The sequence below is a fragment of the Streptomyces sp. NPDC054813 genome (assembly GCF_053611365.1).
In genome coordinates, this window is sequence record NZ_JBSHAF010000028.1 from 7,363 (window position 1) to 64,226 (window position 56,864).

50 protein-coding genes, 1 tRNA gene and 8 pseudogenes (1 of these 59 running past the window's edge) are annotated in these 56,864 nt (G+C 69.0%); 26 read left to right on the plus strand and 33 right to left on the minus strand.

Annotated elements, in window-relative coordinates; all coding sequences use genetic code 11:
* From ACWGJB_RS40380 to ACWGJB_RS40390, 3 genes and pseudogenes are all read right to left on the minus strand, one after another.
* Positions 1-231: pseudogene (locus ACWGJB_RS40380) on the minus strand (hypothetical protein); the annotation flags it as partial.
* Between the two features lie 282 nt (positions 232-513).
* Positions 514-1,446 (minus strand): aldo/keto reductase, encoded by a 933-nt coding sequence (locus ACWGJB_RS40385; RefSeq protein WP_453385006.1) that lies wholly within the window; start codon positions 1,444-1,446, stop codon positions 514-516.
* 49 nt (positions 1,447-1,495) lie between these two features.
* Positions 1,496-2,356 carry an aldo/keto reductase gene (locus ACWGJB_RS40390; RefSeq protein ID WP_453385007.1) on the minus strand — a complete coding sequence of 287 codons (861 nt, stop codon included), beginning with the start codon at positions 2,354-2,356 and terminating at the stop codon, positions 1,496-1,498.
* Positions 2,357-3,237: 881 nt separating this feature from the next.
* Here ACWGJB_RS40390 and ACWGJB_RS40395 point away from each other — a divergent pair.
* Positions 3,238-4,245 carry a hypothetical protein gene (locus ACWGJB_RS40395; protein ID WP_453385008.1) on the plus strand — a complete coding sequence of 336 codons (1,008 nt, stop codon included), beginning with the start codon at positions 3,238-3,240 and terminating at the stop codon, positions 4,243-4,245.
* 126 nt (positions 4,246-4,371) lie between these two features.
* Here ACWGJB_RS40395 and ACWGJB_RS40400 read toward each other — a convergent pair whose 3' ends face one another.
* The 4 genes from ACWGJB_RS40400 to ACWGJB_RS40415 form a co-directional block, all read right to left on the minus strand.
* A complete protein-coding gene (locus ACWGJB_RS40400; protein WP_453385009.1) occupies positions 4,372-5,088 on the minus strand; it encodes a hypothetical protein in 717 nt (238 codons plus the stop codon).
* 244 nt (positions 5,089-5,332) lie between these two features.
* Complete coding sequence (locus tag ACWGJB_RS40405; RefSeq protein ID WP_453385010.1) at positions 5,333-6,127, minus strand: SGNH/GDSL hydrolase family protein; 795 nt, start codon at positions 6,125-6,127, stop codon at positions 5,333-5,335.
* A gap of 235 nt (positions 6,128-6,362) precedes the next feature.
* A complete protein-coding gene (locus ACWGJB_RS40410) occupies positions 6,363-6,674 on the minus strand; it encodes a hypothetical protein (protein WP_453385011.1) in 312 nt (103 codons plus the stop codon).
* Between the two features lie 827 nt (positions 6,675-7,501).
* A complete protein-coding gene (locus ACWGJB_RS40415; protein WP_453385012.1) occupies positions 7,502-8,929 on the minus strand; it encodes an RICIN domain-containing protein in 1,428 nt (475 codons plus the stop codon).
* A 555-nt stretch (positions 8,930-9,484) separates the two neighbouring features.
* Here ACWGJB_RS40415 and ACWGJB_RS40420 point away from each other — a divergent pair.
* Together ACWGJB_RS40420 and ACWGJB_RS40425 are read left to right on the plus strand one after the other, a co-directional pair.
* Positions 9,485-9,898: a hypothetical protein gene (locus ACWGJB_RS40420; RefSeq protein WP_453385013.1), complete on the plus strand. Its 414-nt coding sequence runs from the start codon at positions 9,485-9,487 to the stop codon at positions 9,896-9,898.
* 283 nt (positions 9,899-10,181) lie between these two features.
* Positions 10,182-11,039 carry a hypothetical protein gene (locus ACWGJB_RS40425; RefSeq protein WP_453385014.1) on the plus strand — a complete coding sequence of 286 codons (858 nt, stop codon included), beginning with the start codon at positions 10,182-10,184 and terminating at the stop codon, positions 11,037-11,039.
* Between the two features lie 196 nt (positions 11,040-11,235).
* Here the strand turns inward: ACWGJB_RS40425 and ACWGJB_RS40430 are convergent.
* Positions 11,236-11,472: pseudogene (locus ACWGJB_RS40430) on the minus strand (IS5 family transposase); the annotation flags it as partial.
* A gap of 93 nt (positions 11,473-11,565) precedes the next feature.
* Here ACWGJB_RS40430 and ACWGJB_RS40435 point away from each other — a divergent pair.
* On the plus strand, positions 11,566-11,820 hold the full coding sequence (locus tag ACWGJB_RS40435; protein ID WP_453385015.1) for a Smr/MutS family protein: 255 nt from the start codon (positions 11,566-11,568) through the stop codon (positions 11,818-11,820).
* A 643-nt stretch (positions 11,821-12,463) separates the two neighbouring features.
* Here ACWGJB_RS40435 and ACWGJB_RS40440 read toward each other — a convergent pair.
* Entirely contained in the window at positions 12,464-13,540 is a 1,077-nt protein-coding gene (locus tag ACWGJB_RS40440; RefSeq protein WP_453385016.1) for a fatty acid desaturase family protein, read from the minus strand.
* A gap of 344 nt (positions 13,541-13,884) precedes the next feature.
* On the opposite strand from ACWGJB_RS40440, the gene ACWGJB_RS40445 reads away from it, so the two are divergent.
* Entirely contained in the window at positions 13,885-14,976 is a 1,092-nt protein-coding gene (locus ACWGJB_RS40445) for an acyltransferase family protein (protein WP_453385017.1), read from the plus strand.
* 66 nt (positions 14,977-15,042) lie between these two features.
* Here the strand turns inward: ACWGJB_RS40445 and ACWGJB_RS40450 are convergent, their stop codons facing one another.
* Positions 15,043-15,708 carry a hypothetical protein gene (locus ACWGJB_RS40450; RefSeq protein ID WP_453385018.1) on the minus strand — a complete coding sequence of 222 codons (666 nt, stop codon included), beginning with the start codon at positions 15,706-15,708 and terminating at the stop codon, positions 15,043-15,045.
* A gap of 794 nt (positions 15,709-16,502) precedes the next feature.
* On the minus strand, positions 16,503-16,910 hold the full coding sequence (locus ACWGJB_RS40455) for an HIT family protein (protein WP_453385019.1): 408 nt from the start codon (positions 16,908-16,910) through the stop codon (positions 16,503-16,505).
* A gap of 243 nt (positions 16,911-17,153) precedes the next feature.
* On the opposite strand from ACWGJB_RS40455, the gene galE reads away from it, so the two are divergent.
* The gene (gene galE / locus ACWGJB_RS40460) at positions 17,154-18,146 is read left to right on the plus strand and encodes a UDP-glucose 4-epimerase GalE (RefSeq protein WP_453385020.1); all 993 of its coding nucleotides are present in this window, start codon (positions 17,154-17,156) and stop codon (positions 18,144-18,146) included.
* Between the two features lie 216 nt (positions 18,147-18,362).
* Positions 18,363-18,905: pseudogene (locus ACWGJB_RS40465) on the plus strand (IS5 family transposase); the annotation flags it as partial.
* A 5-nt stretch (positions 18,906-18,910) separates the two neighbouring features.
* On the opposite strand, the gene ACWGJB_RS40470 reads toward ACWGJB_RS40465, so the two are convergent.
* The 3 genes and pseudogenes from ACWGJB_RS40470 to ACWGJB_RS40480 all read right to left on the minus strand — a co-directional run.
* On the minus strand, positions 18,911-19,600 hold the full coding sequence (locus tag ACWGJB_RS40470; RefSeq protein WP_453385021.1) for a hypothetical protein: 690 nt from the start codon (positions 19,598-19,600) through the stop codon (positions 18,911-18,913).
* 120 nt (positions 19,601-19,720) lie between these two features.
* A pseudogene (locus tag ACWGJB_RS40475) lies at positions 19,721-20,976 on the minus strand (IS110 family transposase).
* 352 nt (positions 20,977-21,328) lie between these two features.
* Positions 21,329-21,481 (minus strand): annotated as a pseudogene (locus tag ACWGJB_RS40480) (IS110 family transposase); the annotation flags it as partial.
* A gap of 66 nt (positions 21,482-21,547) precedes the next feature.
* Here ACWGJB_RS40480 and ACWGJB_RS40485 point away from each other — a divergent pair.
* A tRNA-Met gene (locus ACWGJB_RS40485) sits at positions 21,548-21,625 on the plus strand.
* Between the two features lie 213 nt (positions 21,626-21,838).
* Here ACWGJB_RS40485 and ACWGJB_RS40490 read toward each other — a convergent pair.
* The 5 genes from ACWGJB_RS40490 to ACWGJB_RS40510 all read right to left on the minus strand — a co-directional run bounded on the left by ACWGJB_RS40490 (position 21,839) and on the right by ACWGJB_RS40510 (position 27,328).
* Positions 21,839-22,729, minus strand: coding sequence for a Gfo/Idh/MocA family protein (locus ACWGJB_RS40490; RefSeq protein ID WP_453385022.1), 891 nt, complete (start codon positions 22,727-22,729; stop codon positions 21,839-21,841).
* A 61-nt stretch (positions 22,730-22,790) separates the two neighbouring features.
* Complete coding sequence (locus ACWGJB_RS40495; protein WP_453385023.1) at positions 22,791-24,005, minus strand: ROK family protein; 1,215 nt, start codon at positions 24,003-24,005, stop codon at positions 22,791-22,793.
* 4 nt (positions 24,006-24,009) lie between these two features.
* The gene (locus ACWGJB_RS40500; RefSeq protein ID WP_453385024.1) at positions 24,010-24,876 is read right to left on the minus strand and encodes a carbohydrate ABC transporter permease; all 867 of its coding nucleotides are present in this window, start codon (positions 24,874-24,876) and stop codon (positions 24,010-24,012) included.
* Complete coding sequence (locus ACWGJB_RS40505) at positions 24,873-25,895, minus strand: carbohydrate ABC transporter permease (protein ID WP_453385025.1); 1,023 nt, start codon at positions 25,893-25,895, stop codon at positions 24,873-24,875. Before ACWGJB_RS40505 ends, ACWGJB_RS40500 begins: the two co-directional genes overlap by 4 nt.
* 29 nt (positions 25,896-25,924) lie before the next feature.
* Positions 25,925-27,328: an ABC transporter substrate-binding protein gene (locus tag ACWGJB_RS40510; RefSeq protein WP_453385026.1), complete on the minus strand. Its 1,404-nt coding sequence runs from the start codon at positions 27,326-27,328 to the stop codon at positions 25,925-25,927.
* Positions 27,329-27,457: 129 nt separating this feature from the next.
* Between ACWGJB_RS40510 and ACWGJB_RS40515 the strand changes: the two genes are divergently transcribed.
* From ACWGJB_RS40515 to ACWGJB_RS40530, 4 genes are read left to right on the plus strand one after another with little or no spacing between them, the layout of a single operon-like run.
* Positions 27,458-28,504, plus strand: a complete 1,047-nt coding sequence (locus ACWGJB_RS40515) for a zinc-dependent alcohol dehydrogenase (protein ID WP_453385027.1) — start codon at positions 27,458-27,460, stop codon at positions 28,502-28,504.
* Positions 28,505-28,523: 19 nt separating this feature from the next.
* Entirely contained in the window at positions 28,524-29,324 is an 801-nt protein-coding gene (locus tag ACWGJB_RS40520; protein WP_453385028.1) for a sugar phosphate isomerase/epimerase family protein, read from the plus strand.
* On the plus strand, positions 29,321-30,676 hold the full coding sequence (locus ACWGJB_RS40525; RefSeq protein ID WP_453385029.1) for an MGH1-like glycoside hydrolase domain-containing protein: 1,356 nt from the start codon (positions 29,321-29,323) through the stop codon (positions 30,674-30,676). Before ACWGJB_RS40520 ends, ACWGJB_RS40525 begins: the two co-directional genes overlap by 4 nt.
* Positions 30,673-32,589 (plus strand): amylo-alpha-1,6-glucosidase, encoded by a 1,917-nt coding sequence (locus ACWGJB_RS40530; RefSeq protein ID WP_453385030.1) that lies wholly within the window; start codon positions 30,673-30,675, stop codon positions 32,587-32,589. The genes ACWGJB_RS40525 and ACWGJB_RS40530 overlap by 4 nt, the downstream gene beginning before the upstream one ends.
* Before the next feature lie 123 nt (positions 32,590-32,712).
* On the opposite strand, the gene ACWGJB_RS40535 is transcribed toward ACWGJB_RS40530, so the two are convergent.
* Together ACWGJB_RS40535 and ACWGJB_RS40540 are read right to left on the minus strand one after the other, a co-directional pair.
* Positions 32,713-33,201 carry a flavin reductase family protein gene (locus tag ACWGJB_RS40535; RefSeq protein ID WP_453385121.1) on the minus strand — a complete coding sequence of 163 codons (489 nt, stop codon included), beginning with the start codon at positions 33,199-33,201 and terminating at the stop codon, positions 32,713-32,715.
* A gap of 125 nt (positions 33,202-33,326) precedes the next feature.
* Positions 33,327-33,597: pseudogene (locus ACWGJB_RS40540) on the minus strand (transcriptional regulator); the annotation flags it as partial.
* Between ACWGJB_RS40540 and ACWGJB_RS40545 the strand changes: the two are divergent.
* Positions 33,595-33,902, plus strand: a pseudogene (locus tag ACWGJB_RS40545) (ATP/GTP-binding protein); the annotation flags it as partial. The pseudogenes ACWGJB_RS40540 and ACWGJB_RS40545 overlap by 3 nt on opposite strands.
* 17 nt (positions 33,903-33,919) lie before the next feature.
* Here the strand turns inward: ACWGJB_RS40545 and ACWGJB_RS40550 are convergent.
* Positions 33,920-35,527 carry an ISAzo13 family transposase gene (locus ACWGJB_RS40550; protein ID WP_453385031.1) on the minus strand — a complete coding sequence of 536 codons (1,608 nt, stop codon included), beginning with the start codon at positions 35,525-35,527 and terminating at the stop codon, positions 33,920-33,922.
* A 419-nt stretch (positions 35,528-35,946) separates the two neighbouring features.
* Here ACWGJB_RS40550 and ACWGJB_RS40555 point away from each other — a divergent pair, with 419 nt between their 5' ends.
* Positions 35,947-37,422 carry a hypothetical protein gene (locus ACWGJB_RS40555; protein WP_453385032.1) on the plus strand — a complete coding sequence of 492 codons (1,476 nt, stop codon included), beginning with the start codon at positions 35,947-35,949 and terminating at the stop codon, positions 37,420-37,422.
* A gap of 205 nt (positions 37,423-37,627) precedes the next feature.
* Positions 37,628-39,610, plus strand: a complete 1,983-nt coding sequence (locus tag ACWGJB_RS40560; protein ID WP_453385033.1) for a WD40 repeat domain-containing protein — start codon at positions 37,628-37,630, stop codon at positions 39,608-39,610.
* Between the two features lie 592 nt (positions 39,611-40,202).
* Here the strand turns inward: ACWGJB_RS40560 and ACWGJB_RS40565 are convergent.
* Together ACWGJB_RS40565 and ACWGJB_RS40570 are read right to left on the minus strand one after the other, a co-directional pair.
* Positions 40,203-41,225, minus strand: coding sequence for a DNA-directed RNA polymerase subunit alpha (locus ACWGJB_RS40565; RefSeq protein ID WP_453385034.1), 1,023 nt, complete (start codon positions 41,223-41,225; stop codon positions 40,203-40,205).
* 777 nt (positions 41,226-42,002) lie between these two features.
* On the minus strand, positions 42,003-42,773 hold the full coding sequence (locus ACWGJB_RS40570; protein WP_453385035.1) for an IclR family transcriptional regulator: 771 nt from the start codon (positions 42,771-42,773) through the stop codon (positions 42,003-42,005).
* A gap of 121 nt (positions 42,774-42,894) precedes the next feature.
* Between ACWGJB_RS40570 and ACWGJB_RS40575 the strand changes: the two genes are divergently transcribed.
* On the plus strand, positions 42,895-43,164 hold the full coding sequence (locus tag ACWGJB_RS40575; RefSeq protein ID WP_453385036.1) for a hypothetical protein: 270 nt from the start codon (positions 42,895-42,897) through the stop codon (positions 43,162-43,164).
* Between the two features lie 7 nt (positions 43,165-43,171).
* Complete coding sequence (locus ACWGJB_RS40580) at positions 43,172-43,549, plus strand: hypothetical protein (RefSeq protein WP_453385037.1); 378 nt, start codon at positions 43,172-43,174, stop codon at positions 43,547-43,549.
* 25 nt (positions 43,550-43,574) lie between these two features.
* Here ACWGJB_RS40580 and ACWGJB_RS40585 read toward each other — a convergent pair whose 3' ends face one another.
* The 5 genes from ACWGJB_RS40585 to ACWGJB_RS40605 form a co-directional block, all read right to left on the minus strand.
* A complete protein-coding gene (locus ACWGJB_RS40585; protein WP_453385038.1) occupies positions 43,575-44,060 on the minus strand; it encodes a MarR family winged helix-turn-helix transcriptional regulator in 486 nt (161 codons plus the stop codon).
* 400 nt (positions 44,061-44,460) lie between these two features.
* Positions 44,461-45,033, minus strand: coding sequence for a DoxX family protein (locus tag ACWGJB_RS40590; RefSeq protein WP_453385039.1), 573 nt, complete (start codon positions 45,031-45,033; stop codon positions 44,461-44,463).
* 53 nt (positions 45,034-45,086) lie between these two features.
* Positions 45,087-45,365 carry a hypothetical protein gene (locus tag ACWGJB_RS40595; RefSeq protein WP_453385040.1) on the minus strand — a complete coding sequence of 93 codons (279 nt, stop codon included), beginning with the start codon at positions 45,363-45,365 and terminating at the stop codon, positions 45,087-45,089.
* Between the two features lie 108 nt (positions 45,366-45,473).
* Entirely contained in the window at positions 45,474-46,160 is a 687-nt protein-coding gene (locus tag ACWGJB_RS40600) for a YoaK family protein (RefSeq protein ID WP_453385041.1), read from the minus strand.
* Between the two features lie 445 nt (positions 46,161-46,605).
* Positions 46,606-47,268 carry a hydrolase gene (locus tag ACWGJB_RS40605; protein WP_453385042.1) on the minus strand — a complete coding sequence of 221 codons (663 nt, stop codon included), beginning with the start codon at positions 47,266-47,268 and terminating at the stop codon, positions 46,606-46,608.
* 307 nt (positions 47,269-47,575) lie between these two features.
* On the opposite strand from ACWGJB_RS40605, the gene ACWGJB_RS40610 reads away from it, so the two are divergent.
* On the plus strand, positions 47,576-47,803 hold the full coding sequence (locus tag ACWGJB_RS40610; protein ID WP_453385043.1) for a hypothetical protein: 228 nt from the start codon (positions 47,576-47,578) through the stop codon (positions 47,801-47,803).
* A 245-nt stretch (positions 47,804-48,048) separates the two neighbouring features.
* Here the strand turns inward: ACWGJB_RS40610 and ACWGJB_RS40615 are convergent, their stop codons facing one another.
* Positions 48,049-48,189 (minus strand): hypothetical protein, encoded by a 141-nt coding sequence (locus ACWGJB_RS40615; RefSeq protein ID WP_453385044.1) that lies wholly within the window; start codon positions 48,187-48,189, stop codon positions 48,049-48,051.
* Between the two features lie 216 nt (positions 48,190-48,405).
* On the opposite strand from ACWGJB_RS40615, the gene ACWGJB_RS40620 reads away from it, so the two are divergent.
* The 6 genes and pseudogenes from ACWGJB_RS40620 (at position 48,406) to ACWGJB_RS40645 (ending at position 53,040) form a co-directional block, all read left to right on the plus strand.
* Positions 48,406-48,942 (plus strand): DinB family protein, encoded by a 537-nt coding sequence (locus tag ACWGJB_RS40620; protein ID WP_453385045.1) that lies wholly within the window; start codon positions 48,406-48,408, stop codon positions 48,940-48,942.
* A 1,002-nt stretch (positions 48,943-49,944) separates the two neighbouring features.
* Complete coding sequence (locus ACWGJB_RS40625) at positions 49,945-50,880, plus strand: MerR family transcriptional regulator (protein WP_453385046.1); 936 nt, start codon at positions 49,945-49,947, stop codon at positions 50,878-50,880.
* 111 nt (positions 50,881-50,991) lie between these two features.
* Positions 50,992-51,561 carry a GNAT family N-acetyltransferase gene (locus ACWGJB_RS40630; RefSeq protein ID WP_453385047.1) on the plus strand — a complete coding sequence of 190 codons (570 nt, stop codon included), beginning with the start codon at positions 50,992-50,994 and terminating at the stop codon, positions 51,559-51,561.
* A gap of 284 nt (positions 51,562-51,845) precedes the next feature.
* A pseudogene (locus ACWGJB_RS40635) lies at positions 51,846-52,004 on the plus strand (alpha/beta hydrolase); the annotation flags it as partial.
* 72 nt (positions 52,005-52,076) lie between these two features.
* Positions 52,077-52,454: a DUF427 domain-containing protein gene (locus tag ACWGJB_RS40640; protein ID WP_453385122.1), complete on the plus strand. Its 378-nt coding sequence runs from the start codon at positions 52,077-52,079 to the stop codon at positions 52,452-52,454.
* A gap of 34 nt (positions 52,455-52,488) precedes the next feature.
* Complete coding sequence (locus ACWGJB_RS40645) at positions 52,489-53,040, plus strand: SDR family NAD(P)-dependent oxidoreductase (RefSeq protein ID WP_453385048.1); 552 nt, start codon at positions 52,489-52,491, stop codon at positions 53,038-53,040.
* Positions 53,041-53,128: 88 nt separating this feature from the next.
* Here ACWGJB_RS40645 and ACWGJB_RS40650 read toward each other — a convergent pair whose 3' ends face one another.
* Both ACWGJB_RS40650 and ACWGJB_RS40655 read right to left on the minus strand, forming a co-directional pair.
* Positions 53,129-53,692, minus strand: coding sequence for a GNAT family N-acetyltransferase (locus tag ACWGJB_RS40650; RefSeq protein ID WP_453385049.1), 564 nt, complete (start codon positions 53,690-53,692; stop codon positions 53,129-53,131).
* A 296-nt stretch (positions 53,693-53,988) separates the two neighbouring features.
* On the minus strand, positions 53,989-54,276 hold the full coding sequence (locus ACWGJB_RS40655) for an Atu4866 domain-containing protein (RefSeq protein WP_405784677.1): 288 nt from the start codon (positions 54,274-54,276) through the stop codon (positions 53,989-53,991).
* A gap of 135 nt (positions 54,277-54,411) precedes the next feature.
* Between ACWGJB_RS40655 and ACWGJB_RS40660 the strand changes: the two genes are divergently transcribed.
* Complete coding sequence (locus ACWGJB_RS40660) at positions 54,412-55,263, plus strand: helix-turn-helix transcriptional regulator (protein ID WP_453385050.1); 852 nt, start codon at positions 54,412-54,414, stop codon at positions 55,261-55,263.
* Positions 55,264-55,345: 82 nt separating this feature from the next.
* Here ACWGJB_RS40660 and ACWGJB_RS40665 read toward each other — a convergent pair whose 3' ends face one another.
* Positions 55,346-56,167 carry an alpha/beta fold hydrolase gene (locus tag ACWGJB_RS40665; protein WP_453385051.1) on the minus strand — a complete coding sequence of 274 codons (822 nt, stop codon included), beginning with the start codon at positions 56,165-56,167 and terminating at the stop codon, positions 55,346-55,348.
* 359 nt (positions 56,168-56,526) lie between these two features.
* Here ACWGJB_RS40665 and ACWGJB_RS40670 point away from each other — a divergent pair, with 359 nt between their 5' ends.
* Positions 56,527-56,864, plus strand: partial view of a hypothetical protein gene (locus tag ACWGJB_RS40670; RefSeq protein WP_453385052.1) — the 5' portion only. 40 nt of this gene lie beyond the right edge of the window; only the first 338 of its 378 coding nucleotides appear in the window; its start codon is at positions 56,527-56,529; the stop codon falls past the right edge of the window.

Below are 56,864 nucleotides of genomic sequence, written 5' to 3' on the forward strand. Positions count from 1 at the left end.
GTGGCTGATCACGGCGACCGTCCGGGCGCCGCTCGCCCGCCCCACGGCGAACACCCCGGCGTAGCGGGCCAGCCTCTCCGCCCCGCTGTCGCCCCCCGGCACGCGCAGCGCGGCGGGGCCCGCCGCCCCCGCCACGTCGAGGACTCTCTCGTGGCGTTCTCTGCCGGAGAACGCGCCGAGATCGACCAGGCCACCGCCCTGGCCCGACGCATCCGCGACCGCGTCGTCCACCTGGGCCTGCCCCGTACCCGCCAGGGAGCCGGGCGGAAGTCCTGTGCGAACTGCGAAGCACCCCAGGTCCAGGTGAGTTGCGATGCAAGGTGACGGCGTAGCCGTCGCTGAACTTCATGCCGCAGAGGCCGTCCAGCAGTGCCGGGTGTGCCTGCGCCGGCTCGCCGAGAACCGAGCAGCCGAGTGTGTGACTGTGAACCCGCGCGTGCGTGGCCATCGTGGAGATGGTTTGCGCACCTGTGGCCCAGGACGCCTGTCCGTGCTGCCGGGTTGGGCCGACGGTCAGGGCACGATGTAGTCGGCGGCGCGGAACAGTTCGTACCATTCTGCACGGGTCAGTGGTACGTCCGATCCGAGGGCGGCGTCCGCGACGCGCTGCGGTGTGGTCGTGCCGATGACCACCTGCATCCGGGCGGGGTGGCGGGTGATCCAGGCCGTCGCGATGGCAAGGGGCGGCACAGCGTACTTCGCCGCCAGGCGATCGATGACGGCGTTGAGCTCGGGGTGGCGTTCCGAGCCGAGGAACGGTCCGTCGAAGAAGCCGGCCTGGAACGGTGACCAGGCCTGCACGGTGATGTCGTGCAGTCGGCAGTAGTCCAGGAGCCCGTCGTCACGGCTGACCGACTGGTCCAGGCCCTGCATGTTGGCCGCGACGCCTTGCGCGACGAGCGGGGCGTGCGTGATCGACAGCTGGAGCTGGTTCACCACCAGCGGCTGACTGACGTGGCGGCTCAGCAGATCGATCTGCCGGGGGGTGTGGTTCGAGACGCCGAATGCCCGTACCTTGCCCGCCGTGGCGAGGTCGTCGAAGGCGCGCGCGACTTCTTCGGGTTCGACCAGGGCGTCGGGACGGTGCAGCAGCAGGATGTCGAGGTAGTCGGTGCCGAGAGCCTCGAGCGAACCGTCCACTGACTCCACGATGTGGTCGTAGGAGAAGTCGAAGTAAGGACCTTCGCGGACGATGCCCGCCTTTGACTGGATGATCAACTTTTCGCGCTGCGAGGAGCTCAGCCGCATCGCCTCGGCGAAACGGCGCTCGCAGCCGTGCAGCTCGCTGCCGTACACGTCGGCGTGATCGAGGAACGTGATGCCGGCGTCCATGGCGGTGGCGAGGAGTTCGCGTACCTCAGCGTCACTCTTGTCCTGGATGCGCATCAGGCCGAGCACGATGTTCGGGACGACCATGTCGGTGCCGGGCAGTTTGAACGTCTTCAAGATCGGGTCCTTGTCCGTAAGTGAGTATTCGGTGCCGGTACCGGGCGCCTCAGGCCGCGGACAGGCGGGAAATCTGCTCGGGGGTGAGCTCGACGTCGGTGGCGGCCGCTGAGTCACGGATGCTTTCGGGGCGAGAGGACCCGGGAATCGGGACCACCACGGGCGCGAGGGCAAGCTCCCAGGCCAGGGTCACGCGGTAGACGCTGACGCCTACCTCGTCCGCGACCTCGCGGAAGGCGGCGTGGTGCGCCGAGAGTTCCGGCGCGTTCGCTATGCCACCCAGTGGGCTCCAGGGCAGGAACGCGATCCCTAGTCCGGCGCAGTGTTCCAGCTCGCGCAGACTGGAGCGGAAGCTGGGCGAGAACTGGTTCTGGACCGAGTCGAGGCGACCGCCCAGGATCTCGTTCGCCTCGTCGATCTGCTCCACGGTCGCGTTCGAGATGCCCGCCATGAGGATCACGCCCTCGTCGAGCAGGTCACGGATGGCACCGATCGAATCGGCGTACGGGACGTGCGGATCGGGGCGGTGGAACTGGTAGAGGCCGATCGCCTCGACGCCCAGGCGCTCGGCCGACTCCTTGGCGGCCCGCTTGAGATGGGCCGGATCGCCGTTCACGGTCCAGCTGCCGTCGCCGGGCCGCAGGTGACCGCCCTTCGTGGCGACGAGCACGTCGTCCGCTCCCGGGCCGTACGTGCGCAGAGCCCGGGCGATGAGCTCCTCGTTGTGCCCGACCTCGCCGGCGTCGCGGTGATACGCGTCCGCCGTGTCGATGAGCGTGACACCGGCGTCGAGCGCGGCGTGGATCGTCGCGATCGATCTGCGGGCGTCGGGGCGGCCCTCGATGGACATCGGCATGCCGCCGAGCCCGATCGCCGAAACCGTCTGGCCGCCGATCGTGCGTTGCTTCATCGGACGTCTCCTCCGGGTGTGGAAGACAGGTGGTCGAGGTCTTCTCGTGCGGAAGGCCTGCCTGGCCGAGCCTAGGAATCGATGATTCAGCAGTCCAATAGTTGTTGGTCATGGCATTGAGAAATGAAACCGATAAATACATCTGCGGCAGATGCGATACGTGCTCGCGCTTACCGACGAGTGTCACTTGACCGGGGCCGTGGAACTCGAAGACATGCGGCAGTCGGTCGTGTCGGGGCACGGGGCACGGGCACGGGGCGCGGGGCGTTGGGTGTCGCGGTAAAGCAGGCTGCGCTTCCGTAGGCACCGGAACATCTGGCGATTCGGCATCTTGACCCGGTTGGTATGCCCTTCGACCACGCCCGGGCTTCAGGACCGCTACGGGGGAAGGACTGTTTGGCGATGCCGCCGGTAGCGGGTCTCGTCGGCGACCCTGTCGGTGACGAAGGCGCAGGGGTACCCGACGGCGCCTCGTTCTGGTCGGCGGGAGGCCCTACCGGTAGAGCGCACGCTGCCGTTCGACCCGAGGGCGTTGAGTTCCAACACACCGCCACACAGGGGGACGTACACCGTGCCTGAGGTGAGGCCCCCTTTGCCGGCCCCTACCGGCAGGCCCGCGATCGGTGCGGTGTGACCGGTGCGGAGGACGATGGTGATGAGTTGCGGGGAGCCGGACGTGGTGACGGCATACACCTTCTCGTCCCTGCCGGAAGCCGGGACGGCGAGCGCAACACCGCTACGACGGAGTCTTCTGCATGTTCGACTTCTGCGGGGAAGGCTGACCACCACACGCGGCCGCGGCATGCACATCCCAGGTGTCCGGGCTCCGGGCCGGGGCCTCGGCGCAGGTCGGCCTGGGCCGCACCGGTACGGTTCGTCACGTGGACGCTGACCTGGAGCTGGACGCGGACGGGTGGGAGCCGCGGCACCGGGCCGCGTACGGGTGCGGTGCCTGGGAGCGGGCCTGTCGTCAGGGGGGCCTGATGGTCGCCTGGCACCAGGAGCAGGATCTCCTCTTCGGCGCACTGGCGTCCCGACGGCTCGCCTCCGATCCCGGCGCACGCGTGAAGTGGCCGTGGGGGAGCGGACCGCACACCCTTGGTCTGCTGCTGTGGCGGACCGCCTACGACGCCGGGATCCTCGTCGACGAAGTTCCCCTGGCCGACGTCATGCGCTACTGCGACCTCGCAGCCGCTCCTCTGTCGGCAGGCCCGATGCCCGACGCGGCCCGCGACGGCGGGATCGGGGTGGGCAGCGTCGAAGCGGTGGCCAGGGTCAGACACGTACTGCTCGCCCACCTCACACCCGATCTCCCGCGTCCTGCCCCAGCCGGAGTGCCCCCGACGCCGACGGTCGGCTACCGCGTCCGGGAACTCCTGGCGACACCCGACTGGGATCGCGGCGACTGGCCGGCGGTGATCGCCCTGGCCCGGCAGGCGATGCAGCGGGCCGACGTTCTCCGGGAGCGGGGGACATGGCAACCCGGCGCCCGGGAACGGACTCTGTGCGGACGCATGCCCCTGGACCGGGAACCGGCCGACGGAACCGGCGCGCCGGGTGGCCGGGCCCCGAGCTGGCTGGCACGGGCAACGCACCTGGTCGGCCTCGCCGACGTCCTGTCCGGGGCCGCCGACGCGATGCCTGCCGACGACGGAGGGACCGCGGAGCCGCTGGCGCAGGTCCTGCACGCCACGGCTCGCGCCTGCGCCGGACTACGGACCAGCACTGAAGAAGTACGGCTCCTGTGGGCGGCCGAGCCGCAGGAGCCGCGGGAGCCGGCCGACTGGGAGCTGACCCACGTACCGGACGCCCTGCGGGTCCAGACTGAGGAGACGCGGGACCTGGTACGGACGCTCTCCGCCTTCCTGTGGGTGCTGGCGATCGCTTGACCGGCTGGTGCGCGTCACGACGGGCTGCCGATGCCCGGCCACACCGCGACGAGTCGGCAGGGTGCGGCCGCGCGGGGTGCGCCGGGGCGCCTTCCCTACCCGTTCCCGGGGCTCTGGGCTCTGGGCTCAGATGAAGTCGCCCCGTCGTTCTACGGGGTTGACGGCGTCGCGCCGTTGCTGCGCCGCGCGAGCCGTCCGCGTCGCCGCCTCCTCCCGCAGGTGTGCCTGGCTCTGCAGGGTCATCATCGAGCCCAGCGGGTGTCGGCCGGTCATCGGGTTGTTCAGGCAGGACCGGTAGAGTGCGGCGGCGCGCTCGGTGTCCTGGTAGAGGGTGCGGTAGAGCTCCGCGGCACGGTACTGGGCATAGGGGTGGGCACGCTCGGCGGCCGCCAGGAAGTGCTCCAACGCGTGCTCCGCGGGCGTCCGCGTCAGGGGCAGCAGCCGCTCCAGGTACAGCTCGCCCAGGGCCAGCATCGCTTCGGGTTCGCCCAGTCGGGCCGCGGCCCGGTAGTGGCGGGCTGCTTCGTCGAGCGACTGGGTCATACCCGCCTCGGGGCAGCCCTGGTGGTACAGCGAGGCAAGGTAGTAGGCAGCTCGCGGCGAACCGGTGCTCTGCCGCAGCAGCGGCACCGCGATCGCATAGTGCCCCTCCAGGTAGGCGATGTGCCCTAGGAGTTCTACGGCGGCGTCATGGCCGGCGGAGGCGGCCGTCTCCAGGAAATAGGGGGCCGCGGCGCGGTGTTGCCCGCTGTTCCAGCAGTGCAGACCGATCTGGTAGTAGTCCTCGGCACTGGTCGGCTCGCGACCGTCCACGGTGAAGTCGGTTCCCTGCCAGTGCGCCACGTCGCCGCCCCTTCGCCCCGGCCCGCCCCGGCGGGCGCCCGTGGTCATTCTGCCTCAGATCGGCCAGGTGGCCAGGTCGGGGGAGCGTGGGGAAGTGCGAGGGAGCCGACCCCATCCACCGGCTCCCACCGGCTGCCCACCGGCTGTCCACTGGGCGGGCACGACGGCGCGGCGGCCTGGTGTGCGGCGTTGCGCGCGCAGGCACCCCGGCGGCCCGGGATGCCTGCGTGCGGTTGTGGGCCCGTCAGCTGTTGGCGTTGAGGACGGGGTAGAAGCCGGAGGCGTGGCCGGTGGCGGTGGGGTGGTAGGACTCCCAGGTCGGCGAGACGACGATGGAGTGCAGCCAGTCGTCGCCGGAGCACAGCTCGTGCCCGTTGAACGTGGTGCGGACGTCACCGAAGACGAAGCCGTGCGCGGCGGACCTGCTCTGGATGACGCTGTCGAGGACGTCCGAGGCTTCGTCGATCTTGCGGTGCTTGGTGTCGCTGAGCCCGATGCAGAAGACGTTGAGGGTGTAGAGGTGCGGGTAACCCAGCACGACCACCTTGGCGTTGGGGGCCTTGGCCCGGATCGCGGCGTAGGTGGCGTCGAGGCGGGCGGGCAGGGTGTTCCGCGCGTAACTCTCGGCCTGGTTGAGCCGGTTGACGCAGTCTGAGTCCGAATCCGTGGCGCAGGCCGTCATGACGTCGGCGAAGCCCGCGTCGTTTCCACCGATGGTGACGGAGACCAGGGTGGTGGCGGAGTTCAGGGGGCCGAGCTGGGAGTTCGTCACGTCCGTGGTGACCGCGCCGGAGCAGGCCGTGTCCGCGAAGGACGACGGGGCGTGCGCGTTCTTCCAGAGGTAGGGGTAGGCGCTGAGGCTGCGGTGGCAGCTGCCGCTCGCGCTGTCGTAGTTGCCCGCGCCGTTGCCGGCGGAGTACGAGTCGCCGAGCGCGACGTACACCGGGCCGGCGGCCTCGGCCGGAGCGGCCAGACCCAGGCTGATGAGTACTGCGGCGCCCAGAGTTGCGAGCACGGACAGCGACTTGGTCGATCTCACGGGACCTCCAGAAGTGGAATGTCGGATTCCATCAGGTGGCACACGAACGGAGCGTGTAGGTGAGGTGGACATGACAGATCAACCCCCTTGCGGCACTCCGCGTTCGCCTTCTGGTCTCGCGGGGACGGGACCGGGGGCGGGTGAACAGGGAGGGCCGCCGCGAGAGGGCGGTGAGATGCCCCCGGCGGGCCGGTGGGGGCAGTGTGGGTGCCGCGAGGACGCGGCCGGCTGAGCGTCAGCGCATGCCGGTGCCGTACGTGTTCGGCGTCCCGGTCACGGGCTTGGAAGCGGGAGTTGAGGTACGCGCGCCGCGGGCGGCGCTGCCGCTGCGGGTAGGGGTGAATGTCGTGGCACGGTTGGGTGCCCTGCCGTGCGACTCGCCGCGCGCGGTGCGGACGCGGCCGTCGGCGGTCGTACCGGCGTCGCGGATGTCGTGCGTGCCATTGCCGCGGCGTGCGCGACGGCGGTGGCTCGGCGGCTTGTGTGAGGTGCTCTCGCCGCGTTGCGGCCGCTCGGGGGTTCCGCTCGCGTGTCCTGTGGCGGTCACGCTGCCGTGGGAGGTGATGGTGGCGGCGGGTCGGGGCTCGTCGGACTTCGGGCGCTTCCTTGGCGGGGACCCGCCCTGGCGGGCGGTGGTGCGAGTGGTGGGGGTCGTGGGGACGGTTGCCGTCGGCGGGCCGGACGCTGTGGCGATCGGTCCCGTGCGTCTCGCAGTGCTGGGTTTCTTGATCCGCATACGTTCCTCCTGCGGGGGGATGCGGGTCAGAGAGACGAGCGGGTGGGGCACGAGCCCACCGGTGGGCGGATCGGACGTGCTCCTGACAAGTTCAATTCTGAAGTATCGCGAGTTCAGGGGCTGTCGGCAAGCCATCGGTCACAGAATTTACGCGCGTAACCCCTGGCTCTCCAGCACACCTCCGGCAGCCTCCGACCGCCGCTGCGGCGCACTCGTCGCGGGTTGCCCCCGGACGCAGGCTGCGAGCCAGATCAAGATGTCGTACCGCGGTTCCCCCCGTATCGCTGCTCCGATCGCCGCGACCTGCTTCGGCGAGAGCGTGACCTTTACACGGGGGGATCACTTGCAAAGTGCCGTGCTCCGTCACACGCGTGTGTGACGGAGCGTACTTATGACTGGGCGTCGCAGTTGGCCCAGACGGACAGGATGCGCGGCAGGTCAACTCACCTTGCGGCAGGTCGCCTGGAGCGAGGCCGGGCAGATTGCCCCTTCGCGCCGTGGCAGTCGGTGGAGTGGACGCGGGGGTGTCCCGCGCGGTGAGCGGGGCACCCCCTGTTTCCCGGCGTGGCTCCCACCGGGCTGGCTCGAAATTGCCGTACGGCAACAGGGCGCCGGGCGGCAGCGGGCGCTCTTCCCTGTCAGGCCGGCAGGTGGAACTGCTGGTTGGTGCCGCCGGCGCAGGTCCAGATCTGCAGCCGGGCTCCGTTGGCCGTCGACTTGTCGGTGACATCGAGGCACTTGCCGGACGCGGGGTTCACCAGGGTGTCGCCGCTGCTCCGCTGCCAGACCTGAGCACCGGAGCCGTTGCAGTCGTACAACTGGACCTTCGTGCCATTGGCGGTGCCGGCGGCGGTGAGATCCATGCACTTCCCGAGACTGCGGATGGTGTTGTCGGAGCCCACGGTCCACTGCTGGGCCGTGGTGCCGTTGCAGTCATACATCTGAACGGCGGTGCCATTGGCGCTGTTTGCCGCCGCGACGTCCACGCACTTGCCGCCGAGGCCGGTGATCTGGCCGGTGGAGCCGGTGGGCGGCGGAGTGGTCGTACCACCGGTCACGGTGTTGAGGACGCTGGAGAACTGCCAGGCGCTCTGCGGGGTACCACTACAGGTGTCGGAGAGCTGGCCGGTGGTGGCGCACGCCTTGTCGCGGCCGAGTGCCCAGAAGGCGAGTTCCTGGATGCCCTTGGACTTGGCGAAGTTGGCGAGCGTGGTGGCGTTGCCGGTGGTGAAGATCTCGCTGACGTCGTCGTTGACCCCGATCATCGGGGTGTTGCCTTCCATCGCCCACAGTTGGGCGTCGGACTTCTCCGGCCAGATGGAGCCGAGCTGGGTGCGCAGGGCGGTGGCGGCGTCGGTGGCCGCCTTGCCCATGTCCCGGGTTCCGTCGTAGTAGTCCATCGTCATGATGTTGACGAGATTGACGTTGAGCGCGTTGCTCTTGGCGTTGGACAGCAACTTCGTGCCGTTGTCGTCCAGGCCGTTCGGCATGGAGGGCAGGGTGTACTGGACGTCCAGCTTGCGTCCTGCGGCGGCGTAGTCCTGCTGGAGTTGGGCGAGGGCCTTGTTCCGGCGGTCGTTGGCGGCGGTGTCGGCGATCGCACTGCCCTCGATGTCGAAGTCGACCCGAGTGAGGTTGAGGGTGTCGATGACCTTCTTGTACTGGGCCTTGAGCGAGGCCACGGTGGTGCAGGCCTGGGCCTCCTCGGTGCCGGAGGCGCCGCCGAAGGAGGCGATGACGTCGCCGCCCGCGGCGCGCAGGGAGTTGATCGCTGAGGTCCAGCCGGCGTCGGTGACGGGAGTGTCGCCGTTGAACATGGCGTTGCAGCCGCCGCCGTCGATGACGAAGGCGAGCGTGAAGTACTTCAGGCCTGTGGCGTTCCGGGCGTTGGTCATGGCCGACGGGGAGTTCCACGTCTCGACGTACGGCGCGGCGTAGTGGGCGGGGAAGCCAGGGCCAGGGTTGGTAGCGGCGCTCGCGGAGCCGCCGGTGGCGACGAGGAGGGTGGCAGCCGTCGCGAGGACAGCGGGAACGGTGGTGAGGGCTCTGGCAGCGGATCTGATCACAGGACGGCTCCTGTCATGAACGCGGGACGCGCGAGGTGGGGGTGCCGAGACAGAGCGTTCGGGAGCTGCAGCAGCAGTTCACATAGCTGAACGATGGTTCCTCTGCTGAACCATCGATGGTTGAAGACGGTATGGACTAGACCAGCTACGCGTCAATACCCCGTACATCGACAGCAGTTCAGGTGGCCGCTTACTAACGCCGCCACCGGCTTTCTGGCTTACGCATCCGGAGCGGCCCTCCAGGTTCAGTTGGGCAGGGCGCTTCCACCCCTTGGGCCGCCGGGGCGGGGCGGGGCCGTCTCGCCGAGGCGGCGCAGGCTCCGGATGCAACGGCTGAGCGGGGCAGCGGTCGCCACCATGACGGAGGGGACGGCAAGCCACACAACCCCTTGGAGTCGCGTCGACGCGCTGGCTGAACTCACTGGAGGGCGAGCACTTTACGACCGACAGGCCTGACCGGGTCTCACCGTGGTTCGACGACCATCCTGTTCGTCTGGGCGAAGCTTGATCATTGCTAGGGGCGTCTCGTAGATCAGGCCGCGTATCCTCGGCTGCGTGCCTCGCCATTTGAAGAAGCCCCGCCGGCTGGTCGCCAACGGGCGCGTGTACATGTGGACGATGCGCCACAGCCACCGAAGGGACGCCGACGGCCGCCCCGTGGACTGCCGCCAAATCCTGACCCTCTCCCCGCAACCGACGGGCACCGGCGGCCCGCTGCGCATTGTCTTCGCCAACGGTCCCGGCCGGTACGTTCCGGGCGGCGCCCCCTTCGGCTCCGGGGACGTGGGCTTCATCCGGGGTCCAGACCTGAACCTGCACGAGCCGGGCGCCGTCCGGGCTTTGCTCGACGTGGCGCTGGCCGGTGGGTGGCAGCCAGGGGAGCGGCGGCCGGTGGAGGTCGACGGCTGGTGCCTGCTGGAGCCGGCGGCCGCCGCGCGAGCCGGGGACACCAGCCCCGAGGACCCGTAGGGGCGGGATGGCTCCTCTTCGCCTGACTTCATCGATCCTGAGACGGGCCCATAACCGCGCGGCGATCAAACTCCGGTGAGACGCGCCACTCGTGTGCGTTGTCACCGGAGTGACGAACGACAGGGTCGTGCCCCCTGAAGCGGTGCAGCCCGCTCAGGCCGGCTCCTGGGTGGCGGCTGGCTCACGGTAGCCCCACCAGCACATGGACCCGTAGGTCTGGGCCGGCTCCCATCCCTGAGGGTGTTTCGGCCCTGACCTGGAGTTCAGCGTCGTCGGTGACGACGTGCGACGCAGCAACATCGAGGCACGGTTGATGGCCGCTCAGGCGCAGATCCAGAAGCAGGCCACGCTCAACGGTCTCGACGATGTCACCCACCCGAAGTATCAGAGCGACCTCTCCGAGAAGGGGAGCGGAATCCGCTACGACATTCAGCCGATCAAGGCCGCCGACGTACCGGCCGAGAGGGAGCAGGCGACACGTGCCGCGCCGAGCCACGGGCGGGGAACCGCGTTCAAGAGTTCCGCCCAGGAGCGTAAGGAGAACTTCCTCAGCACAGCGGTGAACGCATACGGGCTCTCGCCCTCCAACGCCGCGGAACTGCTCGCGACCAGCTCCGCGGACGAGGTCGACGAACTCACCGGATTCGACAAGGCGGGCGATCGGCGCCTCACCCTGGGCAACGCCGTCCGCTACCTGTCCGACGCCGATGCCACGGGCGTGTACGTCGAGGTCGATCTGCGCAATCTGGGGGGACTGACGAAGGAGCGCGGCAGGCAGCAGACCGACGAGGTCTACGCAGCCATGTCGGCGAGGTCCGAGAAGGCGCTGCTGAGCCTCGAGGCCGACGTCTCCCGATTCCGGCACGGCGGTGACGAGTTCAGTTTCATCGTCGTGGGACGTGACGCAACGCCGAGTGCGGTGAGCGCGGCATTGACCGCAGCTCAGAAATCCATCGCACAGTACGTTGCGGATCGAGGGCTCAGCGATATCGAACATCCGAAACACCCGGAAGACCTCAGCAAGCGGGGCACCGGGATCATCTTTGGCATCGCCCCGATCACTCCGGCCAGGGAGAACGTGGAGAGCGTCGTCAACAGCATCCTTTCTGCCGCCGACAGGCAGGTGGAAGCCAAGAAGTAGGTGCGCTCACCGGCAACAGGTGCCTTGCCGGAGACGGACGGGATGCCGTCGACCAGGACGAGGGTCCGTGCCCCGTGAGCCACCATGAGCGGGTGCTTCGTCGAAACCTGTCGGTTGGGTCGTGTGAAAACTGTGTCGCCGCCTCTGACTGCCGGAGTTGTGAAGGGCTGTTGTCTTTGCGGACGTGATCGCAGAGTTGCGAGTCGATGACGCAGGCGGTTGGTTCGTCCTCGCGGGCTTCCTGCCTGCGGACTTGGCGGCGGAGGAGGCCCCGGTTCACGTAGAGGACCGCGTCGAGCAGGCTGCGCAGGTCATCGTCGGGTGGCCGGCCGATGTCCAGTCCGCGGCAGCGACGCTCGGACCGCCAGGCGGTCAGGACCGGCTCGACCGACTCCCACCGGGCATCGGGCAGAACGCCGGGATTTGCGGCGATCCCGTCGGAGCTGGCAGGTAGGGGGCCTGGCAGGGCGCTGCATGACACACTTGGACCGGGTTGTCACAGGTGGCGACAGCGGGAGGTAGCACCTTGCTGACATTGGATCTGCATCCGATCTTCCGGAACAACCGCGACATCGAACTCTCGCTGCGGCAGATCGTCTTCCAGGCGAAGCACACGGGCGAGCCCGTCGTGCAGATCATTCACGGTAAGGGCACCGGGCAGCTCAAAGCACGCGTCCTGGCGTTCCTCAGCCAGAAGCACATCAAGCGGCTGTACGACCGGCTGGAGATCGACACGGCCAACACAGGCCGGATCCTGGTCCATTTCGCGCCACGCTCCTGAACCCCATCTCGCCGCGGTGCGGGGCGCCGAGGCAACTGCTCCGGTGCGCGCCCCACCCACCGCTTGCGGGACAGGCCTTGACGACCAACGGCGGTCAGAAATGCGTCTGGCAGACATGCCGTTTGCCCCCCTGCCGCAGGAATCCCGTCCTCCGCAGGACGGCACGTGTACGCGGTTACCGGCGCGCCACGGCCGCCCACTGTCTGATCAACAGCGGCGGATGGGCTGGACGACGACAGGCGTCTCCGGTTCCCCCGCCGTGATGAGTGACGATGGCCGGTTCGGGTGCGAAGCCGTCGACACGGTCGCCTTCGCCGAGCGGCGGCCTCCCGCTGCAGCCGCTCCCGGACCGCATGACTACCGTCGGATGGTCGTGGTGCTGCGAGCCGCCCTCTTGTTGGCCAGTTCGGCCTCGCCGACCAGGCGCTGGTACCGGTGCGGGGATGTCGTCCGCCCGGACGGAACATCCTCACCGCATCTCCGCCGTCGGCGAGGACGGCGACCTTTCCTGTTCGCCGCATGCGAGAGCCGGCCCTGTACCGGCCTCGGCGTAGTGGGCAAGGGCATGCGCGCGCAGCCCTGCGCTTTCGATCCGGACCGGGACAGGGGTGCGCCTACCCGCGGCGCCGCTGGCCGCTCTCTGTCAGGACGCCCTCCGCTGCCGTCTGATGGGTTCCCCTACCCGGTGCAGGTGTGTGAGAGCCTCGCGGTAGGACTGGAACAGCCCCGTCTCGTGGTAGGGCACGCCGATCTCCTCACAGTACGCGCGTACGACGACCTGGGCTCGCCGCAGGTGAGGAGAGGGCATGCTCGGGAACAGATGGTGCTCGATCTGGTAGTTGAGCCCGCCGAGCATCAGGTCGACGAGCCGGCCGCCACGCACGTTGCGGGAGGTGAGTACCTGGCGACGCAGGAAGTCGGGTCGGTCGTCGCCGCTGAAGGTGGGCATGCCCTTGTGGTTGGGAGCGAAGATGCTGCCGAGATACACACCGAAAAGGCACTGGTGCACGGCGAGGAACGCTATCGCCTTGCCGGGCGAGAGCAGCAGGAACAGCGCGGACAGGTAGCCCGCCATGTGCAGAATGAGCAGGCCGCCCTCAAGCCGACGGCTCTTCATGGACGGCGAGCGCAGCGCCCGCACGCTCGCCACGTGCAGGTTGAAGCCCTCCAGCGTCAGCAGCGGGAAGAACAAGAACGCCTGGTGGCCGCCGATGAAACGGGCCAGACCGTTGCTGTTGCGGGCCTGCTCGGCGGACCACACCAGAATGTCCGGGGCGACATCGGGGTCGAGTTCCTCGTGGTTGGGGTTGGCATGGTGACGGGTGTGCTTGTTCATCCACCAGCCGTAGCTCATGCCGATGCCGAGGTTGCCGAAGAGCCGGCCCCAGACCGCGCTCGCGCGCTGCTGCCGGAACACCTGCCGGTGCGCCAGGTCGTGGGCCACCAGCGCGATCTGGCCGAAGACCAGGGCCATCGAGGCGGCGACCACCAACTGCCACCAGGTGTCGCCCAGCGCGACGAAGGCTGCCCAACCCACCGCCAGCAACCCGGTCACCAGGGTGAGCCGCACCGTGTAGTAACCCTTGCGCTGCCGCAGCAGACCTGCCTCAGTGATGCGCTGGGACAGCCGTGCGAAGTCGCTGCCGCCGTTGGGGCGTTGTCTGCGGGAACGCACGGCGGCCGATGCGGTCGCCACCGAGGCGCCGGAGGAAGTCGTCATGCGGTCGAGTCTCGCTACGGCCGTCGCACCGGGACCAGCCTGTCAGCCCCAGACCTCCTGGGGGGCCGAGCCCCCACCACCCCATGGGGTTGTCCCCACCTCTGTACCCGCTGAACAGGCGGCCGGCAAGCGGCGCTGATCTGTGGGGAACATGAGAATTTGTGTGATCCCACTGCGCCTGGGCAGATGCAGCCGTCATGAGCACCCTCTATCGGAGCACGGCGGACGAGGCCACGGAGCAGAGCCCGGATACGCGAGCGACTCTTCAGGTCGTCCCCTCATCGGCGGAACGGGGTAGGGGCGGCGGCCGGGGCTTTTCGTCGGCACTGCGTCGTGGTGGGCGGGTGGCGGGGCTGGACGGGTTGCGGACGGTCGCCGTGGTGCTGGTGATCGTGTATCACGTGGAGCCGGACCTGGTGCCCGGGGGCTCGATTGGCGTGGACGTGTTCTTCACGATCAGCGGGTTCGTCATCACCCGGCTGCTGGTCGCCGAGTGGGCCCGTACCGGCCGGATCGGGCTGTGGTCGTTCTACCGGCGGCGGTGGCTGCGGCTGATGCCGGCCCTGCTGGTGATGTGTGCGGTCACCGCCTTGCTGTCCGTGGCGCTCCCATTGCCGCTGTTCGACGGGGCGTCGACGGCGGCGGTGCTGGCCGCAGGCTCGGTGGTCAACCTCGTTCGGGCCGCGGACCCCGGGACGTACGCGGATCTCACCGCGCCGCTCGGTCACACCTGGTCCCTGGGGGTGGAGGAGCAGTTCTACCTGGCCTGGCCGCTGCTCCTGCTGGTGCTGCTGCGGCGCGCGTCCGCGCGGGCGGTGCTGGCCTGGGTCACGGCGCTGTGCGTCCTGCCGGTGCTCTGGCGGACGGTGCTCTGGGACCCCGCGGCGACGCACCGCATCTACAACGGCCCGGACACCCGCGCCGACCAGCTCCTCGTCGGCGCGCTGCTGGCTATCGTTCTCGCCCGGCTCCGTGCCGACGACCCCCGCCTGGCACTGCTGCGCAGATGGGCGGGACGGCTCGGGTGGCCCGCGCTGGCGCTGCTGGGAGTCATTGCCTGGCAGATTCCGATCACCGAGGCAACCGGGTGGAGTCCGGTCTGGTACACGGTCGGATTCCTGGCCGCCGCTGTGCTGTCGGCCTGTGCGGTGGCCGCGCTGGAACTGTGCCCGCGGGCGTGGCCCTCCCGTCTGCTGTCGCTGGCCGCGCCGGCCTGGGTCGGGCGCAACCTCAGCTACGGGATGTACCTGTGGCACTACCCCGTCATCCGCCTGCTCCACGACCTCGGTGTGCACGGAGGCCGGCTGCTCCCCGCCGGCCTCGCGGCGACATTCGCCGTGGCCCTCGCTTCGTACGCCCTGATCGAACGACCCCTGCTGCGGCGCAACCGGGACCGCGTGCGTCGACTGGAACCAGTTGTCGCTACAGCAGCGTGAGAGCTGGATGCGATAGCGGCGCAGCCTGAAGGTCGGGCACCACGACCATCTCCTGCGCAGGCGGGGTCAGTGTTGCCGGGCCGGTAAGCCGGCGGGTGCACGCCGTACGGCGCTGCGGTAGCTGCAGATACCCAGGGCAAGCAGCCAGTAGCTGAGGATCGCGCCCATCAGGGCGGTGGTGCCCCAGCCGTTCGCCGCGTAGAAGTGTGCGGGGTTGTTACCGAAGAACAGGGACGGCACGAAGGTCAGGTTGGCCCCTGCCAGGACGTAGGCCGAGCGGCCGGTCCACCGCGGCAGCAGGTCCGTACGACAGACGCCATAGCCCACCGTGATCAAGAAGACCGCGAGCATGAGTCGGCCGATCGCTCCGTAGAGGATGTAGGTGCCGCTGACCGAAACGGTCGGGTCGATCGGCTGGTCGGCGGCAATGACCGCGCCAGCTTCCAGTCCACTGGAGACGAGGGTGATCGTCGCGTAGACCAGTCCGGTGGCGAAGGCCATCGTGCCGACCCATTCGTAGGCGGGGTCGACGCGCTTGACCAGTTCGCGGAAGGCCGTCACGAACACGATCAGGAACGCCAGCGCGACGATTCCGATCAGCAACCTGGCCAGGACGTTCGAGTCCGGCGGCGGGCCGGAGTAGATGAAGTACAGGGGCACTTCGACGATGAAGGCGGTCGCGGCGGCGATGCCCGTGAGGCCTGTCAGGCGCCTGGCGATGGTCTCGTTCATGCGTGTCTCCTGGGGCGTCCGTTGCCGGGTTTCTCTTTGGCTCGTTGCCGACGAGGTCAACCTTGTCGCTCTCGGCGACGCTCGTCGCTGGGCCTGGACACCGGATCGGGGGTGGTCCTAGCGCCACCCCCTGCTGGAAGGGCGGTAGGCGGAACGCACGCCTGGTTCATCGAGCAGGCCGAATCTTCGTTGATGACCTGACTCCAGCCCCAGGTATCAATCCGGACGGAGTATCCGGGCTGCCCGGCGATTCGGGATCTTTGGTCCTCGACACGAGCCAGCCCACCGCCGTCGGCCTGCTGTGGGGTGTGAACGAGTCCGGCGAATTCGGCGTCCGCGAGGGGAAAATCGGCATGATTTCCGAGACTTTCAACGTCGAATGCCAGTTGGGTGTGACGGTTCCAGCCCGACGACACGCCCTGGTGAGGCCTGTCAGCGCCAGACCATTCCCGGCAGGGCGCGAAGCCGGCACGACCGACTCGGTCGTCGCACCTCTCGTCGTGCTGAGCGTGCGGCAGGCCTGCGGCTCAGTGCCGCGGACAAAGCAGGCAACGCCGTCACCGAGACCGTCATACGGGCCTACCTCATCGCGGCACTCCGCTCACTCTCGTGGCGACACCTGTGAGGCTGTCGTGACGTGGAGACGATCCACGCGCACTTGATCGGCAGACTCGACCACCTGGTCGATCATGAGCGCACTGTCTCCGTCCACATGCCACTGCAGGCGCACGATCGGTCTGGCGCCGGCCGGCGCCTCGGCAGCGGCCCACGCCCATCCCGCGCCCCCGACTGCGTTATTTGCGCAGTGCGTCGGCGAGTTGCACGGCCGGGTCGCCGGCGAATCGATGCTGTGACTGCCCGGTCGGCCAGGTGGAGATGCCGTCGTCGGGCCATCGTGGAACGACGTGGAAGTGCAGGTGGCGTACCGACTGTTGTGAGCCTGGACCACTCGCGTTGAGGACGTTCACCCCAGTCGCGTTCAAACCGGAGCGCATGGCCCTTGCCAGACGCTGGACCAGGTCGACCGTGTCGGCCAGTACCTCGGTGGGCGTGTCGAAGACGTCGGCGTAATGAGCCGTCGGCACCACCAGGGTGTGCCCTGGAGCGAGAGGGCCGAGCGGGGTGAACGCGCAGGCGGACGGTCCACGGGCTATCCATTGCGCACTGTCTTCACGGATGAGCTGGCAGAAGGGGCACGACATGCGGACGACCCTGCCACAAGCCGCCGGCTCGCAATTGAGCGGCGCCCCTGGCTCGCGGCGCCACAGAAGTTGAGCCAGAGCCTGAGATCTGATGTCACTGTGCCAGTGCGCCGCCGCCTGCGTTCGTGGGTCGGTCCCGGCTGGGGCAGCCGAGGTGCAACCCTCTGCCACCAGGTCTCTCCGTTAGGCTTGCCGCCGGTCGCCCAACTGGGGCTGCGATGAGGCTGGGAGAGAAACTTCTTGGTGAAGGTCCTGATCGCCGGGGGAGCCGGTTACATCGGCAGCACGGTCGCCTCGGCCTGCCTGGACGCAGGCATCACCCCCGTGATCCTCGACAGCCTGGTTCGGGGCCGCCGTGAGTTCACTGAGGGTCGCACCTTCTACGAGGGCGACATTGCGGACGGGGCACTGGTCGACCGGATTTTCTCGGAGCACCCGGACATCTCTGCGGTGGTGCACTGCGCGGCACTGATCGTGGTGCCCGAGTCCGTCGCGGACCCGATCGGCTACTACGAGGCCAACGTGGCCAAGAGCCTGGCCTTCGTCAGCCATCTGCACGGCAATGGCTGTGACCGCATCATCTTCAGCAGCTCAGCTTCGATCTATCAAGCTGAGGACGGCTCGCCCGTCGACGAGGACTCGCCGCTGGCGCCGCAGAGTCCCTACGCACGGACCAAGGCCGTGTGCGAGGAGATGTTCGCCGACATCGCCGTGGCGGGGCCGCGTGTGCTGTCTCTGCGCTACTTCAACCCGGTCGGGGCCGACCCGGAGCTGCGTACCGGGCTCCAACTCAAGCGGCCCAGTCATGCCCTGGGTGTGCTCATCCAGGCGCACGAGGAAGGCCGTCCGTTCCCGGTCACGGGGACGGACTACCCGACACGCGACGGCTCGGGCATCCGGGACTACGTGCACGTCTGGGATCTCGCCGCGGCACACATCGCGGCGATCGAGCGTTTCGACTCCGTCCTCGTGGGGTCGCAGCGCTCGATCGCGATCAACCTGGGCACCGGCTCGGGAACCACGGTTCGGGAGTTGTGCACCGCGTTCAACAATGTCGTCGGCACGCCCCTGGTAACCACCGACGCCGACCGGCGCCCCGGTGACGTCGCCGGGAGTTACACGAAGAGCGACCGGGCGGCCGAGCTGCTCGGGTGGACGCCGACGCTGTCCCTGGAGGACGGCATCCGGTCCGCCCTGGACTGGATGCCGGTGCGCGACGAGCTGTTGAAGGACTGAAGGCCGGCACGGGGAGGCGTGCGTTGACGTTTGGGTTGTCGCTTCTCCAGCGAACCGGCCGGTGGGGCGGCACCGGGCATCACGCACCGACATGCCTTGAGCCTGCCCGGATATCAGCTGGCCGCGGCCTGCGCGGCGCGCACCCTGGTGTGGGCGAGCCGTAGGACTCGGTGCCGGTCTGGATGATCGCGCCGTCGAAGGTCAGCCGGTCGACGTGCTGAGCTGCGGGCAGGCGGGCTACTGGAAATGGACGACTGCGCCATCGACGGGTCGCATGTCCGCGATCTCAAAGGAGGAAGCCACACCGGGCCGTCGCCGGTCGACCGGGCCCGGCCCGGAACCAAGCACCATCTCATTGCGGACCGGAACGGAACCCCGCTCGCTGTCTCCTTGACCAGCGGAAACCGGCATGACGTCACCCAGCTCATTCCCTTGCTCGACGCGATTCCTCGCATTCGCGGCCTCCGTGGTCGGCCACGGCACCGGCCGCGACGGCTGTTCGCCGACCGCGGCTATGACTTCGACAAGTACCGTCGCCTCATCCGAGCTCGCGGCATCACTCCCAAGATCGCCCGCCGTGGAACCTCACATGGCTCCGGGCTGGGCAAGACACGGTGGGTTGTCGAGCGCGCCTTCGCCTGGCTCCACCAGTTCAAACGACTCCGCACCCGCTACGAGATACGTGCCGACCTCCACCTCGGGCTCCTCCAACTCGCCTGCAGCATCATCTGGTTGAGACGACTCCGAACCTCATTCTGAAATGATCAGTAAGTAGCGGTCGCCCGTCCTTGACGCCCCTCGCCGGTGCCGTCCTGACCGTCGATCTCGTAGATCCGCCCTTGAAGCCGTTCAGCCGCCCAGTCCAGCTCGACGCCCAGGTCGAACCAGTGCCGATCCTTGCGGATTTCGGGCCGTGAGAGGTTCACCGCAGCCCAGGAGAACACCCCCAGGAGGATGGAACGCCCGTGCTGCGTTGTACGCACGGACAACGCAAACGGCGCGGCGAGTGCCGCGCGGGTGACCAGCATGAGCTGTTCGTCCTCAGAATGTCGACGCCCACCCGTGAGAAATCGTGGCGTTTCAAGGATCTTGACCCACTCGACCACCGCGTCTGCCACCTGGGCGCGCAGGGACTCTTCGATGCCCTTCCGGACCGCGGTCGCTGGATCATCGCCGAGCCAGCCAAGCCAGTGATCAGGGTCAGTGAGCTTGCCGAAGTCGTCCTGTGGCATCCCGTGACGGGGATTCTCCTGGTACTCACCTGTCAGTTTCCCGCTGTTGTCCACCAACCACGCGCCGCGGATGGCCTCGGGAGGTACGTAGCCGTTCGGGTCGTCGACATACGTCGGATCGATCTCGGCGACGCTGCCGCCGGGATTCTCAGCGGCCGCAGCCAGAAGCGCCGGCTCGTTCGGTATGCCCTTACGTCGGCTTCGCCAGCCAAAACGCCCCACGTTCCCACCCCCACCGTTGCCCGCCCCGTTGACCGCGATTGTGCCGCACCGGTCAGGACCGCATGAGGGGCGGGTGTGCCTGACGGCGACGGGTGGGGGGGGGTGCCCCTATGGGGTTCGTCAACCCGTGGGGGCGGGTTGGGGGTCGTAGAAGGTGCCGTCGCGGAGCATCGCGTAGAGCACGTCGGCTCGGCGTCTTGCGAGGCAGAGGAGGGCTTGGGTGTGGTGCTTTCCTTGGGCGATCTTCTTCTCGTAGTAGGTGCGCGAGGCCGGGTCGGCCAGGGCTGCGAACGCGGAGAGGAAGAAGGCGCGTTTGAGCTGCTTGTTTCCTCTCCGGGAGGGTTGTTCGCCGCGGATTGAGGATCCGGAGCTTCGGGTCGCCGGGGCGAGTCCGGCGTAGGCCGCGAGGTGGGCGGCGGACGGGAAGCTGCTGCCGTCGCCGACGTCGATGAGGATCCTGGCTCCGGTCCTGACCCCGATCCCGGGCATGGAGGTCAGGAACTTGGAAAGAGGGTGGGCCTCCAGCAGTTCCTCGATCCGGGCGGCGAGGAGTTTGCGCTGGTCGAGTACGGATTTCAGCTGGTTGGCGAGGCTGGGGACGATCAGCGAGGCCGCGTCGGTATCGGGAACGACGACGGTCTGTTCGTCGAGCGCGGTGAAGACGTCGTCGACCAGGCGCTCGGCCATCCGCGGGGCTTTGGCCCGTATTAGATTGACCAGCCTGCGGCGTCCTGCCTTTCTCAACTGGGCGGGGGAACCGAACTGGTCGAGCATCAGCAGCACGGCCGGTGCTGGACGCGTGGGCCCAGAACTCGCTTCAGCGAGGGGTGGATCTGGGTGAGCACGCCGCGCAGCCGGTTGCTGATGCGGGTCGCCTCGCCGGCGAGGTCGTCGTCGAAGCCCACGATCATCTCCAGCTCGGCGACGGTCTCGTCTTCCAGCTCGAGGGCGCGGAGTGTGTGCGGCATGGCGCGGGCGGCGTCGGCGATGATGAAGGCGTCGCGGGCGTCGGTCTAGGCCTCGCCGGGGTAGAGGTCGGCGATTCGCCGCATGGTCAGGCCCGGCAGATAGGCCACCTGGCAGCCGGCGTCCCGGGCGACGGTCAGCGGCAGGGCGCCGATGGAGGCGGGCTGGTCGACGACCACGAGCACGGTGCCGTGCTTGGCCTGCAGCTTCTCGAAGAGTTCCCGCAGCTTGGGTTCGCAGTTGGGCAGGCGCTTGTCGAAGGCTTTCTTCCCCGCCGGGGTAACGGCGGTGGCGTGGTGCTCGCCCTTGCCGACGTCCAGGCCGAGGAAAGCGCCGATGTCACTGGTGTCGATCACGTGCGTCCTCCGGTCGTGCGTCCCGGCCTCACCTGCGGCACCAGCTGCCGGCATCCACATTACGAAGAGCCTCCCAAGTCCCCGCGGGAACCGGTGGTCATGCCCCTAATCAGCGGTCTACCAGTGCCTCCGGAACCGGTGACACCACCCCCCAGATCATGGCTAACAGGGGGGACCAGTCATGCCGGGCCCGGAGGCCGGGAACCCCATTACGGGGCCGACCAAGAAGGTAATGGGGGGATCTCAGCGAGCAGGTCAGTCCCACTCGCGGGCAAGGGCGAACTGCCCGACCCCGTCGTCGCGGACGCTCTCGGCTACCACGACAGGACCACCAGCCGCCTTACCAGAGAGGCCGGCGGGACATGGAGCCGCTGCGCGGCTGGCTGTATGTGTGCTTCTGGAGGCAGTTGAGACGGTCGTTCTTCACCCACCGGCGGATGACGGACGACTTCTTGCCTGAGGCGCGGGTGAGGGGTGAGGAGCAGGCGTACGCCTTCACCCCGCGGGCATCGGCCAACCGCTGCCGGTCGTCTCCGATCTCGGCCGGCGCCCGGGCGCCAGCCGGTCCGTCCGGCGGTAAATCAGCTGCCCTCCGCACCCACGGGTCTTAAGCTGAGGATGTCGAAGCGGGGTGGAGCAGTTAGGTAGCTCGCTGGGCTCATAACCCAGAGGTCGCGCGGTTCAAATCCCGCCCCCGCCACCAGTTGGTTCGGCCCCCTCCGATCGACACGGAGGGGGCCGCACGCAGCGGCCGCATGCCCTGCCCATCCGTTGCACGGTCGACCGTCGGCCCATCCCCCGCCTGCCGCCGCACCACGGCTGCCGGAAGCGAAATCGTCACCGTCGGCGCCGGTCCCGGTGGTCTTCCAGCCGAGCGCTATGCCCCGCGGAGCAGCGCTGCTGCGGGTCCCCCTGTTCAGCGGGACGCTTGATCGATGAGTGCTTGCAGGTACAGGCCTCGTGCCGCGTCGAGCTCCGGCGACTCGTGCGTGCGCACGGCCGTGGCGAACGTGTGACGCAGGACCGGCCAGCACTCCTCATGGTCGATGTCGGCGGTGTCGTAGACCAACGGCGCCTCGGCGCCGAAGAGTTCGACGCGGGTGAGGGCGTGGGGCACGGCTACGGAACCCGACAGGGACGCCTGGCTGACGGCTCCGTTCTCGTGCTCGAGGGTCAGTTCGATCCAGCGGCGGGCGTCACCTGTGCTCCGTATGTTCGCGATGGGCGACACGGCAGCGTCCAGCAGGTCGAGCAGGTGCGGACCGAGGTCCAGGAGGGCACCGTGCTCCAGACGCCAGCCGGTGGCGAACTCGCCGCCGAGAAAGGCACCGTGGAGGTAGCAGGAGCGAGCACCCGATATCTCGTGGCCGCGGGCAGCTTCCAAGAAGGCCTGGGTGACGGGGTGGTAGCGCTTGGTCAGGACGAGTTGGGAAACCACACCGGCGGTGAGCACGGCGTCGGTGACGCGTTGGGCCGCCGTCAGATCGGGGCCGAGCGGCTTCTCCAGCAGCAGTGCTTTGCCCCGTCGCGCGGCCAGCGGCGCGAGTTCGGCCTGGACGGCGGGGGGCACGGCGAACGCCACGGCCTCGCACCTGTCGAGCAGTTCGTCGAAGGAGGCCGCGACGTGGGCGTGGTAGGGGGCGGCGGTCTGCTGGGCGGCTTCGGTGCGGCGCGCCCACACCGCGGCGAGGCGGGTCTCCGGTCCCGCGGCGAGCGTGCGGGCGTGCATGGCGCGGGACCAGGGTCCGGCGCCCACGAGCCCGACCTCGACGGGAGGTCCGGTCCAGGGGTCGATGGTGACGGTCACGGTGTTCCTGTCTGGACGAGGGGTGGTGCGATCGATCGGTGCCGGCTGCGCCGTGTTCGGCTCAGGACGCCAGGTTGCCGAGCCGGTCGTCGGCGCGGTGGGACGAGTAGAGGATCTCGACGACCATGCCGGCCGCTCCGATGACGCCCGCGTGCTCGCCCAACCGTGACGTGACGACCTGCAGGTTGGCGGTGGCGCGGGGGAAGGCGCGCTGGTAGAGCAGTTCCCGGACTCCGGTCATGAAGGGTGCTCCGGAAAGTTCACCGGCGATCATCAGGACGCCCGGGTTGAGCAGGCTGACCACGGTCACCAGGACCTCGCCGGCCCGGCGTCCGGCCTCCCGTGCCAGCCGGAGGGCGTCCGGGTGGCCTTCGGACAGCAGGCGCTTGACGTCGGCGGCGGACACGGCGTCGGCGCCGAGGGCGCTCAGGTCCCTGGCCAGTGCCCGGCCGCTGGCCACGGCCCCCAGGCAGCCGTGCGAGCCGCACAGGCACAGGACGTCGGACCGGTCGTGCAGGCGGATGTGCCCGATGTCGCCGGCGCCGCCGTCGATCCCTCGGTACACCGTGCCGTTCACGACGACGCCGGCGCCTATGCCGGTGGAGACCTTCACGAGTACGAAGGCCGAGCAGTCCCGGTGGTTGGCCTGGTGCTCGGCCAGCGCCATGAGGTTGGCGTCGTTGTCGACGAAGACCGGTACGGGCCCGTCCTCCATGCTCACGCCCACGTGTTCGGCGTAGGCCCGCTGCAGGCGCTCCCGGATGGGGTACCGGTCCCAGCCCGGCATGATCGGCGGTTCGATGACCTGTCCCGTCTCCCACTCCACGGGTCCGGGAACGGACAGCCCGATTCCGCAGACATGGGTGGCGTCGATGCCGGCGGCGGCGATCAGTTCAGGGAACCACCGGGCGAGTTGGTCCAGCACCCCCTCGGGTCCTTCGGTGATGTCCAGGGGTCCGGTGTTCTCGGCGAGGATGGTGCCGTCGAGGTCGAGGACCGCGGCCCGCGCGTACCTGGTCTCCAGGTCGACGGCGATCACCGAGGCGTGCCGGGGATCGAACACGATCTGCTGGGACGGGCGTCCGCCAGTCGACGAACCGGCGACGTGCTTGAGCCATCCCGCCCGGTTGAGCAGGTCCAGCCGCTGGCCGACGGTCGAACGGGACAGCCCGGTGATCCGTTGGAGGTCCGCGCGGGTGTTCCCGCGTCCGCTGCGGATGAGCTGCAGCAACTCGCCCGCGCTGGTCTGATTCGACGTCAGCATCAAGTCCCTCATGGTCTCAGCTCTTGTCCGCTCCGCTTGTCAGGCCTTCGGTCAGCAAGCGCTCGGCGGCGAAGAACAGGAGTATGACGGGAATCGTCAGTACGACCGAACCGGCCATCAGCACCGTCTTGGGCACCTCGACTCCGTTGGAGAGCTGGGCGAGGCCCAGCGGCACCGTCCACTTGCCCGGGTCCGCGGCCAGGAACAGGAGGGCGAACAGGAACTCGTTCCAAGCGATCATGAAGACGTACAGGCCGGTGGCCATGAGGGACGGCAGCGCGAGCGGCAGGACCACCCTGCGCAGGGTCCCGAGCCGGCTCAGGCCGTCGAGCGCCGCGGCCTCCTCGATCGAGTAGGGGATGGTGACGAGGTAGTTCTTCAGCATGTAGATGGCCACCGGCACGGTCTGGGCGACGTAGACGACTGCGAGCCCGACCAGGCTGGAGGACAGGTGCAGCTTGGCGAAGACGACGAACAGCGGGACGGCCAGCAGGGTGGCGGGGAACAGGTAGACGGCCAGGAAGAGGGCGCTGACCTGGCGATGGCCGAAGAACTTCAGCCGGCTGACCGCGTAGGCGCCGGGCACCGCGGCCAGCAGGGTGAGGGCGACGGTGCCGAGGGAGACCAGGGCGGAGTTGAGCAGGAACTTGAGGAAGCCCTGGCCGCCGTCGTCGGTGGAGCGCAGCACGTCGCGGTACGTGGACAGGGTGAAGTCCTTGCTGGAGACCCACAGTGAGCCCGGGTCCAGCAGCAGCGCGTCGATGGGCTTCAACGACAGCAGCAGCATGTAGTAGAAGGGCATCACGGTGATCACCACGAGGAACGCGATGACGAACCAGCGCAGGACGCCGAAAAACCTGTCCTCGATCTGGGCCCGGCTCATGCCGACTCCTCCTGGACCTTGTTGCCGAAGAACTTGAAGTAGAGGCCCATGAGGATCATGAGCGAGACGGCCAGGACGAGGGCCTGGGCCGAGGCGGCTCCCACGTCGTAGCGGGCCGTGAGGAAGTCGTAGACCCGTACGGCCGCGACGTTGGTGCCCGCCCCGCCGCCGGTCAGCAGGTAGACGTCGTCGAACTTGTTGAAGGTCAGGATGAAACGTAGGACGCACAGCAGGGCGATGACGGGCATCAGCTGCGGCAGCAGGATGTGGCGGAAGCGCTGGGTGGGGGTGGCTCCGTCGACCAGGGCGGCCTCTTCCAGGCCGTCGGGGACCGCCTGCAGCCGGGCCAGGATGAACAGGAACGCGAAGGGGAAGTACCGCCAGGTCTCGAAGGCGATGACGGTCAGCAGCGCCAGGGGTATGTCGAAGTGCGCTCCGAGCACGTGGACTTCGTACTCGCGGGTGGACAGGAAGGCGATCGGGTCGTCCCATCCGAACAGGCGCCGGCCCCAGTTGTTGACCACGCCGTACTGGGGGCTGAGGGCCACCTCCCACACGAAGGAGACGGCGACGACGGGGGCGACGTAGGGCAGCAGCATCGCGGCGCGCAGCAGACCGCGGCCGCGGAAGGGCTTGCGCAGGGCGAGCGCGGCGATCAGGCCGAGAGCCACGGATCCGAACGTGGCGCCCGCCGTGTACAGCAGGGTGGTCGTCAGGCTCGACCAGAAGCCCGCCGAGCCGAAGACCTGGTCGAAGTTGTCGAGGGTCCAGTTGCCGAACAGGCCCATGCCCTGGATGTCGACCAGTTTGGCGTGCTGGAACGCGAGAAGGACCGTCCACAGGATGGGCAGGATGACCACCACGAGGACGACGACGAACGTGGGCGAGACGAACGCCAGGCCTGCGCGGTTGGCGCGGCGGCTCGCCGTCATCGGCCGACGGCGGCGTTCGGCGGGCCTGTCCGTGGGCCGACTGTCGGTGTGCCGGCGCTGCGGTGTGCCGGCGGGGGCTGTTGTCATGAGAGTGACCTTTGTGACGTGCGGGGCGGCTACTGGAGGGACTTCTGCAGGGCGGAGACGTCGTCGTCGGCCTCCTGAGCTGCTTGTGCAGGCGAGATCTGACCGCTGGTCATGGCGCCGATCGCCTTCGGTACGGGGAGCTCACCGTTGGTGGCGCCGACCAGCGCCCCCTCGCCCTGGGTGATGCCCCAGCGCCGCATGTTGCCGACTCCGGCCGCGAGTTGGTCGAGCAGACTCGCGGGGTAGACCTGGTCGAAGGGCTTCTTGGTGTCGACACCGATCTCGCTGTGCCGCCAGGCCTCGAGGTAGCGTCCGGGCTGCGTGACGGTCCCGGTACGGACAGGGATCTTGCCTTCGGGTGCCATGCCGAACCAGGACTCGTAGCCGGTGCCCATCATGTACGCGATGAACTCGCGGGACGCCGCGGTCTCGGCGGTCTTGGTGGTCACCCATGAGGTGATCTCGCCGAACTGGGCGGCGTCGGTCGCGTCCGGGCCCTGCATCGCGGTGGTGATGCCGCTGTTGCGCGCGAGGTACTGCGGGTCGTTCTTGCACTGCGGGCAGCTGGGCAGGGCGTCCTTGCGCAGGCCGGCGAGTTCGTCGAGCAGGAACGTGGACCAGACGATCATGGAGGACTGGCCCGCGAAGTAGGTGGCGCGGGTGGAGTCGACGGTCTGGGTGCCCGGGGCCCCGTAGGTGCGGGCGAGTTCGTCGTAGGTCTTGAACGCCGTCTGGCACTCGGGCGAGTCGAGGGCGACGTGGTGGTGGTCGTCGACGAGCTGGCAGTTGTCGGCGAGGGCGAGGCTCTCGAAGCTCTGCGAGGTGAAGGCGTCGCCCGGGTCGGTGGCCGCGGCGATGCCGTAACGCCCTTTCGTCGTCAGCGCCTTGGCACCGCTGAGCGCCTTGGCGTAGGTGTCGGGGGCTTCGAGGTGCTTCTCGTCGAACTGGTCCTTGCGGTAGACGAGCAGCTGCAGCCAGGCGTCGGAGGGCACGCCGAGACTCGTGCCGGCGTCCGAGGTCAGTTTCAGCGCGTTGGCGTTGAACGTGCCGCGCCCCAGCTTGTCGATGATCTGGCGGGGTATCTCGGTGTTGAGCAGGCCGTTGGTGTACATCTGCCAGACCTGGCCCATGGGGGCGGCACCGATGACGTCCGGCAGCGTTCCCGAGGCGGCGGCGGACATGATCAGCTGGGGCATCTGGCCCTCGTCGACGCCGACGAGATGGACCTTGATGCCGGTCTTCCGCTCGAACCCGTCGACGATCTTCTGCGTCACGGCGACGCGATCCGGGAGGTTCTCCTGGGACCAGACCGTGATCTCCCGGTCGGGTTTTCCGGGGCCTGTGCTGTCGGCGCAGCCCGTGAGCATGCCCAGGCCCAGGGCGGCCGTGATGCCCACCGCGATCGCCTTCGATCGCCGGCTCATGGTGTGCATTGCGTGTCCTTGCTCGAACTTATGTCTGCTGGAGACGCATCACAGCATCACTTTTGCTTGTTGACAAGACATAAGTGAGGGATAGTGTCGACGCAACCGCACTCGCACACCCCCCTGTCGGAGACATCCGTGGAACGCGTCGTCCAATTCACCGGCCCCCGCCGGGTCGAGATAACCGAGCAGGCCGAAGCCGCACTGCCCGCCGGGCATCTGAGGGTCCGAACTCGCTATTCGGGCATATCGGCAGGAACGGAACTAACCGCATATCGCGGAACGAACCCTTACCTGACGCGCACCTGGGACCCGGAGGCCCGGCTGTTCCGCGACGGCGCGGCCGGCATCCAGTACCCCGTCGCCGGCTGGGGCTACTCCGAGGTCGGCGAGGTCATCGAGGCCGCACCCGACCTGGCCGGCACCCCGGGCCTGCCGCAACCGGGCGATCTGGTGTGGGGCATCTGGGGCCACCGCAGCGAAGGCATCGTCCCCGCCGAGCGCATGATCGGCCACACCCTGCCCGCAGGCCTGGAACCGCTGGCCGGCGCCTTCGCGCGGGTCGGCGCCATCGCCTACAACGCCGTCCTGGCAGGCGACATCCACCTCGGCGAGGACGTGACCGTCTTCGGCCAGGGCGTCATCGGACTGCTCGCCACCCGCCTCGCCCAGCTCAGCGGCGCCCGCGTCACCGCCGTCGACGCCCTCGACGGCCGCCTGGAGACCGCCAGGCGCTACGGCGCACAGCACACCCTCAACGCCCGAACCGACGCCGTCGCCGAACGCGTCCGCGACGCCACCGGCGGCCTCGGCGCCGACCTCGCCATCGAGATCAGCGGCGCCTACCCCGCGCTGCACGAGGCCCTGCGCTCGGTCGCCGTCGGCGGCCGGGTGGTGGCCTCCGGCTTCTATCAGGGCGACGGTACCGGCCTGCGGCTCGGTGACGAGTTCCACCACAACCGCGTCCAGCTCATCTGCTCCCAGATCGGCGGCGTGCCGCCCCAGCTCGCCCACCGCTGGAGCGTGGAGCGCCTCCAGCAGACCTTCCTGCGGCTGGTCGCCGAGGGACAGGTGGACGTCGCCGCCCTCGTGAGCCACGTCGTCCCCGTCGCGGACGTCGCCGAGGCCTACGTGCTGCTGGACGAGCGCCCCGCCGAGGCCCTTCAGGTCGTGCTGGAATTCTGAACCTTTCGAAAGGCCCCTCATGTTCAAGACCGCGGCGCAGGAACAACTCCTGCCCGGAGACACCCTGCAGGCCAAGTGGGAGTTCGCCCAGGAGGCGGGCTACGACGCCATCGAACTGCGCGGCAAGGGCGACCTGCACTTCGCCTCCCGCCTTCCCGAGCTGAAGCAGGCCGGCAAGGACGGCGTGGTCATGCCCACCGTATGCGTCGACATGCTCCACTTCTTCGGCGCCTTCGACGACGACCTGCGCCGCGACGCCATCGTCCAGATGAAGTCCCAGCTCACCGTGATCGCGGAGATCGGCGGTCTGGGCCCCCACACCCCGGCGTCCTACGGCATGTTCTCCCGCCGCCTGCCGCCCTTCGAACCGCCGCGCAGCGAGGCGCAGGACCGCGAGGTGCTGCTGTCCGGACTGGCCGAACTGGGCGAGCACGCCCGCAGGGAAGGCGTCACCCTCTTCCTGGAACCGCTCAACCGGTACGAGGACCACATGGTCAACCGGCTGGAACAGGCGGCCGACCTGATCCGCGCCACCGGCCTGGACTCGATCCGGATCGGCATCGACAGCTACCACATGAACATCGAGGAGACCGACCCCGCAGCGGCCATCCTCGCCCACGCCGACCTCATCGCCCACGCCCAGGTCTCCGACTCCAACCGCTTCCAGCCCGGCGCCGGGCACCTCGACTGGCCCGCCTGGCTCGGCGCCCTGCACACCATCGGCTACGACGGCCACCTCGCCCTCGAATGCCGACTGACCGGCGACCCGGCCGAAGCCGTGCGCTCCGTCCCCGCCCTCCTCAAGAGGTCGGGCGCGTGAAGTCACTCCTGGACCGGCCCGTGCCCACCGCCGCCGCAGCCCTGACACTGCGGCGCGGTGCGGCACGGGTCCTGCTGGACAACTGGACCGGCTCCTCGACCGTCCCCTCCCGCACCCTCTACCCCCACCAGTGGAGCTGGGACTCCGCCTTCATCGCCATCGGGCTGCGCCACCTGTCGGTGCGCCGGGCCCAGCAGGAACTGGAGTCACTGCTGTCCGCGCAGTGGGCGGACGGACGCATCCCGCACATCGTCTTCAACCCCGCCGTACCCCAGGACGCCTACTTCCCCAGCCCGGACTTCTGGCAGTCCTCCACCGCCGGCAGGCCGGCCGGAGCACCGGCGGCACCGCAGACCTCCGGCATCGTCCAGCCGCCGGTGCACGCACTGGCGGCCTGGCTCGTCCACCGCGCCGACCCCGAGGAATCACGACGCCGCGGCTTCCTCACCCGCGTGCTGCCCCGCCTCGCCGCCTGGCACGACTACCTCCTCGACCGCCGCGACCTCGGCGGCGGAGGACTGGCCGCCGTGGTCCACCCCTGGGAACCGGGTACCGACAACAGCCCGTGCTGGGACACCGCCCTCAAGCGCGTTCTGCCCGCCGCTGCCGACTCCTTCCGCCGTGCCGACCTCAACCACGGTCACCCCGCCGACCGGCCCACCGACCTGGACTACGGCCGCTACGTCCGCCTCGTCACGGACTACCGCGACGCCGGCTACGACGACCGTGCCGGCCGGCGCGCCTTCGCGGTGGAAGACCCCTGCTTCAACGCCCTGCTGATCACCGGCGAACGAGCCCTGGCCGCCATGGCCCGGGAGACCGGTGCGAACCCCGCGGCGCACACGGCCCGCGCCAACGCCCTCACCCGGCACCTCGTGACCCGGCTGTGGGACGACGGCGCAGGCATATTCCACGTACGCGACCTGGCCACCGACACTCTGGTGGAAGAGCACGCCGTCACCGGCCTCGTTCCCCTGCTCGCCCCGCACCTGCCGCAGCACATCGTCACCCGTCTCCTGGACACGCTCACCGGCACGCGCTTCACCGCGCCGGCCACCCGTCTGGTGCCGAGCTACGACCTGACCGGGCCCGCGTTCGACGCCCAGCGCTACTGGCGCGGCCCCGCCTGGTTCAACACCGCCTGGCTGATCCACCGCGGTCTGCGCACGCACGGCCTGCACGAGAGCGCCGAACACCTGCGGCAGGGCTTCCTCGGCGAAGCGGAGAAGTCCGGCTTCGCCGAGTACATCGACCCGCTCACAGGAGCCGCTCGCGGAGCACGGAACTTCTCATGGACCGCCGCGCTCGCCCTCGACCTGGCCAGCACAGACCCACAGGAGCCCCTGCCATGACCTCGGCCGACACCGGCGTCCAGCTGGTACGCGACGCCACCTTCGCCCGGGTGGACGCCGCCGGGAACATCAACGGCACCCTCGGCACCGCCCCCGACGGACTGTTCCTGCGCGACGCCCGTCACCTCAGCCGCTGGCAGCTCACCGTCGACGGCGCCGCGCCCATCCCGCTGATACTCGCCACCGCCGACGCCGACGACACAGCCACCTGCGTCCTGACACCGCAGGGCACTCGGGACAACCCGCCCGCCTACACCGTCTTCCGCAGCCAGAAGGTCGCGGCAGGTGTCCTGACCGAGCATCTGCGGCTGGTCAGCAACCGCCCCGAACCGGTCACCGCGCACGTCCGGATCACCGTGGACGTCGACTTCTCGGACCTGTTCGAACTGCGCGCCGACGACCGCCGCTACGACAAGCCAGGCGCCGAGCTCCAAGTCCACCGCACCGACGACGCGCTGCACTTCGACTACCGGCGACACGACTGGCACTCCCGGACCGTCCTCACCTCCCGGCCCGCCCCCGACACCACGGACAGCTCCCCCGGGCTGCCCGACGCCACCGCGCGCACCCTCGGCTGGGACCTCGCCCTCGCCGCCCATGGCGAAGCCGACCTGCACCTGACCGTCCGCGCCCTGCCGCACGGACTGCCGGCCGACTCCGCAGCACCTGCCGTCCAACGGCCGGCACCGCGTCCGGCAAGGGCGGACGACCCGCTCGCCCGCACCTGCGAGCGAGGCCTCGCGGACATCGACCTGCTGACCATCGCCGTCACCGGAGTGGACGGCGAGGAAGTCCATGTTCCCGCCGCGGGCATCCCGTGGTTCTTCACGCTGTTCGGCCGTGACTCACTGCTGACGTCCTACTTCCTGCTCCCCTACCGGCCGGAGACGGCCGCGGCGACCCTGAGCGCTCTCGCCACCACCCAGGGGCGCCACCATGACCCGGTGAGCGGCGAACAGCCCGGTCGCATCGTCCACGAGACGCGCCACGGCGAACTGGCGCACTTCCGGCAGGTTCCCTACGGCCGGTACTACGGTGCCGTCGACTCCACCCCGCTCTTCCTGGTGTTGCTCCACGCCCACCACGAGACGACCGGCGACCCGACCCTCGCCGTACGGCTCGAACAGCATGCCCGTCGAGCCGTCGACTGGATGCTCACCGACGGCGGCCTGGACAAGCACGGCTACCTCGTCTATCAGCCCGACCCCAACGGTCTGGTGAACCAGAACTGGAAGGACTCGGCGGGCGCCATCTGCTTCGCCGACGGCACACAGGCACAGGGACCCGTCGCCGTGTCCGAAGCCCAGGGGTACGCCTACGACGCCCTGACCCGAACCGCCCGACTGGCGGCGGAGGTCTGGCACGACGAACCGTACGCCCACCGGCTGCGCGAGAGTGCCGAAGCGCTGCGCACTCGCTTCACCGCCGACTTCTGGATGCCACAGGCGGACTTCCCCGCCCTCGCCCTGGACGGCAACGGCCGACAGGCCGACGCCCTCGCCTCCGACGCCGGCCACCTGCTGTGGTCGGGCATACTCGATGCGGACCTGGCCCGCCGGGTGGGACAACGCCTCCTGCGCCCCGACTTCTTCTCCGGCTGGGCCATCCGCACGCTCGCCGCCGGACAGCGCCCGTTTCACCCCTTGTCCTACCACCGCGGCAGCGCATGGCCACACGACAACGCCGTCATCGCGATGGGCCTCGCCCGCTACGGACTCGCCCAGGAGGTCCGCACGGTCACCGACGGGCTCGTCGCGGCAGCCGCTCATCACCAGTACCGGCTGCCCGAAGTACTCGCCGGCTACGACCGCACCGCCACGACCCGGCCGGTCCCCTACCCCCACTCATGCTCCCCACAAGCGTGGGCCGCGGCGACGCCCCTCGCCCTCAGGACAGCACTGGACCTCACATAGACAAGGCAGTGGGAGAGGACGCCACCGGACGCGGCCACGGTGATGGGGGCCCATATGTGATCTCCCCCGGTTCCGCCGTGAGGGACCGTGCCAGGAGATGCTCAGCTTCGGCATGCACGGCAGTCAGTCCGCCGGGTGGCCTGGGATGATGTCATGGGTGTCGTTCAGCGTCAGCAGCGGGGTTCTGTTGCCCGTGGGATTGTTCGCCGCCTCGGGAGCGAGCAGGAAACCGACGTGGTCACCGCCGTCGATCTGGTTCTCCACGCGACCGGCGAACCAGGCGGGGGCGTCGTCGAGGATCAGCGTTCCGCCCGGTCCTGGATGCCAGGGGACGTGAGCGAACTTGTCGGTGCGGTCGCCGGTCTCGCCGCCGAAAAGCCGGGCCAGTCGGTCCTGGTCGCGGCCGAGGAGATGGACCGCGAGTCGTTCGGCGCGCTCGGCCACCTGGTACGTCCGGTTGGCTTTGGACAGCCAGACCATGAGCCGGGCGGGCCGAATCGAGCACTGAGAGGCGAATCCGACCAGGCAGCCGGCTCTTTCCCAGCCGGCTTCCGCGGTCACGACGTACATCGGATAGTCGAGCAGGTCGGTGAAGGGATCAAGCTCGGGCACAGTACCTGGCTCCTGCATCGAATGATTGGATATGGGGTCATTCTGCGCCCTGTCGGTGTGCGGCTGCGGCACCCGGCTGATCGCCGGCATCGTCCTCTCGCCGGCAACGGCCGGATCAAGGCCGATTACATGTTCCCCGGAGCTTGACCCTCGACAGCAGAGGCGGTGGGTCCGGCGGCCGCCGAGAGAGCCTCGGCTGTCGCCGGGTCGGCTGGCAAGAACGCCTCCAGCTTCAGCTCGGCGAGTGTCACGTCAACCGGCGGTCGCGAAGGTCGTCACGGTCGTCATCAGGCGCAGCTCACCGTACGAGGACCGCAGTCGGAGCGGAACCGCGAAACCCAGGAGCCCTGCGGACTGCTCCGACTCGGGAACGTACCCGGTGAGTTCGGAGTGCACGAGTTCGGCAACCCCGACTTGCTGCTGCAGGGCATCTACCGGGGCCCGGACGGCCGGCAGCGGCTGGTCGCCACCTACGCTGAGGAGACCCTGTTCGAAGTCGGCGTCGGCAAGGCCGGCGGTGGCAAAACGGAAAGAGCCTTGGCGCAGGCGATCGGCTGGGCTCACGCGGGCGGTGGGCTCGTCTTCGTCGATCCACACCGTGACTCGTGGCCGCGGGCCATGCCGTTCCTCGCCCACGAACAGTGATGCCGCGGATCGCCTTGGTCGACCTCAACGGTCTCGGCCCCAACCCGCTGGTGAGCTAAGGGCGTGCAGATCTTTAATTTGCTTTCTTGATCTTGTTTTGGAGGGGGTCCGAAGCGAGGAACGTGGTGATGTCGGCTGGTGTGCGGAAGCGGGCGGTGGAGGCACTGATGCGGTGGTCATGTGCTTCGAGGAGTGGGCGGACTTCCTGACTCGCTCGGCAGATGGTCACGGCGGTGACGCCAAAGAGTTGGCCCAGGAGGTCCATGGTGGCCAGTTTGCGCAGGTGGAGCACGGTGGCCAGGATCCGGTCGGCTGGGGTGAGCTTGGCTTTGGCGCCTGTTCCGGGTGCGACCAGACGCTCGTGCCCACGACGTGCGCGGAGCACTTCCTCGCGTTGTATCTCCAGCGCGGGCGTCAAAGTGTCGATGAGTTGGTTGAGTTGCTGGCGGGTCATCCCGGTCAGTTCGGGGGCTTGCAGCGAATGCCGCGTGAGGCGAGGCGGTCTGGTCGCCGTGGCCTGGCCGGACGTGCTGTCGGTCGTCGCTGCGTCCATCGGATGGTGCGGGTGGAGGGTGTAGTTCCAGTCGCCGTGGAAGCGGTGGCGGGTGATGGGCAGGGCGGCGATCTCGTCGTCGGTGACCTGGATGCCGGTGGGGCTGGTCAGGGGCCTGCCTCGCCAGTTCATGGTGATGTGGGAGAACAGCCGGTGCTCGATCCGGTTCCACTTCGAAGTGCCGGGAGGCAGGTGGCAGACAGTGATGGCCAGGCCGGTCTCGGCGGCGAATCCGGCGAGTTCGGTTTTCCAGGTGCGTGTGCGATACCCGTTGGAGCCGCCGGCATCGGCGGTGATCAGTAGTCGGCCGGCCGTCGGGTAGGCGGCTTTGCCGGCGCCGTTCCACCAGCGTCGGATCGACTCGACGGCGAAAGCAGCGGTGTCGTGGTCGGTGCCCACGTTGACCCAGCCGGCGTTCGCAGCGACGTCGTAGATGCCGTGGGGCACTGCTCTGCCCAGCTCACGGTCGGGGAAGTCGTGGGTGTCGACACGTACCGGCTCGCCTCTCGGCTCCCATTCGCGGCCACTGTTCTTGAACGGGCCGACCAGCTCCTTCTTCTTCGTGTCCACACTGATCACCGGGGCCCAGCCGTCCTGGTGGTCGCGGGCCTGCTCGTTGAGGTAGCGGAACTGTGCGTCCCGGTCGGGGTGCTGCTTGCCTTCCAGCGTCTTGGCATTGCTTTGCAGGCTGAAGCCCTCCTCGCGCAACAGGTCGCCCACCGTGTCCGCGGAGATCCGGTGGCCCTGCCGGGTCAGCCGCTCGGCGAGCTTGCGGGTGGATTTGGTGGTCCAGCACAGCGGCGACATGGGATCTCCGCGAACATCCGGCTCGACCAGTACGAGGAGCGCCTCCCGAACGGCCGGGTTCCGGTCGACGACGCGCTTGCGGCCGGCACCGGGCCGACGGATCCGTCCCAACGGAGCCTGCCCCGAGTCGAGTTCCCGCACTCCGACAGACACAGTGGCCTCACGGACACCGGCGGCACGGGCGACTGCTCTGATCCCGCCGTGGCCCAGGGACTGGGCCTCCGCCCCTATCAACAGGCGCCGCTGCCGCTCATCAAGGTGCGGCAGAATCGCCTCGAACTTGGCTGCCAGCAAGGCCCGTTGTCCATCCAACCCGCTCATACCAGATCAACGACCCACCGAACGGAAAGCTACGAGTTAAAGATCTGCACGCCCTAACTACCGGCTCCTGCTGTGTACCTTCAGTTCAGCCTATGAGGTCTCCGGCGGCGTCAGCGCGGACGGTGATGTCGGACTTGCTGCAGACACGGGGCAGTTCGTCCTCCGGCGGTTGGCCGGCCGAGTGCCGCGGGATCTGAGTTCTCGCACGTCAGTAATCTGACGGAGTCCCACCAGTACTGTTGGGCCGCCTGCGCGGGTGCGCAGTTGGGGGTTTCACCAAGGGGGCACCAGGCATGCCGGAGGGGTTGGCCCAGTGGGGGCCGGAGTTCTTCATGACGCGGGAACGGGAGCGACGTCGCGGCCTGGCACCGGAGAACGACGTGGGAAGTGACCTCGTGCAAGGGGGGTACGAGCCCTGCTTGCTGGCCCTTCTGCGACTGTCGGTGGGCAGGGACCCGGACGCCGGTCTCACCAGTGAGTGGTTCCCGAGGGCGCTCGCCCGCACCGGCCACCTCGTCCGCGCGGCTGAGCTGGCGTACACGATCAGTGACGAGCTCAAGCAGGGTACGGAGCTTCTGGAGCTGGTGCAGGCCGCGGCGGGTGCGGGAGACCTGTGCGGCGCTCAGGTGCTGGCCGAGTCGATTCCCCTGCGGCAACTGCGGGACCAGGCGCTGGTCGCCCTCGTGCCGGCGTGGGCCCGTGCCGGTGAGCGCGCCAGGGCTGTGGCTCTGGCGGAGAGGATCCGCTACCCGCACAACTGGGGGAGGGCCTGGGCCCTGCTGGCGAAGGCGGTGGCGGACAGCGGCGACGTTGATGAGGCGCTCAGGTTCGCCGCTCGTGCCGACGACGAGGTGAGTACTTACACCGTCGACGGGACGGAACAGGTGCTCGCCCTCCTCGTGGAGGTGGCCGTCGCCACCGGAGACCATGACCGGGCCGCCACACTCGCCGACCGCGTGGAGGACATCACCCGGTCCCGCAACTCGACAGGGTGGTCCAAGCCACGCCCCCTGGCCGTGGTGTTGGCCCGGGAGGCGCTTGCGGGGGACCTGGACCGGCTCGACGCTCTCCTGCGCCCGCCCGGACCCGCAGTCGGGGCCGGGGGAACGGTATGCGGGTGGGCGCTCGGCGGAGCCGACGACCAGGACATGGTCCTGGAAGGAGACCTGGACCCCGGACCGTTCGCCGCCGCTCGCCCGTTCTCCCCCAGATCCCCGCTCGACGCCTGGGACATGGCGTGTGTGCTGGACGCGGTCGCCGAAACCGCCGACCAGGACGTGGCCCTGGCTCTGGCCGACCGGGCCGAGACACTGCTCGAGACCGGCGACGGCCGTGATCACGACATTCTGCTGAGGTCCGTGACACTTCTGCTGGCCCGGCGTGGACAGGTCGAGCGGGCCATGGCCCTCGCCGACCGGCTCGACCCTGATCTGTCCGTGGCGCGGCAGGCGGAGGTCGTCGGGGAACTGGCCCGCTCCGGCGACACGGGCGGGGCCGAGGCTCTCGCCCACGCGATCACCGACCGCCGGGCACAGGCCAGGGCGCTGATCGAAGTGGTCCGGGAACTGGCCCGGCGCGGCGATCCGGGCCGGGCCGAGGCCCTCGTCCACTCGATCAACGACAGCTGGGCACAGGGCGAGGCACTGGTCGCGGTCGCCCGGGAGACGGCCCGGCGCGGCGATCCGGGCCGGGCCGGGACTCTCATCCGCTCGATCGCCTACCGCGCGACACGAGCCCGCGCACTGGCCGCACTCGTGGAGCTGTCCGAGCCGTCCCAGGCCCGCAGGCTCGCTGCGCAGGTCGTGGTTCTCGGCGGCTGGGCCGCTGTGCTGCCGGTCCTGGAGCGGATCGTGCCCCGTTCAGTGGTAGTGGTTGCCGATCGGATGATGAGCTGATCCGAGGCGAAGGGACGACATCCTGCCGATCCGTACGTCACCTCGTCTGCCGGGGCACGGCATCTCACCACACGCACCGGTCGCGTCGCCGGGAGCAAGAGGCTGCCGGACACCAAGCCCCCTGACTGTCACCGCCGACTGCGAGACTCGTTCCATGATTCCGAAGCTGCCCTTGCACAGCCCTCGTTGGCTTGAACTTGACGGTGTGAAAGCCGAGGAGGTGGAAGCACTCCTGGAGCAGTTGGCCTCCGCGGCCGCCACCGGGAGCGGCGATGAATGGAGGCAGTCCTGGACGTACCTGACCGGCGGCCTGATGGACGACGGAATCGTCTCCGACGGGGCCTATGCGGCCCTGCCGCATCTCGTCGAGGCGGCAGCGGCCTTGCCTCCGGGACAGACCGTGGACTTCTGGGTGGACATGGGGTTCATCCTGACCGCCGATCACAGGCCCCCCGTCCCGGCCGATCTCGAGGCGGGGTTCGGCGCCGCGCTGCGTCTGGCCGAGCAGGCGGCCACCCGAAGCCTCCTTGCCGCCGATATTCCCGCGCAGGTCTGCGCCCTCCTCGTGCTCTCCTGTGTGGCCTTCGCCGGCCACCACACGGGCGAAGCGCTGGAGCAGTTCCTCGATCCCCAGGAAAGTGGCCTCCTGCTGGTGTGTCCCGGGTGCGGGAGCGATACCGAGATCCCCGAGTTCTTCGCGGACCCGGCGCGTCCGCCTTTCGAGGCTCCGGGGCTGCCTGATCCCGCCCATGTCCGGCGGGGAGGGCATCCCTGGGGCGAGGTCGCCGCGGTATTGCCGGAGGAGGCACTGGGGGAGGGGTGGGAGCCCTTCCTGCGGGTGGCACGCGAAGTCGCGGTGGCAGGGGTACCCCCCGAGACATCGGGGCAGGCCGTCCTGTGCCTGGTCGCCGTCCTGGTCGCGGTCAGGGGCACCCCGCAACAGGCCGCGAGGGAATTGGCCCGCCAACTGATCTCGCTCACCGGATACTTCCGCTGCTGGGACTGCGAGCAGACGTGGACGATCGCCAACGGCCTGGCGGAGAACCCGGACGGTGCGCGCCCCCAGCAGCATCCGACGGAGGCGTGGACGGACTCCGACGGGTCGGCTGCCGTGGTGGAGTCAGCGGCGGCCGGGCGAACAGGTGAGGCAGCGACTCGGTTCCGGCGGGAGGAGAACGCGGTGCTCGCGGCCGACGGCACCGCCTGGGGCCGTATATCGGTGTTCTCCGATTCCACGCCCGGCTCATTCGGGGGTGTCAACTCACTGACGGTGGTGTCCCGCCCCGGTCGGCCGACGCTCGTGGCCGGCGCCGGGGACAGGGGCGTGGTGTGCCTGTGGGACGTGGCCGACGGCCGACTCGTCCATGACCCGCTGCCAGGACATCGTGACCGTATCCGCTCGATGACGGCCCTGACCCTCCCCGACGGCCGCGTCCTTCTGGCGAGCGGAGGCGACACCGGGACGGTCGCCCTGTGGAACCCTGTCACCGGGCAGCCGGTTCGCGAACCGGCCGGCGACTGGCCCGGCGGGGTGACCGGAATGTGTACCGCGACCATCCCCGACGGCCGCATCCTGCTCGTCACCGCCACCCCCCGAGGCGCGGTCCGGCTGTGGGATCCGGACACCGGTGAGTGCGTCGGGCGCCTCAACCCCTATGGCAGTCCGATCCAGTCGATCGCGGCCGTCCCGATCTCCGCCGGCCACACGCTGATCGCGGCCTCGGACACCGCGGGCCGCCTTCACGTGTGGGATCCAGCCGTCGACGACCCCTGGGAACCAGGCGCGGCCGTGCAACTGAGCGCACGTGCGCTCGCCGATGCCGACCACCGTGTGGCAGCTGTGGCGGCCGTCCCCACACCCGACCGCACCCTGCTGGCTACGGGAGACGACCGCGGCGTGGTCATGCTGTGGGACCTTGCCACCGGTGCCCCGATCGGCGACGGTCTGCCCGCCTCCACAGGCACCGCCGGCCTGCCGGTCATCACTGCCGGCACAGTGCACAGCGGCCGCACGGTCGTGGTCACCGGCACCCATCACGGTCACCGGCTGCGGGTATGGGAACCGGAAACCGGCGCGGTGGGGCACATCGCCCTGGATGTGGTGCTCACCTGTCTGGCCACCGCGGGTCCGGACCTGATCGTCGGACACGACCGCGGAGTCCTCAGCCTCCCGCTCACCAGACAGTGAACGCGTTCAGCCGCAACCCGTCTCATCCCGTCGCGCGGAGCCTCGGGACGGATCCCGAGAGCCCGCGCGGCGTGCGCGACAGGCCGGCCTGTGGCCCGAACCTCGCGGATGGCGCGCCCGCGCGGTTCGTCCGGCCATGGGCGGGCAAGCCGCGCCGCACCGGCTCGAGGACGCCGTCCCACGGCGCCGGGCCCGGAGCTCACCGCCCGTGCGGTCATGACCGAGACCTACCCCCGGCGGCTGAACGAGGCCGCGGTCACGCTGCTGGGGGCGCGGCCTCGGCGGTACCGCGATCGGCACCGGCATCAATGGCGTCGCCGCTGGGCGGTGCTCGCCCGCTCCCGCCTCCCGGGGGAGCAATGGCGAAGCAGTCCGCGCTCGGGCAACCGCATCGCCTCGGTCCGGCAGTGCGGCGTCTTCGTCCAACCGTCCGGCGTTCTCCCGTCGGTCGCGCGTAGCCGTCTCGCGACGGCTACCTCTCCGGCACCCTCGACGCCGATCGGCAGGACCCGGGCAAGGTCGCCCCGTGGACAGGGAACAGTGTGGAGGTTCACCTGTCCCTGTACACGGCGTTTCTGTGACCGAGCAGCGTTCAGTACTGCTCGGTCTCCACGAAACCTGCGTCCGGGCCGTTGCTTGTGCCGAAGTCGTCGGCGGCGGCGGTCGGATTGAATCCGGGCGGGCTGTCCTTGAGCCCGAGGCCCATGGCGGCGAGCTTTTCCTTGACCTCGTCGATGGACTTCGCCCCGAAGTTGCGGATGTCCAGGAGGTCGGCCTCGGAGCGCGCCAGGAGCTCACCCACGGAGTGGACACCTTCGCGCTTGAGGCAGTTGTAGGAGCGGACCGTGAGCTCCAGCTCCTCGATCGGCAGCGCCATGTCCGCAGCCAGGGCACTGTCCGTGGGGGTCGGGCCCATGTCGATGCCCTCGGCGTCGATGTTGAGCTCGCGGGCGAGACCGAACAGCTCGACCAGGGTCTTACCGGCGGACGCCATGGCGTCACGCGGCCGCATGGCCTGCTTCGTCTCGACGTCGACGATCAGCTTGTCGAAGTCGGTGCGCTGCTCGACACGGGTCGCCTCGACCTTGTACGTGACCTTCAGTACCGGCGAGTAGATGGAGTCGACCGGGATACGGCCGATCTCCTGGCCCACCTGCTTGTTCTGGACGCCGGAGACGTAGCCGCGACCGCGCTCTACGGTCAGCTCCATCTCCAGCTTGCCCTTGCCGTTGAGCGTGGCGAGGACCAGGTCGGGGTTGTGCACCTCGACACCGGCCGGGGGCGCGATGTCGGCGGCGGTGACCAGGCCGGGGCCCTGCTTGCGCAGGTACATCACGACCGGCTCGTCCTGCTCCGAGGAGATGACCAGCTGCTTGATGTTGAGGATCAGGTCGGTGACGTCCTCCTTGACGCCCGGCACGGTGGTGAACTCGTGCAGGACGCCGTCGATGCGGATGCTGGTGACAGCAGCGCCGGGGATCGACGACAGGAGGGTGCGACGCAGGGAGTTGCCGAGGGTGTAGCCGAAGCCCGGCTCCAGCGGCTCGATCACGAACCGGGAGCGGAACTCGTCGACGACCTCTTCGGTCAGGGACGGACGCTGAGCAATCAGCACGAGGTGTTGCCTCCAGTGGTTTGGCGCCCGCTATGTGACGCCGTAGACACCACGAAGGGTACGGGCGATACGGGCGTATCCGCCTCCGCACAGGCCGAACCTCCCGTCTGCCCGATCCGGCGAGGAGGCTTCGGGCCTCTCTTCGGCGCGTCAACCCTACGGCCTCTTCTGCTTTGCCTGCGTTCAACTCTCGGATTGCCCGTCACGTTTCACACGGCAGCCAGTCCGTTCTGCGCTCCCAGTCTTCGGGCCAGGCCGTCGCGACCCGTTGTGCCCACTGCGTGCGGTTGCTGTCAGTAGACGTCGCGGACGTAGCGCTTGTCCGCGGACAGGCGCCTGACGTACGGCGGACTCCGCACCCCGTGGACGCCGTCATCGCGGTCGTCATGATGGGGCGGGACCGATGACGGAACTCAGATCGTGGGGATCCGGTCATCGAACCCGTCAAGGCGGCACTCGTCGCCCTGCGTCGGTCCAGGGTGGCTCTCGGCGTGGCCGGATCTGATCGTGGATCCGTGGCCGTCGACGGACTGTAGGGTCGACGTAGCCGGCTCCACGCCGCTGCGGTAGGTGTTCTCACCTGCTTGCCTGGCATGGAACTGCCCAGGTCGCCTCGGGCGCTGCCGGCGGACCGGGATGACTGGAAGAAGGTGGAGTTCACCGTCAAGGATCCGGACGGCGGGAAGATCCCCACGCGCGTCAACAACACCGACTTCGGCCGACGGCACTTTTCCTTTCGCACGTGGAGCGTGGCCCAGTGGACAACGAGTGCCAGAGTCACAGGGGATCCGTCTGCGGCGACGAGGAAAGGCCCGTCAGCGCGTTCTGCAGTGCGTCCGTCGCGCTGTGGAGATGGCGCTTCAGCTCGGACAGGTGCGGCTCGTCGAACTCGGCGTCGAGCCCGACCAGGGTGAGCGCGCAGATCGGCCACCCCTTCGCGGAGACCACGGCCCGGCTCACAGACGCGACGAGTTGCTCGGCGCGACCGCGCTCGAAGGCATAACCGGTGCGCCCGGCCTGCTCGATGTCCGCCAGCAGGCCTTCGGGGCCGGCGAGCGGATGACCGGCTTCCTCCGCCAGGCGCAGATAGGGGCGCCGCGCGTCCTCGTCGAGCAGTGCCACCAGGGCCACTGGACCGGCGAACCTGTGGACGGGGAGCATCTCGTCCCGCAGGTGATTGATCATCTCGAGCCGCAGCGGTCGTACGACGTCGATCACGCGCGAGCGGTCGGCCTCCAGCACCTGAAGGTTCACCATCATCCCGGTGCGCTCCGAGAGGGCCTCCAGCGTCGGACGGCCCACGACGACAAGCGAGTTGTGCGCGGCCGGGTGCGACAGCTGGAGCGCGGCCGCACCAAGGAGGTAGTGGTCGTCGGTGCGCAGCACCCAGCCCCGGCGGATCAGGTCGAGCAGGACACGGTAGGCAGTCGCGCGATGCAGACCGACCTCGCCCGCGAGTTCACTGAGGCGCAGCGGGCGGTCGGACCGGGCGAGTGCCTCGATCAGGTCCAGTGCCTTGTCGACAGCAGAGCTGGATGGCTTCGGCATGCGTGGCGCCCCTTGTCGCACTCTGGTGTTTGTTACATTCCCGGTGTTACCTATACCGATACAGATGTTACGTTCAGCGTAACATCTTCGCTCAAGTCCCGGCCGCGGAGAGGTCAATTCGATGGGCCATGGGGTTCTGGGTGCGCCGACTCCTTGGGCCGCACCCGCGGCGGGCGCGGAGGTGGCCTACCGGGGGGCAACGGTGATCGACGGGACGGGCGGCCCGGCGCGGAAGGCGACGTCGATCGTCACCGACGGCGCGACCATCCGGGCGGTCGTCCCCGATGCCGAGATCGCTGACAACACAGCGGCGTTCGTCGACCTCACGGGACGATTCGTCGTCCCCGGCCTGATCGAGTCCCACCAGCACATCGCGACGCCGCCCCACTGACGGGACCGTGCTGCGCCGGCAGGTCTACGGCGGTGCCACGGCGATCCGGGACATGGTCGACGACCTCCGCCAGGCGACTGAACTCGCCCGCGCCGCGCTGGTCGGCGAGATCCCCGGCCCTGACATCCACTACGCCGTTCTCATGTCCGGGCCGATCTTCTTCGACGACCCGAGCGCCCGGCGGACGTCACAGGGCGGTACGCCCGGCGCTGCGCCTTGGATGCAGGCGTTCACCGACGAGTCCGACCCGCCCCTGGCGGTGGCTCGGGGCACCGGCGCCCGGGCGGTCAAGATCTACGCCGACCCGACCGCGGACACGGTCGCCGCACTTACTGTCGAGGCTCACCGACAGAGGCTCGCCGCCTGGGCGCACGGCACGTTCTGAGGTGACGTCAGACGGACGTGCCCGTTTATACCGGCCCTGCACTGCCGCCTTCATTCTGTTGGTCGACCGCCCCGATGAGTGCGTCACTGATCTCCCGCAGCTGCTCCACCTGGGCAGGGGTGAGACGATCGAGGAGGCGCGAGCGCACACAGGCAAGTTGGAGCGGAGCTGCCGCTTGAAAGGCAACTTTTCCTGCGCTGGTCAGCCTGGCGAGGACGATACGACGGTCGACAGGATCCGATGCCCGTTCCACCCAGCCGTGCTCCCGCGTGCGGTCCACCAGATGGGAGAGTCTGCTTGTCGATATCCCCATCCGCCGAGCCAACTTGGTGAGGCTCAGTTGCCCCTCAGGAGCTTCCGAAAGCCAAGAAAGCATCTCATAGTGGATCTGCCACATGCCCGTCTCGCGTCGGAACTCCTGCCCGACCTGCTCGGTGAGCCAGCGTGCCGCACTGCTGAAGGAGCGCACAGACTTCTGCACGTCGGGACTGGCCGATTCGATTCTCTCCACAGGGACTCCTTGAATTCGGCGATGCCGCACCGTTCTGCGTCACCTGCCGGCAGTAGCTGTAGCCCTCGTCTGCTACCGCCGCTTACCTGAATGACCACCCTCCGGGGACGGGCCGCGTGGTGGCGGATGATCTCCGTGAGTGGACAGCAAGCGGGAAGCCGGCGTGGCCTGTGTGTGGCAGGAACGCCTGGACGCGGAGTTCCCCGCCCGAGGGCGCGGTGCGGAACTGGCCGGCAACGACATGGTGATGCCGGATGCGGACCTCGCCGGATGCGTGACGACTTGGCGCAACATCAGTGGCTCCCTCGACACAGGGCGCCACGGGACAGTGCTCCACTGCATCGCGGATCTGGACCGGTTCTGCGCTGCGCCTGATGACCGACGAACGAGAACTCCGGTACTACGAGCGCCTGCATCGGTTGGCGATGCTCACCTCACAGCTCCGCCCGTGCCTCACCAAATGACACGACGTCCCACCACTCAGTCCTGAAGGACGGGCCCTGCGAGGAGGGCGCGGGTCATCGGTCCGCCGGCGATGCCGAGGCCGACGGCTGCGGCGGTCCACCAGGGGGCCCAGGGAAGCAGTCCGATGGCCTGCGACCGACCAGCGGCCGGGTCCGGTGAGCGTCAGCACGGCCGGCAGGATCAGCAGTACGAGCGGGTACTCGTAGCCGTTGTTCTGCACCCAGAGTCCGTTGCGCCACTTGACCGTGACCGCGACCGTCATCACTCCCGCTGCGATGGTGGCCGCCAAGGGGGTGAGCGCTCCTGCGCTGAGCAGCAGGCCCGCGACGATCTGCCCGCCTCCGGCGGCGGCCGCAGTGAGCCGGCCGCCGCGGAACCCGTCTGCTCGGAACTCTGCCGCTCCACCCTCGATCCCGTGGCCTCCGAGCCGGTGGCTGACCTTCTGGATGCCATGCCCGACGAACAGCAGGCCGACGGCCAGCCTCAGGACGAGCAATCCGGTGTCCATGGCACTTTCCTCATGCGTGGGTAGGTGATGCGGTAGTGGTGAGATTCCGTGCGTTACAGCAGGAAGCAGGTGTCGAAGATCTCCGTCCGAGCCTCCGGGACGAAGCCGCGCTGGGTGCGCCACTGCCGGTGCTGCTCGGTTTCGGCGACCGCCTGGCCGAGCAGTTCGGCCTGTCGCGCGCCCGAGATGCTGGGCTTGACGGTGGCCTGGTAGCCGCCGTAATGGGCGACCGCGCCGGCCTGCGGGTGCACGGGGTCGCCGGTGTAGATCTTGGCATTGCGGACCACGATGTCGGCGACGTGGAGGTCGTGGACGGGGGGAAGGCCAGCCACAGGCATAGTGGCCATGGAAATCATCTGGACAGGGAGTTCTGAAAAGTTGTGTGGGGGGTCAAGCAGTAGCCGAGAGGCGCCGTGAGGAGGGAGGGGCCTTGGGCTGCGTCAGCCGGAGGGTGAGCTGCGGGGCACTGCCAGGGCGGCAGCAGCGGCACCGAACGTGCTGGCCAGCAGGGGCCGGCCAAGCGCCGTGTGCTGCACGAGCAGGGCACCCCCGAATGCGCCTGTCAGCATCGCCAGCACGGAGACCAGCCGGCGGCCGGCACGCGGATTGGTACCGCCCGCCAGAGTCGAGTCGGACGCCAGTCCGGTCAGAGTGAGCGTCAGCACCGTCGTGGTCACATCCGGCACGGCGAGTTTGCGAACGGTCCCGTTGCGCAGGCCCATGGCCAGTGCGGTCAGGGCGATGACCGCGTAGACCGCATGGCTCGCGGCGAAGGCGACGGCTGTCGCCGTGGCCAGCAAGACCATTTCAAGCACCAGGGTCAAGCGCAGCCAGCGCGACGGGGTGCGGTGGCGCATCACGGTTTCCAGACGGCCGGCGGCCACCGCTCCGACCAGGAAGGCGGCCAGCGACACCAGCGAGCCGAGCACCGAGAAGCCGGGTACGCCGGCGGCGGCGAAGCCGATGATGACCACATTGCCGGTCATGTTCGCGGTGAAGACGTGTCCCAGGCCCAGGTAGCTGACGGCGTCGATGAGGCCGCTCACGGCTGTCGCGGTCATGAGGGCCGGCAGCAGCGGCTCGTGGCCGCCCGGCGCACGCTGGGCCGGTGGATGGTTGATAGTCACTGTCGTTTCCCTGGGTCACGGCCCGTGTTCGGTCTGGGTTGCTGTTACTGGAGACCCCGTCCGCCGTGCCGGCTGGACGCTCGCCGCAGGCATGGGCCCGCTCCTGGGGTGTATCCAGGAGCCGGCCGGGGACCTCAGCCGGCATCCTCGGCCCCCCCGGCCGACGGCCGCGCGGACGAGGCGCTGCCCCACCGCCCACGGACACCCGCCGGCGACACGGCTGCCGTGCCCGGTCCTGCACGCGGCGGCACCTCCCGGGGCCGCCCAACAGGCCGTCAGTCGCGTGCAGTTCGGCGCATGCCTGCGGTGGGTGGCGTTCGCCCTGCGGCCCGAGATGGCGCCCGCCCCGCCGAAACCGCCGGACGTCCTGCACACCGAGGTCCTGGGCCACGGTCCGGTGCCGGCCCGGGGCGGGGCGCCCTCGGACCGGCGGCCCGGACGGCGGTCAGCCCGCGGCGTGGGCGCCGACGACGGACTGGGCGTAGACGACGCCGAGACCGTAGGCGCCGCCGTGCTCCTTGACGATCTCCATGACAGCGCCGTAGGTCTCGCCGCGGGCCCAGTCGCGCTGCAGCTCGAGCAGCACCTGGATCCAGGTGACCGGCACCGCGCCTGCGTTGATCATGCGCTGGAGGGCGTGCTCGTGAGCCTGCGGGGTGACACCACCGGAGGCGTCGGCCACCACGTACACCTCGTAGCCCTGTCCGAGCGCCGACAGCGCCGGGAGAACCAGGCACACCTCGGTCCACAGGCCGCACAGGATGATCTTCCTGCGGCCGGTGGACCTGACGGCCTCGACGAGCGCGCTGTCCTCCCACGTGTTCATGGTGGTGCGGTCGATGATCTCCTGGCCGGGGAAGACCTCGGCGAGCTGGGGCAGCAGCGGGCCGGAGAACGACTCCGCGGCAACCGTGGTCAGCACGGTGGGGACGTTGAAGGCCTTGGCGGCCTTCGCCAGGCCCACGGTGGCGTTGATGATCGCGCCGCGGTCGCCGCTGGCCGTCCCGAAGAACATCTGCGGCTGATGGTCGACGAACAGCATCACCGAGTTGTCGGGAGTCAGCAGGTCCGGGCTGGGAGCGGCCTGGACGTTGGCGATGTTGAACATGACGGGTTCCTTTTCTTCTGTTACAGGAAGGGGCGCAGACCTGGCGTGTCTGGCCGCGGGTCGGCCGAAGAGGCGGCCGGCTCGCGCCAGCAGCCCTTGCGGTCGGTTCTTGGATGCCGGCATCGCGGCCTCCTTGGGGTGTCACGCCGGCCGTGAACCGTGCCCCGAGGGGGATGGATCACAGCGCCAACTTCGTCACGAGAAGTTGAATGATGAACTAGTACGGAGGAAAGGAAACCCTGCGCGGGAGAGCGTTGTCGATGTTCCAGGCCACAGACATCGGCCGCGGCGACGGTGACTGCGAACAGTGGTTGCCCCGGCCCAGCAGGCGAACACCAAGGCAGATTCATCCGCGATCAACCTGGGGCAGGCAAGTCTCCTCGGCATCACCACGGTGGCCGGCCTGCCGGCCGCGCGCCGCTTTCGGTACTGGCACCAGCGCCGCCTGCGTGAGTGCGACCAGGAGGGGACGGAGGTGCCTGCCCTCAGCACACTGGTGGACAAGGCCGCACAAGCAGCCCAGGTGGCCACTTGACCCCGGGTCCCGAGGCCCGGTTCACCCGTCGCCCTCCGCCCCGGCAGCCCCGTTCTACCGGAACCGTCACCATTGGCGTCCGAGACGGCGCCGAGGTCCTGCTCGACGAGCCGGACATGCCCGGAGGCTGCTCCTGGCTCGGCCGCCGGCCTTGGAACAGGCCGTGCCGGCGGCGGCGGTGGGCGGGCCGGCCGGCCCGTACGGCGACTGCTCCGCGTTGCCGTCGATGTGCGACCCCGTTCTGGTCAGGCGCTGACCGGCTCGGACCGGCTTGCGTTGGTACGACCGCGCCGCTCCTCGAACGAGGCGAAGACCGCCGAGGTGCCGTAGACGATGCTGAACAGCCCGAAGACAGTGGCGCTGACCAGCGGTTGCGTGATGGTCACGGCCGGGGTGTGATCGGGCCCCGCCTCGACGGGCGACGCTTCACGGAGACCCGATCACGACCATTCCGGTTGACCAGGCGATGAGTTTCGATGCGAAGAGGGGTCTTCTTGGGCGGACGCGCTTGACGCGGCGTAGCAGTAGGGCGCCCGCCGCCGAGCCCCGGGACCCTGCACCTGCACTTGACCAAGCCTGTTGACGAGTATGGAGACCCCCGCGTGGACGACATCGTGGTTCAGAAGATCGTTCGGCCCGAGCGCGTGGTGTCGGGCCCGTGGCTGGAGGTGATCGCTTCGAACCTCGACTACCACCGTGCGACCTTCCTGTGGAAGTGTGAGGGCCTGTCGGAGGCCCAGCTGCGGCAACGGCCCGTGCAGTCATCAGCGTTGACCCTGCTGGGGCTCATGCGCCATCTGCAGGGGGTCGAGCGGGCCTGGTTCCAGCGGACGCTGGCGGCCACAACCCCTCAGTTCTTCCCCTATCAGACCTACGTCACAGTTGCCGGTGACGAGTGGTACGACGAGTCGGACCCTACGCCGGCCGAAGACGTCTACGAGGACTATCTGAAGGCGTGCGAGGAGTCGCGGCAGGTGTTCGCACGGGTGACCGACGCCCCTGCACGCCTCGTCCCGAACCCGGAATTCGGCGACACCGATGTCCGGTTCGTCCTCGAGCACGTGATTGAGGAGTACGCCCGCCATGTAGGTCACGCGGACCTCCTCCGCGAAGCCATCGACGGTGCCGTCGGCGAGTAATTCGCCCTCGCGTCACCATGCGTCGAGAGCCGGCATCACGACGAAGTCGGCACAGCCTGCGTCCAGCTGGATGTCGTAGGGGGGGGCGATGGGTCTGTGGCGTAGCCATCACGCATCCGCGGCCAGAGCCAATTACGTGATCGTCCACAGCGGGGGAGTAGGTAGCCGGGTGCGGTCTGCCCAGCGTGCGGGCGGGCGCCGCTCTCACGCTCCGGTTCGCGCCGGTGGGGTTCGACGGTGCCGGTCATTGCTGTGTCGTGGTCGATCACGACGCGGCCGGGCTGCCACCGGGGCGCCTCGGGCGCTGCGCCCTCCCGTGTGCCGCGCACGTTCGGGGGGCCGCTGATGTAGGTGCCGACCTTTGCTGAGTCCAGGATCTTGTGGATCGGCCTGCGCCCGCCGGCCCTCCCTGGGCCGGTGCGAGGACAGCCGCCGGCAGCTGCGGACGGTCGTGGGCCAGGCCCATGTCCTCAGTGTCCTCGGTGGTTTCCGGGATGGCCTCACTGACGGTGGACAGGTCGTCCTGTCCCGGGCGGATCAGCCCCCGGTGTGAGCGGATCGGTTCGTTCTCCGGAGCGGTGCCCCCGGCCGCAACTGGGGAATGCTCAGCGTGGCCGCCCGGCTCAGCTCAACCCGGCACGGGCCAGGCCGGCCTGCCCCGTGCCGGGCTGTCAGGTTCGTCGTCGTGTTCCCTCCCGGGTCATGCTCCCGGTCATGCAGGGCATCAGGACGTCAGCTCTGCGGGCCCGGGTGCGGCACCTTGTCCGTACCGTCAAGTCGTCCTGGCAGCGGGTCATTTCGCATCACCCGACGGCCTCAGGCCGCTGGAACGGGCGTGGGGATTCCCGGCGTGTGGAGTGCTGCCGTGGCGATCAGGGGCGTGGTCTGACGTGTGGTGTTGTCCCGTGTTCCGCCTGTGCCGGGCAGGTAACCGGCGGCAGGGCGTGGGGAGGCGGGGCGCAGACTTGAGTCTCCTGCAGGGGGAGACGGGAAGGTGGGCTCATGGATGGCGGCACCCTCTACTCGATCGGTGAACTGGCCCGGCGCACTGGGCTGGCGGTCAAGACGATCCGGTTCTATTCCGACCGGGGCATCGTGGCACCGGCCGGCCGCACTCCCGCCGGCTACCGGCGCTACGCCCCGGATGCGGTCGCTCGTCTCGCCCTGGTGCGGACACTGCGGGAACTGGGACTGGGCCTCGGCCTGATCCGGCGGGTCGTGGATCAGGAACTCACCCTCAGCGAAGTCGTCGCGGAGCACACCGCCGCACTGGACGTGCAGATCAGCGTTCTGCGTCTGCGACGGGCGGTGCTGGCGGCCGCCGCCAAACGCGAGCCCACCCCCGAGGAGATGGAACGCATGTACCAGTTGGCCACACTGACCGCAGCCGAACGACGGCGCATGATCGACGACTTCCTCGATGACGTCTTCGAAGGCGTCCACGGCGGCACCTGGGCCGCAGCACGGCGCTCCATGACACCCGAACTCCCGGACAACCCCACGGACGAGCAGGTCAGGGCATGGGTGGAGCTGGCCGAGCTGTCCCTGGACCCGGACTTCCGCGCCCATGTGCGGCGCCTCGTCGAAGACCACGCGGGCGACCGGCCCGGGACTGCCCCCGGACGGCCGCGCCCGGATGCGGTCGCCATCGTCCGTGATCTCGCTGCACCGGCCGTGGCGTGCGGCATCAGGGCGGATTCGGCCCAGGCCGATCCGGTGGTCGCGGAGCTCACCGCTCGCTGCGCGCTCGCCCACGGCCGCGCCCATGACGCCGGGCTGCACACATGGCTCCTGCACCGCCTGGAAGCGGCGAGCGATCCCCGCTGGGACGATTACTTCCACCTGCTCGCGCTGATCAACGGCTGGCCGGCACCTGAACGCCTCGCCCCGCTGATCGACTGGTCCGTCACGGCTTTGCGGGTACGGGCAGCCCGCTGAGGCAACGGCCCCACCGCCCCCCTGTACAGCCCGACTTGCGCGGCGGACCGCTGCGGGCTCGTACTCTCGATCGGGAAACAGGATCTCTGCGCCATCGGAGGCGGACACCGCATGGGCAAGACCACCGTACGACTGGAGGCGGACGCCACCCCGGCAGCCCCCGCTCTCGTGCTGCGCCCCTGGAGCCAGGCAGACGCTGTTGACCTGGTCGGGCTGTACCGCGACGAGACCTTGCGCCGCTGGACGAGCTCAGCTGTGAACGACGAGGCGAGCGCGGCACAGTGGATTCAGGACCAGCAACAGGCATGGGAGACGGGCCGGCGCTTCGGATTTGCCGTCGTGGAATCCCAGGCCGCCGGCGCCCAGGGACGGCTGGCAGGTCACGTGGTCCTCAAGAACGTCACCCCGCGCGCGCCCACCGCCGAGGTCGGCTACTGGACCGCGGCGCATGCACGCGGCCGGGGAGTGGCCCCCCGGGCACTGCAGGCGCTGACGGACTGGGCCTTCACCGCTTTCCCCGGTGACGGGCTGACCCGTCTTGAACTCCTGCATCAGGAGGACAACACGGCGTCGTGCCGTGTCGCCCAGAAGAGCCGGTACGAGCTGACCGCGCTGCTGCCCGCGGCACCGCCCGCCTACCCCCTCGCCGGCCACGTGCACGTACGGTCGCGTGACCTCTGAACCAGCCGTGGCAGCCCTTCGCGCTGCTGTCGACGGCTCTCGCACGGGCAGCCGGTCGCTCCAGGAACTGGTAGGGAAGCCTTGAACTCGGAGATGGCGCTGTTCGTCGGCGACCAGGACAGGCCGCCCTGCATGCGGGCTGATGGCCGTACGCCGGAATGTCGGCCCGATATCGGCCTCCGCATCCGTTACCGCGCCTAACCATATAAGTCTCCTTGACAGGTTAGATGGAGTGTGCTCGACTGAAGACATAACCAGTGAAGGCTGACGGAGAGGTTAGATTCATGATTCCCGCAGTCCATCACCGCACCGCCACCGTCCACGGCCTCGACGTCTTCTACCGGGAGGCCGGCGATCCGCGGGCGCCCGTCATGGTCCTCCTCCACGGCTTTCCGACCAGCTCGCACATGTTCCGCAACCTGATTCCGGCGCTCGCCGACCGCTAGGACGAACGCATCCTCGGGCACGCCGCCGACGCCTACCACCGCATCGACATCCGCACGACCTCGCGCACGCTGGAGGTCCGCGCCGGCGGCACCGTGATCGCCCGCTCCGAACACCCCGTCGTGCTCTACGAGTCCCGGTTCGCCCCGCGCTGGTACGTCCCCCGCGCGGACATCGACGAGACCTGGCTCCAGCCCGTCGAAGGCCAGACCTTCTGCCCCTACAAGGGCCTGTGCGACTACTACGACATCGGCGACGCGCACCGCGCCGCCTGGACGTACTGCGACGCCTACCGCGAGGTGGACCGGATCGGCGATCTGGTGTCCTTCGAGGCGGACAAGGTCGAGGTCGATCTGGACGGCGAACGCCTGCGTCCCGAACCCGGGCAGAGTGTCGTCGCGCACGGCGCCGACCGCGGCCTGGACGCCGACGAGGTCAAAGCCCGCTGACATCACACCGGCAATCGACGAACGAGGAGTTCTCGTGTCGACGAACCTGAAGGACAAGACCGTGCTCGTGGTGGGCCGCGGCAGCGGAATCGCCCGAGCGGTGAGCGACGCAGCCCTGGTGGAGGGCGCCCGGGTGATCGCGGCCGGCCGCGACCGGGCGGCACTGCAGGAGAGTTACGGGGACACCGAGGTCACGGTCGCCACCGTCGACCTGACCGACGAGGGGTCGATCAAGGCCCTGGCGGCGGAGGCGGGCGCCGTGGACCACGTGGTCTCGACCGCCTCCGACCACCATCAAGACGATCCACGCGGTCACCAGCCTCTCTCCCGAGCAGGCCACCCGCAACGGATCGCCGAACTGATCTGTGGACACTGGCCTGTTGAGGCCCTGCACCACGTGAGAGACGTGACCTTCGCCGAGGACGCTTTCCGCGTCCGCGGCACCGCACGCAGCGCGACGGCAACCCTCCGCGACCTTGCCACCGGCCTCATCCGCCAGGCCGGCCGGACGAACATCGCCGCCGCGACCGGCCACTACCGGTCAGGAACCGACCACGCACACCGACTACTCGATCCTGAAGCCTGAGAACACATCAACCCTGCTGGTGCGACCTCTGCCGTCCACCTGCCGGTCCCGGTGGGCGTAGACGCAGAACGGCCGTTCGCACGAGTGGCTACTGCCGCTCCCACTGTTCCTTGGTGATCTCGTACCGCACGCCCCCATGCTCGGAGCCCTCGACCATCTCCATGTCGGGGGGAGTGGGGATGGTGTCCGCGAGCGTCATTTCGAGCTTCTCCATGACGTTGCGCGAACCCCGGTTCACAGTCATAGTCTCACCCCAGACCACACGCACGCCGAGCCCTGTGAACGCCTTGCCCAGCAAAGCCCGCGAGCCTTCGGTGGCATAACCCTTACCCCAAGCCGCCTGCCGCAGCCGGTAGCCGAGTTCGACCTCGTCCAGCGGGCCCTGCGGCTCGGGACGCAGGCAGAACCAGCCGATGAACGCGCCGCCGTCCTTCTCGTACGCGGCGAACAGTCCAAGATCGCCGCCCCACCTCTCGTAGCCGGCGATGATGTTGGGCAGGTGGCGCTCGCGGACAATCTCCGGGGCGGTCGGACTGCCCCCGGTCAGATAGCGCATCACCGCGGCGTCGCTGTCCAACTCGATCAGCAGGTCCGCGTCGTCGGCAGTGAAGCGGCGCAGGGTCAGTCGCTCGGTCTTCAGGTAGGCGTCCACAGAGTTGATCATGCCTAAGGTGGCGCGGGCAGTTCAACGGCTTTACTCGGATACTGTCGGCGAACCTCGAGAGGCTGCCGTCCATGAAATGAGCCGCGCACAGCACCAGCAGGGCCGGCATGCCGGGTGGCGGGGAGACCTCCGCAACGGCCCCGGTTCCGTCGGCGCCCGTGGCAATCTCGTCGGTCTGCTTCATTGCTCTGCCTTCCTTATGTGACGGGGCGGCGGCCAGGGGCCCCCACCGCGGCGGACTCCGTATCCGTGGGCGTGAGAAACGAGGACGCTGGCGCGCCTTCTCACGAGGGCTTCTCCGTCCGGTCCTCGCGGTAGAGCACGAGGTGTTCGTGGTGGAGCACGCCGTCCCTGATGTCGCCCGTGGCGGTGAAGCCGGTGTCGTCGACGTAGTCGAGGTGGTCGCCGGTCACCGTGTACCGGCCGGTGTACGCGCTGCGCCGGTCTCCCCGGGCCTCGTCGTAGCGCCCGTCCGGCAACAGCTCCTGGCGGATCTGACCGTCCGCGGTCATCCACATGCCGACCACGTCAGCATGCCCGGAATCACGGCCGCTCCGCGCATCGCCTGTCATCACATTGCCTTCCTCGGTGGGTGCGGGTGTCTTGCCCGACAGTCTGCGCAGGTCATCGCGGGTGTACCAGGGTGCTCTCTGCCTGGGTGCGGCACACCCAGGCAGAGAGCGGAGCCACTGCCTAGCCTGGAGGCCATGGACGACAACCATCTCGGGGAATTCCTCCGCGCGCGCCGTGCCCACCTGCGGCCACAGGACGTCAACATGGCGAGTCACGGCGTACGCAGGGTCGCCGGACTGCGCCGCGAGGAGGTCGCCGTCCTGGCCGGCGTGAACGCCGACTACTACACCCGGCTGGAGCAGGGCCGCGAGCGCCATCCCTCGCCACAGGTGCTGGACGCGCTCAGCCGTGCCCTCCTGCTGGACAGGGACGCCCGCGGCCACCTGCGCCGCCTGGCCGGAGTGTCACCGGACGGCCAAGGCTCCTTCCGCACCACCGAGCACGTCGGTCCCGCGCTGCGTCAGCTGATGGACGGCTACCCGCACACCCCGGCGTTCGTGATGAGCCGCACCCTCGACCTCCTGGCCGCCAACGCCCTGGCCGACGCGCTCTACGCCCCCTTCACCCCCGCGGACAACCTGGCCCGCATGACCTTCCTCGACCCAGCCGGACGGGAGTTCTACCAAGACTGGGACCGGGCCGCCCAGGCCGCCGTCGCCAACCTGCGCCAGGCGAGCGGCTTCGACCCCGAGCACCCACGTCTGCGAGACCTGGTGGGCACACTGACCGAACACAGTGCCGCATTCCGGCGGCTGTGGGCGCAGCACACCGTGCGCGGAAAGACCCAGGACGCCAAGCAACTTCTCCACCCGGATGTCGGCCCTCTCGCCCTCACCTACCAGTCTTTCGACGTCCGGGACGCCCCGGGCCAGCAACTCGTCATCTATCACGCCGAACCGGGCAGCCCCTCCGCGCAGGCCCTGGCCCTTCTCGGCTCCCTGTACGCCGACGGCAGGCGGAACCCGTCCCGTTCCGCCGGACAGTGAGACCCGTGGCGCGCCCCCGAACAGGAGGATCCGTGCTCGCGGGTGTCTTCGGGCCGGATCAGCCGCTCGGCCGCCCCGCAGCTCAGGCTGATGCGAAACCAGATGTCAGGCAGGCCAACAACTGGCCGGGCGCGTCTTCCTGGAGGAGGTGGCCGGCGTCATCGATCCAGTGCAGTTCGGCGTGCGGAACGCGTTCGTGCAGCCACTCGGCGTACTCCGGAGGGAGAATGCGGTCCTCACGGCCCCAGAGGATCCGCACTGGAATCGACACACCGCCCAGCAGGTGCTCGTACGCGGCCGTGTCCGCCTGCCTGATCTGGCTGTATTGACGGTAGAACGCCGACTGCCCTGCCTCCCCCCGCCACGGTGCGAGGAACGTGTCGAGGATTCCCGGCCGGAAGCCGGCGTGCGTGGCGTGCCGCAGATGGCTTGCGACCAGCGCTTCGTGGGCGTAGGCCGGAAGCTTGCGGAAGACTTCCTCGTGCTCCAGGAAGAGCCGGAACAGTCCCCGCTCCCACTCGCCGCCGCTCACCGCGTCGAAGAGGGTTAGGTCCCGGTAGTTCCTCTCCTCCAGCAGCAGGGTCCGCAGGGCTACCGCCCCGCCGATGTCGTGAGCCACGACGCTGGGGCGGGACAGTCCCCAGTGGTCGAGGAGCTGAGCGAAGTTCCTTGAGTGAGCCGCGAGGCTCAGGTCTTGGCCCTCGTGCTGCTCGGACTGGCCGAAGCCGAGATGGTCGAAGAAGTAGACCGTGCGGGTACGGGCGAGCGCGGGAGCGATGTCGCGCCACAGGAAGGAGGAGTACGGCGTGCCGTGCACCAGTACGAGTGGGTCTCCGCTGCCCAAGGCCCCCCACCGCACCACCCCTCCGGGTGTCTCGAATCCCTCGTCCAGCGTCCAGTCCACCACTTCTCTCCTCTCCTGCCTCGTGAGCACCACCTTCCACGCGGAGCGTTCTTCGATGCCTCAACAGAAAGAACCTGCCGCACTCCCTGAGCCTCGGGCTCGGCAGCTTCATCTTTTGTCTGGTCTTGTCTGGTCGGGTGGGTGGCGCCCCTCCGCCGGAGTCATCGTGGGGGAGCGGTGACGCTCAATTGACGCTCCGGACGTTCAGCAGACCGCCGAAGGGTCCCAGAAAGCTCACCTGACCTGCGCATTCTCGAGGCGTCTACCGATGCGACATTCTTCCGATGACGCATCATGTGGAGTGTGTCGCGATCCTTGAACCGGCCGGAAAGGCCGTCTGACCTGCAGGTTCGAGTGGTGTGCGGTACGCGAAGCGGCATGGGATGGAGCCGGAGGCAAAGCGCATCGAGAAGGTGCCCTATGGCCGGCGCGGACTGGAGTTCTTCCTACCGAAGGGCCCGCATCCCAATGCGCGGAGCCAGCGGCCGAAGGCGGGCGGGCCGGCGGTCCGGGTTCCCGCGCGGCTGGCGTCCCTTCATACGGTTGTAGCTGTGCTCAAGGACGACGCGAGGCAGCTGGTGATGCCGCCTGCGCTGCGCCGCAGGTCGCTAACGGACCGCCAGCCAGTGGAACTGGTGTCCTTCCTGGCGCAGACAGCTCGCTGCATCAAGATCGTCAACACCGGCGATGTCGCGAC

Excerpts from the sequence above, each read along its gene's own strand:
- ACWGJB_RS40505 (WP_453385025.1), bottom strand. The coding sequence starts at position 25,895 with ATGACAACAGCCCCCGCCGGCACACCGCAGCGCCGGCACACCGACAGT.
- ACWGJB_RS40530 (WP_453385030.1), top strand. The coding sequence starts at position 30,673 with ATGACCTCGGCCGACACCGGCGTCCAGCTGGTACGCGACGCCACCTTC.
- ACWGJB_RS40520 (WP_453385028.1), top strand. The coding sequence starts at position 28,524 with ATGTTCAAGACCGCGGCGCAGGAACAACTCCTGCCCGGAGACACCCTG.
- ACWGJB_RS40655 (WP_405784677.1), bottom strand. The coding sequence starts at position 54,276 with ATGACAGGCGATGCGCGGAGCGGCCGTGATTCCGGGCATGCTGACGTG.
- ACWGJB_RS40660 (WP_453385050.1), top strand. The coding sequence starts at position 54,412 with ATGGACGACAACCATCTCGGGGAATTCCTCCGCGCGCGCCGTGCCCAC.
- ACWGJB_RS40570 (WP_453385035.1), bottom strand. The coding sequence starts at position 42,773 with ATGCCGAAGCCATCCAGCTCTGCTGTCGACAAGGCACTGGACCTGATC.
- ACWGJB_RS40590 (WP_453385039.1), bottom strand. The coding sequence starts at position 45,033 with ATGGACACCGGATTGCTCGTCCTGAGGCTGGCCGTCGGCCTGCTGTTC.
- ACWGJB_RS40625 (WP_453385046.1), top strand. The coding sequence starts at position 49,945 with ATGGATGGCGGCACCCTCTACTCGATCGGTGAACTGGCCCGGCGCACT.
- ACWGJB_RS40455 (WP_453385019.1), bottom strand. The coding sequence starts at position 16,910 with ATGTCGTGCCCCTTCTGCCAGCTCATCCGTGAAGACAGTGCGCAATGG.
- ACWGJB_RS40495 (WP_453385023.1), bottom strand. The coding sequence starts at position 24,005 with ATGAGGGACTTGATGCTGACGTCGAATCAGACCAGCGCGGGCGAGTTG.
- ACWGJB_RS40440 (WP_453385016.1), bottom strand. The coding sequence starts at position 13,540 with ATGACGACTTCCTCCGGCGCCTCGGTGGCGACCGCATCGGCCGCCGTG.
- ACWGJB_RS40500 (WP_453385024.1), bottom strand. The coding sequence starts at position 24,876 with ATGAGCCGGGCCCAGATCGAGGACAGGTTTTTCGGCGTCCTGCGCTGG.
- ACWGJB_RS40390 (WP_453385007.1), bottom strand. The coding sequence starts at position 2,356 with ATGAAGCAACGCACGATCGGCGGCCAGACGGTTTCGGCGATCGGGCTC.
- ACWGJB_RS40450 (WP_453385018.1), bottom strand. The coding sequence starts at position 15,708 with ATGAACGAGACCATCGCCAGGCGCCTGACAGGCCTCACGGGCATCGCC.
- ACWGJB_RS40510 (WP_453385026.1), bottom strand. The coding sequence starts at position 27,328 with ATGCACACCATGAGCCGGCGATCGAAGGCGATCGCGGTGGGCATCACG.
- ACWGJB_RS40630 (WP_453385047.1), top strand. The coding sequence starts at position 50,992 with ATGGGCAAGACCACCGTACGACTGGAGGCGGACGCCACCCCGGCAGCC.
- ACWGJB_RS40550 (WP_453385031.1), bottom strand. The coding sequence starts at position 35,527 with ATGAGCGGGTTGGATGGACAACGGGCCTTGCTGGCAGCCAAGTTCGAG.
- ACWGJB_RS40575 (WP_453385036.1), top strand. The coding sequence starts at position 42,895 with ATGGGCCATGGGGTTCTGGGTGCGCCGACTCCTTGGGCCGCACCCGCG.
- ACWGJB_RS40605 (WP_453385042.1), bottom strand. The coding sequence starts at position 47,268 with ATGTTCAACATCGCCAACGTCCAGGCCGCTCCCAGCCCGGACCTGCTG.